42 protein-coding genes (1 of these 42 running past the window's edge) are annotated in these 42,314 nt (G+C 69.8%); 19 read left to right on the top strand and 23 right to left on the bottom strand.

Features of this window, described 5'->3' with window-relative positions; all coding sequences use genetic code 11:
* The 6 genes from ACIBG8_RS16025 to der form a co-directional block, all read left to right on the top strand.
* A partial coding sequence (locus ACIBG8_RS16025) for a pseudouridine synthase (RefSeq protein ID WP_397343476.1) occupies positions 1-1,491 on the top strand: 1,491 nt, incomplete at its 5' end.
* Between the two features lie 52 nt (positions 1,492-1,543).
* A complete protein-coding gene (aroH, locus tag ACIBG8_RS16020) occupies positions 1,544-1,903 on the top strand; it encodes a chorismate mutase (RefSeq protein ID WP_397343475.1) in 360 nt (119 codons plus the stop codon).
* Positions 1,904-1,931: 28 nt separating this feature from the next.
* Positions 1,932-3,008 (top strand): prephenate dehydrogenase, encoded by a 1,077-nt coding sequence (locus ACIBG8_RS16015; RefSeq protein ID WP_397343474.1) that lies wholly within the window; start codon positions 1,932-1,934, stop codon positions 3,006-3,008.
* 43 nt (positions 3,009-3,051) lie between these two features.
* A complete protein-coding gene (locus ACIBG8_RS16010) occupies positions 3,052-4,191 on the top strand; it encodes an NAD(P)/FAD-dependent oxidoreductase (protein WP_397343473.1) in 1,140 nt (379 codons plus the stop codon).
* Positions 4,192-4,274: 83 nt separating this feature from the next.
* Positions 4,275-4,913: a (d)CMP kinase gene (gene cmk, locus ACIBG8_RS16005; protein WP_397343940.1), complete on the top strand. Its 639-nt coding sequence runs from the start codon at positions 4,275-4,277 to the stop codon at positions 4,911-4,913.
* Positions 4,914-4,942: 29 nt separating this feature from the next.
* Entirely contained in the window at positions 4,943-6,361 is a 1,419-nt protein-coding gene (gene der, locus ACIBG8_RS16000; protein WP_397343472.1) for a ribosome biogenesis GTPase Der, read from the top strand.
* On the opposite strand, the gene ACIBG8_RS15995 is transcribed toward der, so the two are convergent.
* The 3 genes from ACIBG8_RS15995 to ACIBG8_RS15985 are packed head-to-tail and all read right to left on the bottom strand — an operon-like array spanning position 6,362 to position 8,865.
* Entirely contained in the window at positions 6,362-6,565 is a 204-nt protein-coding gene (locus tag ACIBG8_RS15995) for a hypothetical protein (RefSeq protein ID WP_397343471.1), read from the bottom strand.
* A 48-nt stretch (positions 6,566-6,613) separates the two neighbouring features.
* A complete protein-coding gene (locus ACIBG8_RS15990) occupies positions 6,614-8,428 on the bottom strand; it encodes a multicopper oxidase domain-containing protein (RefSeq protein ID WP_397343470.1) in 1,815 nt (604 codons plus the stop codon).
* Complete coding sequence (locus ACIBG8_RS15985) at positions 8,425-8,865, bottom strand: hypothetical protein (protein WP_397343469.1); 441 nt, start codon at positions 8,863-8,865, stop codon at positions 8,425-8,427. The genes ACIBG8_RS15990 and ACIBG8_RS15985 overlap by 4 nt, the downstream gene beginning before the upstream one ends.
* Positions 8,866-9,165: 300 nt before the next feature.
* Between ACIBG8_RS15985 and aspS the strand changes: the two genes are divergently transcribed.
* Positions 9,166-10,392 (top strand): aspartate--tRNA(Asn) ligase, encoded by a 1,227-nt coding sequence (gene aspS / locus ACIBG8_RS15980; RefSeq protein ID WP_397343468.1) that lies wholly within the window; start codon positions 9,166-9,168, stop codon positions 10,390-10,392.
* A gap of 13 nt (positions 10,393-10,405) precedes the next feature.
* Positions 10,406-11,326, top strand: a complete 921-nt coding sequence (locus ACIBG8_RS15975) for a DUF5996 family protein (RefSeq protein WP_397343467.1) — start codon at positions 10,406-10,408, stop codon at positions 11,324-11,326.
* A gap of 7 nt (positions 11,327-11,333) precedes the next feature.
* On the opposite strand, the gene ACIBG8_RS15970 is transcribed toward ACIBG8_RS15975, so the two are convergent.
* Positions 11,334-11,624, bottom strand: coding sequence for a hypothetical protein (locus ACIBG8_RS15970; RefSeq protein WP_397343466.1), 291 nt, complete (start codon positions 11,622-11,624; stop codon positions 11,334-11,336).
* 98 nt (positions 11,625-11,722) lie between these two features.
* Here ACIBG8_RS15970 and ACIBG8_RS15965 point away from each other — a divergent pair, with 98 nt between their 5' ends.
* A complete protein-coding gene (locus ACIBG8_RS15965) occupies positions 11,723-14,497 on the top strand; it encodes a BTAD domain-containing putative transcriptional regulator (protein WP_397343465.1) in 2,775 nt (924 codons plus the stop codon).
* Here the strand turns inward: ACIBG8_RS15965 and ACIBG8_RS15960 are convergent.
* From ACIBG8_RS15960 to ACIBG8_RS15945, 4 genes are all read right to left on the bottom strand, one after another.
* Positions 14,468-16,057 (bottom strand): MFS transporter, encoded by a 1,590-nt coding sequence (locus tag ACIBG8_RS15960; protein ID WP_397343464.1) that lies wholly within the window; start codon positions 16,055-16,057, stop codon positions 14,468-14,470. The two genes, ACIBG8_RS15965 and ACIBG8_RS15960, sit on opposite strands and share 30 nt — an antisense overlap.
* Entirely contained in the window at positions 16,057-16,704 is a 648-nt protein-coding gene (locus ACIBG8_RS15955; protein ID WP_397343463.1) for an LppX_LprAFG lipoprotein, read from the bottom strand. The genes ACIBG8_RS15960 and ACIBG8_RS15955 overlap by 1 nt, the downstream gene beginning before the upstream one ends.
* Positions 16,705-17,024: 320 nt before the next feature.
* Positions 17,025-17,483 carry a MarR family winged helix-turn-helix transcriptional regulator gene (locus ACIBG8_RS15950; RefSeq protein ID WP_397343462.1) on the bottom strand — a complete coding sequence of 153 codons (459 nt, stop codon included), beginning with the start codon at positions 17,481-17,483 and terminating at the stop codon, positions 17,025-17,027.
* 15 nt (positions 17,484-17,498) lie between these two features.
* The gene (locus ACIBG8_RS15945; protein ID WP_397343461.1) at positions 17,499-18,083 is read right to left on the bottom strand and encodes a malonic semialdehyde reductase; all 585 of its coding nucleotides are present in this window, start codon (positions 18,081-18,083) and stop codon (positions 17,499-17,501) included.
* Between the two features lie 76 nt (positions 18,084-18,159).
* Between ACIBG8_RS15945 and ACIBG8_RS15940 the strand changes: the two genes are divergently transcribed.
* Complete coding sequence (locus ACIBG8_RS15940; protein ID WP_397343460.1) at positions 18,160-19,089, top strand: cation diffusion facilitator family transporter; 930 nt, start codon at positions 18,160-18,162, stop codon at positions 19,087-19,089.
* 109 nt (positions 19,090-19,198) lie between these two features.
* On the opposite strand, the gene ACIBG8_RS15935 is transcribed toward ACIBG8_RS15940, so the two are convergent.
* Together ACIBG8_RS15935 and ACIBG8_RS15930 are read right to left on the bottom strand one after the other, a co-directional pair.
* A complete protein-coding gene (locus ACIBG8_RS15935; RefSeq protein WP_397343459.1) occupies positions 19,199-19,378 on the bottom strand; it encodes a hypothetical protein in 180 nt (59 codons plus the stop codon).
* A 4-nt stretch (positions 19,379-19,382) separates the two neighbouring features.
* Positions 19,383-19,991 carry a 4'-phosphopantetheinyl transferase family protein gene (locus tag ACIBG8_RS15930; RefSeq protein ID WP_397343458.1) on the bottom strand — a complete coding sequence of 203 codons (609 nt, stop codon included), beginning with the start codon at positions 19,989-19,991 and terminating at the stop codon, positions 19,383-19,385.
* Positions 19,992-20,052: 61 nt separating this feature from the next.
* On the opposite strand from ACIBG8_RS15930, the gene ACIBG8_RS15925 reads away from it, so the two are divergent.
* The gene (locus ACIBG8_RS15925; protein WP_397343457.1) at positions 20,053-20,712 is read left to right on the top strand and encodes a L,D-transpeptidase family protein; all 660 of its coding nucleotides are present in this window, start codon (positions 20,053-20,055) and stop codon (positions 20,710-20,712) included.
* Positions 20,713-20,811: 99 nt separating this feature from the next.
* Positions 20,812-23,286: a chitinase C-terminal domain-containing protein gene (locus ACIBG8_RS15920; RefSeq protein ID WP_397343456.1), complete on the top strand. Its 2,475-nt coding sequence runs from the start codon at positions 20,812-20,814 to the stop codon at positions 23,284-23,286.
* 61 nt (positions 23,287-23,347) lie between these two features.
* Here ACIBG8_RS15920 and ACIBG8_RS15915 read toward each other — a convergent pair whose 3' ends face one another.
* From ACIBG8_RS15915 to ACIBG8_RS15870, 10 genes are all read right to left on the bottom strand, one after another.
* Positions 23,348-24,043, bottom strand: a complete 696-nt coding sequence (locus ACIBG8_RS15915; protein WP_397343455.1) for a hypothetical protein — start codon at positions 24,041-24,043, stop codon at positions 23,348-23,350.
* 4 nt (positions 24,044-24,047) lie between these two features.
* Positions 24,048-25,388, bottom strand: a complete 1,341-nt coding sequence (locus ACIBG8_RS15910; protein WP_397343454.1) for an MCE family protein — start codon at positions 25,386-25,388, stop codon at positions 24,048-24,050.
* Positions 25,385-26,410 carry an MCE family protein gene (locus tag ACIBG8_RS15905; RefSeq protein ID WP_397343453.1) on the bottom strand — a complete coding sequence of 342 codons (1,026 nt, stop codon included), beginning with the start codon at positions 26,408-26,410 and terminating at the stop codon, positions 25,385-25,387. The genes ACIBG8_RS15910 and ACIBG8_RS15905 overlap by 4 nt, the downstream gene beginning before the upstream one ends.
* Entirely contained in the window at positions 26,410-27,429 is a 1,020-nt protein-coding gene (locus ACIBG8_RS15900; RefSeq protein WP_397343452.1) for an MCE family protein, read from the bottom strand. The genes ACIBG8_RS15905 and ACIBG8_RS15900 overlap by 1 nt, the downstream gene beginning before the upstream one ends.
* A 211-nt stretch (positions 27,430-27,640) precedes the next feature.
* Positions 27,641-28,666: an MlaD family protein gene (locus tag ACIBG8_RS15895; protein WP_397343451.1), complete on the bottom strand. Its 1,026-nt coding sequence runs from the start codon at positions 28,664-28,666 to the stop codon at positions 27,641-27,643.
* Positions 28,666-29,712: an MCE family protein gene (locus ACIBG8_RS15890; protein ID WP_397343450.1), complete on the bottom strand. Its 1,047-nt coding sequence runs from the start codon at positions 29,710-29,712 to the stop codon at positions 28,666-28,668. The genes ACIBG8_RS15895 and ACIBG8_RS15890 overlap by 1 nt, the downstream gene beginning before the upstream one ends.
* A complete protein-coding gene (locus ACIBG8_RS15885) occupies positions 29,709-30,728 on the bottom strand; it encodes an MCE family protein (RefSeq protein WP_397343449.1) in 1,020 nt (339 codons plus the stop codon). The genes ACIBG8_RS15890 and ACIBG8_RS15885 overlap by 4 nt, the downstream gene beginning before the upstream one ends.
* 3 nt (positions 30,729-30,731) lie before the next feature.
* Positions 30,732-31,544, bottom strand: coding sequence for an ABC transporter permease (locus ACIBG8_RS15880; protein WP_397343448.1), 813 nt, complete (start codon positions 31,542-31,544; stop codon positions 30,732-30,734).
* Complete coding sequence (locus ACIBG8_RS15875) at positions 31,544-32,341, bottom strand: MlaE family ABC transporter permease (protein WP_397343447.1); 798 nt, start codon at positions 32,339-32,341, stop codon at positions 31,544-31,546. Before ACIBG8_RS15875 ends, ACIBG8_RS15880 begins: the two co-directional genes overlap by 1 nt.
* Before the next feature lie 464 nt (positions 32,342-32,805).
* Complete coding sequence (locus ACIBG8_RS15870; RefSeq protein WP_397343446.1) at positions 32,806-34,203, bottom strand: aminopeptidase P family protein; 1,398 nt, start codon at positions 34,201-34,203, stop codon at positions 32,806-32,808.
* Positions 34,204-34,355: 152 nt separating this feature from the next.
* Between ACIBG8_RS15870 and ACIBG8_RS15865 the strand changes: the two genes are divergently transcribed.
* On the top strand, positions 34,356-35,042 hold the full coding sequence (locus tag ACIBG8_RS15865; RefSeq protein WP_397343445.1) for an alpha/beta fold hydrolase: 687 nt from the start codon (positions 34,356-34,358) through the stop codon (positions 35,040-35,042).
* Positions 35,043-35,048: 6 nt separating this feature from the next.
* Here ACIBG8_RS15865 and ACIBG8_RS15860 read toward each other — a convergent pair whose 3' ends face one another.
* The 3 genes from ACIBG8_RS15860 to ACIBG8_RS15850 are packed head-to-tail and all read right to left on the bottom strand — an operon-like array spanning position 35,049 to position 37,777.
* A complete protein-coding gene (locus ACIBG8_RS15860; RefSeq protein WP_397343444.1) occupies positions 35,049-35,627 on the bottom strand; it encodes a GNAT family N-acetyltransferase in 579 nt (192 codons plus the stop codon).
* The gene (locus tag ACIBG8_RS15855; RefSeq protein WP_397343443.1) at positions 35,624-37,114 is read right to left on the bottom strand and encodes an APC family permease; all 1,491 of its coding nucleotides are present in this window, start codon (positions 37,112-37,114) and stop codon (positions 35,624-35,626) included. Before ACIBG8_RS15855 ends, ACIBG8_RS15860 begins: the two co-directional genes overlap by 4 nt.
* A 21-nt stretch (positions 37,115-37,135) precedes the next feature.
* The gene (locus tag ACIBG8_RS15850; protein ID WP_397343442.1) at positions 37,136-37,777 is read right to left on the bottom strand and encodes a GPP34 family phosphoprotein; all 642 of its coding nucleotides are present in this window, start codon (positions 37,775-37,777) and stop codon (positions 37,136-37,138) included.
* 408 nt (positions 37,778-38,185) lie between these two features.
* On the opposite strand from ACIBG8_RS15850, the gene ACIBG8_RS15845 reads away from it, so the two are divergent.
* The 6 genes from ACIBG8_RS15845 to ACIBG8_RS15820 all read left to right on the top strand — a co-directional run.
* Positions 38,186-38,614: a CBS domain-containing protein gene (locus ACIBG8_RS15845; RefSeq protein ID WP_397343441.1), complete on the top strand. Its 429-nt coding sequence runs from the start codon at positions 38,186-38,188 to the stop codon at positions 38,612-38,614.
* A 22-nt stretch (positions 38,615-38,636) separates the two neighbouring features.
* Positions 38,637-39,233, top strand: a complete 597-nt coding sequence (locus ACIBG8_RS15840) for a hypothetical protein (protein ID WP_397343440.1) — start codon at positions 38,637-38,639, stop codon at positions 39,231-39,233.
* Positions 39,234-39,239: 6 nt separating this feature from the next.
* On the top strand, positions 39,240-39,494 hold the full coding sequence (locus ACIBG8_RS15835; protein ID WP_397343439.1) for a Smr/MutS family protein: 255 nt from the start codon (positions 39,240-39,242) through the stop codon (positions 39,492-39,494).
* 198 nt (positions 39,495-39,692) lie between these two features.
* A complete protein-coding gene (locus ACIBG8_RS15830; protein WP_397343438.1) occupies positions 39,693-40,475 on the top strand; it encodes an endo alpha-1,4 polygalactosaminidase in 783 nt (260 codons plus the stop codon).
* Positions 40,472-41,743, top strand: coding sequence for an alpha-glucosidase/alpha-galactosidase (locus tag ACIBG8_RS15825; RefSeq protein WP_397343437.1), 1,272 nt, complete (start codon positions 40,472-40,474; stop codon positions 41,741-41,743). The genes ACIBG8_RS15830 and ACIBG8_RS15825 overlap by 4 nt, the downstream gene beginning before the upstream one ends.
* Positions 41,740-42,314, top strand: the start of a protein-coding gene (locus ACIBG8_RS15820; protein ID WP_397343436.1) for an ABC transporter substrate-binding protein. Its footprint extends 679 nt past the window's final position; the window shows 575 of its 1,254 coding nt (coding positions 1-575); its start codon is at positions 41,740-41,742; the stop codon falls past the right edge of the window. Before ACIBG8_RS15825 ends, ACIBG8_RS15820 begins: the two co-directional genes overlap by 4 nt.

Genomic DNA, 42,314 nt, shown 5'->3' with positions numbered 1-42,314 from the left:
CGCGACGATCGCGGTGGCTTCCGTAGCGACCGCCCTGCCCGCGAGGGTGGCTTCCGTAACGACCGCCCCCGCACCGACGACCGCGGCGGGTTCCGTAGCGACCGCCCGGCCCGTGACGACCGTGGTGGTTACCGCGGTGACCGTCCGGCCGCCCGCGACGATCGCGGTGGCTTCCGTAGCGACCGCCCTGCCCGCGAGGGTGGCTTCCGTAACGACCGCCCCCGCACCGACGACCGCGGCGGGTTCCGCAGCGACCGTCCGGCCCGTGACGACCGCGGTGGTTACCGCGGTGACCGTCCGGCGGCCCGTGATGACCGTGGGGGCTTCAGGGCCGACCGGGGTGGACAGCGTGCGGGCGCGCCCCGTTCGGGCGGCTATGAGCGTCCCAGCACCGGTTTCCGCAGCGAGCGTCCGGCGCGGGACGATCGCGGAGGGTTCCGTGGCGACCGCGACGACCGTGGTTACCAGGGGGACCGGTCCGGGTTCAGGGCCGACAGCGGTGGCCGTCGCGACGACGCGCCCCGCGGTGAGACCAGGGCGCGGTACGGCAAGCGCGACGACCGCCCCGGCACCACCCCGGCAAGACGCGACACCGGCGCCCCCAAGCGCGACACCGTCCAGACGCTCGGCGACGGCCGTACCAAGAACCGCTGGGGACGCTCCACCGCCCCCATGGCCAACAGGTTCAAGACCGCCCGCCAGCCCGTCCGCGACAACGACTTCTACCCCGACGACTACCAGGACGAGCGCGACACCACCGAGGTCCCCGGCGGCGTCCGCCTGCAGAAGGTCCTGGCAGCAGCGGGAGTCGCGAGCCGCCGCTCCTGCGAGGAGATGATCGGCGCCGGCCGCGTGACGGTCAACGGCCAGGTCGTCAGGAGGTTCGGCGCCAAGGTGGACCCGGCGACGCAGATCATCCACGTCGACGGCAAGCGCATCCCCACCCAGCCCGACCTGGTCTACTACGCCATCAACAAGCCCATCGGCGTCGTGTCGACCATGGACGACCCGCAGGGCCGCCCGTGCCTGGCCGACTTCGTGCAGGAGCTGGCCCCGCGCCTGTTCCACGTGGGCCGTCTCGACACCGAGACCGAGGGCCTGCTGATCCTCACCAACGACGGCGAGCTGGCCAACAGGCTGACCCACCCCAGCTACGGCGTGCAGAAGAAATACTGGGCGAAGGTCCCCGGCCCGATCCCGCGCGACCTGGGCCGCCGCCTGAAGAAGGGCGTCGAGCTGGAGGACGGCCTGGCGAAGGCGGACGAGTTCGCCATCGTGCAGGAGCACGGCCAGCAGGCGCTGGTGGAGATCGTCCTGCACGAGGGCCGCAAGCACATCGTGCGCCGCATGCTGGAGGAGTCGGGCCACCGGGTGATCGACCTGGCCCGCATCGAGTTCGGCCCGGTCAAGCTCGGCCGTACCAAGCCGGGCACCGTCCGGTCGCTGTCGCTCAAGGAGGTCGGCGAGCTCTACGCCGCCGTGAAGCTGTAACCTGGGCGGGCCCGTACGAGAAGTGTGCGGGCCCGCACTCAAAAGGGGACACATGGTTCGGGCGATCCGCGGCGCGATCCAGGTCGAGGCCAACGACCGCGACGCGATCATCAGCGGCACCACGGAGCTGGTCGCCGAGGTGATGGAGCGCAACACGCTCACCACCGACGACGTGATCAGCGTGCTGTTCACCGCGACGCCGGACCTCACCGCTGAGTTCCCCGCGCTGGCCGCGCGCAAGCTGGGTTTCCACGAGGTGCCGCTCATCTGCTGCACCGAGATCGACGTGCCCGGCGCGCTGCCTCGCGTGGTGCGCCTGATGGCGCACATCGCGACGGACCGCCCGCGGAGCGAGATCAACCACGTCTACCTTCGCGGCGCCGTCGCCCTGCGTCAGGACATCGCGCAATGAAGGTCGCCCTGCGTCAGGACATTGCCCCATGAAGACCGTCCTCATCCTCGGCACGGGCCTGGTCGGCACGTCGATCGGGCTGGCGCTGCGCCAGCGCGGGGTGACCGTCCTGCTGGCCGACCGTGACCTGGGCGCCGTACGGCTGGCCAGGGAGATGGGCGCCGGCCAGGAGTGGCGCGCCGGCGAGGGCGAGCAGTTCGACCTCGCCGTCATCGCGGTGCCGCCGGACCACGTCGCCACCGAGCTGCGCGGCCTGCAGCAGCGCGACGTGGCCCGCTTCTACACGGACGTGGCGAGTGTGAAGGCCAAGCCGATCGCCAGGGCGATCCAGCTCGGCTGCGACATGGGCACCTACGTCGCCTCCCACCCGATGGCGGGCAGGGAGAAGGCGGGTCCGGGCGCGGCCAGGGCCGACCTGTTCCTGGGGCGGCCGTGGGCGATATGTCCGACAAGCGAGAGCGACGAAGAAGCCAGGAAAGCAGTAGAAGAGCTCATCGAGCTCTGTGGCGCCAACGCGGTCGAGGTCGCGGCGGAGGACCACGACAGGGCCGTCGCGATCGTCTCGCACGCCCCGCACGTGGCCGCCTCGGCGGTCGCCGCCCGGCTGGCCGAGGCGTCCGACGTGACGCTCGGCCTGGCCGGTCAGGGCGTGCGCGACGTCACCAGGATCGCGGGCGGCGACCCCGGCCTGTGGCTCGGCATCCTGTCGGGCAACGCGGCCCCGGTGGCCGAGGTGCTCGAAGCGGTCTCCCGCGACCTGGCCGAGGCCGCGACGGCGCTGCGCGCCCTGGAGGAGGGCGACGAGAGCGCCGCTCCGGAGGTCACCCAGCTGCTCAAGCGCGGCGTCGTGGGCCACGGCCGCATCCCGGGCAAGCACGGCGGCCCAGCGGCCGCGTACGGCGTCGTGCAGGTCGTCATCGGCGACCGTCCCGGCCAGCTGGCCCGGTTGTTCCAGGTGTGCGACGAGGTCGGGGTCAACGTCGAGGACGTGCGCCTCGAACACGCCCCTGGACTGCCGCTGGGCCTGGCCGAGGTCTCGGTGCAGCCCGACGCGGTGACCGTACTCACCGAGGCCCTGCACGAGCGGGGCTGGCAGGTTCCCTAGCGCCGGATGTCACATCCGAGCCCCCTTGTCCCGTCCCTGTGCCATGAGAATCATTGTTCTGGGCGCCGGGTACACGGGAATGACGGCCGCGATGCGGGCATGGCAGAAGACGCACAAGCGCGGCGGGCAGGTCACCCTGGTCAACCCGTCGCCGAGGTTCACCGAGCGGCTCAGGCTGCACCAGACGGCCGCGGGTGAGCGGCTGGCCGATCACCTCATCGAGGATGTCGTCGCGGGCACCGGGATCACGTTCGTCCAGGGCCGCGTCACCGCGATCGATCCCGAGGCGCGCGAGGTGACCGTGGACGGTGACCGTACGCTGGGATATGACCGCCTTGTCTATGCGATCGGGACGGTCACCGACACGTGGTCCACCCCCGGCGTGGCCGACCACGCCTACACCTACGACGACCACGACCAGGCCGTACGGCTGGCCGCCAGGCTCGACGGGCTCCGCGAGGGCACGGTCGTCGTGGCGGGCGGTGGCCTGACCGGCGTCGAGTCGGCCACCGAGCTGGCCGAGGCGCACCCCGGGCTGCGCGTCGTGCTGCTCAGCAGGGCCGTGCCCGGCTCCATGATGGGCGAGCGGGCGCGCGCCTACCTGAGCAGGGTCATGGACGGGCTCGGCATCGAGGTCAGGAGCGGCGTCGAGGTGGCCAAGGTGCTGCCGGGCGGCGTGGAGCTGGTCGGCGGCGAGTTCGTCGCGGCCGAGGCGACGTTGTGGACGGCGGGCACCCGCGCGCTGCCGCTCGCCGCCGACGCCGGGCTGACCGTGGACGCGCGCGGCCGCGTCGTCGTGGACGAGGTCCTGCGCTCGGTCTCCCACCCCGACGTGTACGCCGTGGGCGATGCGGCAGCCGTCAGCCAGCCGTACGGGACCATCCACGGCACCTGCCAGAGCGGCATCCCGACCGGCCTGCACGCGGGCGACGCCCTGGGGGCCGAGGCGCGCGGCAAGGACCCCAAGCCCTTCCGTTTCGGATATTTCCACCAGCCGCTCAGCCTGGGCCGCAAGGACGGCGTCATCCAGTTCGTCCGCCGCGACGACACCCCGCGCCGCTGGTACATCACCGGGCGCTGGGCCATCGCCTACAAGGAGATGGTCAGCAGCAGCCCGCTGCCCAGCCTCAACCTGATCAGGCGCGGCCTCGTCCCCTCCTGGGCCTTCCGTCTAACGGCCTGACCGGCGTCCGCGAGGCGGTAACCTCTTGAAGGTTGTGCGGAACACCTGAAGAGGGAGAGGCCGTGTCGGGTCTGGTCATCGCCATGGACGGGCCTTCTGGCTCGGGCAAGTCGAGCGCCTCGCGCGGAGTCGCCCGCGCCCTCGGGCTGCGCTATCTCGACACCGGCGCCATGTACCGGGCGATCACCTGGTGGATGCTGCGCCAGGGCGTCGACCTCGGCGACCCGTCGGCGATCGCGGCCCGCTCTGGCGAGCCCGCCCTCTCCTCGGGCACCGACCCGGACAATCCGACGATCCACGTCGACGGCGTGGACGTGGCGGGGCCGATCAGGAGCCAGGAGGTGACCGGCGCTGTGTCGCTGGTGGCCGCGGTTCCCGAGGTCCGCGCCAGGCTCGTGTCCCTCCAGCGGGAGATCATCGGCTCGGGCGACATCGTGGTTGAAGGCCGCGACATCGGCTCGGCCGTGGCCCCTTCCGCCGAGGTCAAGGTCTACCTGACGGCCAGCGCCGAGGCCCGTGCGGCTCGCCGTACGGCGGAGCTTTCCGGCACAACCGTGGAGGCGCAGCAAGCCGCCATGGCCAGGCGTGACACCCTGGACTCGACAAGGACGACCTCACCACTCTCGATGGCGGATGGCGCCATCGAGCTCGACACCACGTCGCTGAACCTCGAAGAGGTCATCCACGCGGTGCTGAGTCTGGTCAAAGAGCGCGCCCACTGAGGTGCGGTACTCACAAAGGATGAAAAATCATGTCTACGGGGGATTCCGGCTGGATTGAGGCCGAGCTCACCGACCTCGCAGTCGGCGAGGACCAGCCCGACACCGGCCCGCTGCCGGTGCTCGCGATCGTCGGACGGCCGAACGTCGGCAAGTCCACGCTGGTCAACCGCATCATCGGCCGCCGCGAGGCGGTCGTGGAAGACGTACCAGGCGTCACCCGCGACCGGGTGACCTACGACGCCAACTGGCGCGGCCGCCGCTTCACCGTCGTCGACACCGGCGGCTGGGACCCCGAGGCCACCGGCATGGCGCTGAAGATCGCCGAGCAGGCCCAGGTCGCGGCCGAGCTGGCCGACGTGATCCTGTTCGTGGTGGACGCCTCGGTCGGCATCACCGACGCCGACGAGACCGTCGGCCACGTGCTGCGCAACTCCGGCAAGAAGGTCATCCTGGCGGCCAACAAGGTCGACAACCAGATGATGGAGCTGGAAGCCACCTCGCTGTGGTCGCTCGGGCTCGGCGAGCCGTACCCGGTCTCGGCCCTGCACGGCCGCTCCAGCGGCGACCTGCTCGACGTCGTCCTCGACGCCCTGCCGGAGACGCCGCAGGAGAGGTTCGGCGACGAGCGGGGCCCGCACCGCGTGGCGCTGCTCGGCAAGCCCAACGTCGGCAAGTCCTCGCTGCTCAACCAGCTCGCCGGGGAGGACCGCGTGCTGGTCGACCCGATGGCGGGCACCACCCGCGACCCGGTGGACGAGCTGATCGAGCTCGGCGGCAAGACGTGGCGCTTCGTCGACACGGCCGGCATCCGCAGGCGCGACCGCGAGCTGCAGGGCGCCGACTTCTACGCCGCGATGCGCACCCGCGCGGTGCTGGAGCGCTCGGAGGTGGCGATCGTGCTGATCGACGCCAGCGAGGTGCTCACCGAGCAGGACCTCCGCATCATCACCCTGGTCATCGAGTCGGGCCGGGCCATGGTCGTGGCGTTCAACAAGTGGGACCTCGTCGACGAGGACCGGCGCTACTACCTGGAGAAGGAGATCGACCGGCAGCTCGTGCGCACGCCGTGGGCGCTGCGGGTCAACATCTCCGCCAAGACCGGCCGCCACATGGACCGGCTGGTCCCGGCGATCGAGAAGGCGCTCGACTCCTGGTCCACCCGGGTGCCGACGGCCAGGCTCAACGCGTTCCTCACTGAGCTGGTGCAGGCGACGCCGCCGCCGGTGCGCGGGGGCAAGCAGCCCAAGATCCTGTTCGCCACCCAGGCGTCCACCGAGCCGCCCAAGTTCGTGCTGTTCACGTCGGGCTGGCTGGAGGACACCTACCGGCGCTTCATCGAGCGGCGCATCCGCGAGGAGTTCGGCTTCGCCGGGTCGCCGATCGAGGTCACCATGAAGATCCGCGAGAAGCGCAAGGACAACAAGAGCAGCGCGCCCAAGAAGAAGTGATCACGGGAGGACGGGCACCAGCACCGGCTGGTACCCGTCCTCCTCCACGTAGCAGATGGGCGGTTTGAGGCTCTGCACCGGGTCACCGTCGCCCGGGTCGAGATGGCAGACCTTGTAGCAACCGTCGCAGTCGACCGCGTCGGGTCGCGGGATGACCGGGGCGCATCCGGCCAGCACGATCGCCAGCGCCGCCAAGAACTTCATGGGACAAGCGTCGTGGAGACGGGCGCGGCGCGCCTGAGTAGACCCTGCTCACTCGGGGTGGTTGGCGTGGCCGAGGGTGTACGGCGAGCGGATGCCCTCGTAGGCGAAATGCAGCGTCATGCCCTCGACGGCGTGCTTGAGCTCGTGGCAGTGGGCCAGCCACACGCCCGGGTTGTCCGCCTTCAGCGCCACCACCCACACCTCGCCCGGCCCCACGTCGAAGCTGTCCATCCACAGGGGCGCCGCCGCGACGCCGTTGCGTGACAGCACCAGCACGTGGTGGCCGTGCGGGTGCATGGGGTGCAGGTCGCCGCCGCGGTTGACCACCGTGAACCGCACCCACTCGCCCTCCCTGACCACCGGGGCCGGGATGCGCGGCCACACCTCGCCGTTCACGGTGTGCGACAGCAGCGGCAGGCCGTCGCGCGGCGTGACGAGGCGGTCGAGGACCCAGGTGTAGTCGCGGTCGAAGCGGGCGGGCGGCTGGACCTGGCGCTCGCCGTACCTCGTGATGTCGATCAGGTCGCCGTCGGCGGGCTTGCCGCCCTGGCCGAGGTTCAGGGTGGCGGCGTCGGCGGTCAGCAGGACCGGGCCCCTCGGCATGGTGAACGTCAGGTCGTAGCGGCCGCCCGCGGCCAGCTGGGCGCGCTCGTTAGTGAGGGTGCGGCCGGTGACCGACATGCCGTCGACGGCGGCGATCCGGTACGGCGCGCCGGACAGGCCCAGGACGTGCGGGCCGTTGTCGGTGTTGATGACGCGCAGTCGTACGGCGGTGCCTGGGGGCGGGGTCCTGAGCGCCTGCAGCGTCAGGGCGCCGTTGAACGTGTGGAGGGTGACGGGCTCGTCCATCCCCGTCGGTGGTGTCGCGTCCACGATGAAGGCGCCGAACAGGCCGCGTTGGAGGCCGGTGTTGGGGGTTTGGTGGGTGTGGTACCAGTACGTGCCCGGCTGGGTGGCGGTGAAGCGGTAGACGAACGTGCCGCCTCGCTGGACGGCGTTCTGGGTGAGGCCTGGGACGCCGTCCTCCGCGTTGGGGACGTGGTAGCCGTGCCAGTGCAGGGTGACGCCGCGGTCGGGCAGGGTGTTGCGCAGGGTGACCTCGACGTCGTCGCCCTGGGTGACGCGGATGGTCGGGCCCGGGGTGGTGCCGTTGAAGGTCAGCGTGCCGTTGGGGCCTGGCTGGGCGGTGAGGGTGAACTTCTTGGCATCCTTGCTTGTTGGGCCGGTCAGGTCGGTGATGGCGGTCGTGCCGGTGGGGGCGAGGTTCATGGCGTCGGCTGGGCGGGTGTTCCACAGGGACAGGCCTGTCCAGCACAGGGCCAGTACGGCTAGCACACTGCCCGCCACTCGCCAGGCGCGTCCTTTCGGGCCCTTGTGGGTCATCATCGACCATGTCGCCCAGGTTCCTGCTGCCCAGGCCAGGACGATCACGGCGGCCAGGTACGGCGAGCCGGGGAAGCCCAGGGCGACGGAGATGACCACGCCTGCCACGGCCGCGTAGGCGGCGGAGAGCACCGGGACCACCAGCGCTGGGCGCAGGGCGCCGGGCCCCGCCGTACCCCGACCCGCCGAGTAGAGGGCGGGGAGGGTGGTGAGGGTGGTTGTCAGCGCTGGGAAAGCCAGCAGGGGGAGGGACAGCAGGAGCTTCTCGCCCGCGAACCACCAGCTGTGCCCCGCCAGCAAACCGGCCACCACCGCCCTGGCAGCGGTGGCGGCCAGAGCGGCGGCGATCAGCGAACCGGCGGGAAACGCCAGGCGCGGAGCCGTGCGGGCGGCCAGCGTGTAGCCGCCCGCAGCGCCCCACAACCCCGCGACCAGCACCACCAGCAGCCGGTCGGCGCCCAGCAGACCGGCAGCCGTCATACCGAGGAAACGGACCGCGCGCCGGCCTGCGTCCGAGCGCCGGTGAACGCGAGCACCGCCGCCCCCAGCATCACCACGCCGACCAGGGCGTGGAACCCCATCACCACCAGGCTCGCCGTGCTCGTCTTCGTCTCCGTCCCGCCTGCCAGCTCGGCCAGCGGGAAGATGACGAACATCTGCACCAGCGCCATCAGCAGCGGCCCGGAAGCGTAGAGCGTGAGCTTCCCAGGAGACCGCGCGACCAGCGCCAGGATCGTGGTGATCAGCGAGAACACCGGGATGACGAAGATCCCGTTGATCGCGTGCCACCCGATGGCCGCGTCCTCCGACCCGACCGCCGGCACGGGCCGTTCGAACGCGCCGAACGTGGCCAGGTAGAACTGCAGCAGGACCAGCACGAGCTGGATGAGCGTGAACCACACCAGGACTTTGCGCATGCCGCCATCGTCAATCCCAGTTGCGGGCCGTGCATGAGTACACCCATACTCAAGCCCAACGCGTTGACGGAGCCGAGTAGCCGTGGTCCACGCGGGTGGAGAGAGCCGCCAGTAGCTGCGAAGGCGGTCTCGCGCCCCACGGCGAAGACACTCCCGAGCCGCGGGGAGGCAATGCCCCGCCGGTCTGACCCCCGTCACAGGGTCGCAGGAGGCCACCGTCAGGTGGTGAAAGTGCGGTGGCACCGCGAGTACCCTTCTCGCCCGCACTCCCAAGGGATCGTTTCTGCCCAAGGGGTAAAGATGATCTCTCGCGTACTCTCCGCCGACCTGCACGGGTACGGCGGGCAGCGAGTCCAGATCGCCGGCTGGGTGCATCGCCGCCGGCAACTCAAGTCCGTTTCCTTCCTCATCGTCAGGGACCGCTCCGGCCTGACCCAGGTGGTCTGCCCGCCGGGCGACGACCTGCCGCCCGAGGAGAGCGTCGTCGAGGTGACCGGCACGGTCACCTGGGCGGAAGGCGGTGTCGAACTCACGGAACCGCAGATCACCGTCATCTCGGAACCGGTCAAGGCGCCGCCGTTCGACCTCTACCGGCCCACCGTGCCCGCGACGCTGCCGACGATCCTCGACCACGCGCCGGTCGCGCTGCGCCACCCGGCGCTGCGGCAGCCGCTGGAGATCTCGGCGGCCAGCGTGGCCGGGTTCCGCGCCACGCTCGACGGGCTCGGCTTCACCGAGGTGCACACCCCGAAGATCGTCGAGTCGGCCACCGAGTCGGGGGCGAACGTCTTCGCCCTCGACTACTTCGGCAGGCCCGCCTACCTGGCGCAGTCGCCGCAGTTCTACAAGCAGATGATGGTCGGCGTGTTCGAGCGCGTCTACGAGGTCGGCCCGGTCTTCCGCGCGGAGCCGCACGACACCGCGCGCCACCTGGCCCAGTACACGAGCCTCGACGTCGAGTTCGGCTTCGTCGAGGACCACCGCGACGTGATGGCGCTGCTCCGCGAGTGCCTGGCAGGCATGGTGGAGTCCGTACGGCTGCGCGTCCCCGGGGTGCCGCTGCCCGAGGTGCCGCAGGAGATCCCGTCCATCCACTTCGCGGAGGTGACCGGCGAGCAGGACCTGTCACCGGCGCAGGAGCGCGAGCTGTCGGAGTGGGCGCTGCGCGAGCACGGCTCCGACTTCCTGTTCGTCACCGGCTACCCGATGGCCAAACGCCCCTTCTACACCCATCCCGACCCGGCCAGGCCCGGATACTCCAACGGCTTCGACCTGCTGTTCCGCGGGCTGGAGCTGGTGACGGGCGGCCAGCGGCTGCACCGCCACGCCGACTACCTGGCCGCGCTGGAGGCGCGCGGCGAACCGGCTGAGCCGTACGAGGGGTATCTCCAGGCCTTCGCGTACGGCATGCCGCCGCACGGCGGGTTCGCCATCGGGCTGGAACGCTGGACCGCCAGGCTCACCGGGGCCGCCAACGTCCGGCAGACCACCGCCTTCCCCCGCGACCTGCACAGGCTGAGCCCCTGATTACGATCGGTGCATGGACCTGTTCCCAGCGATGCCCTATGACGAGTGGATCGCGACGAAGGAGACGTTCCACCGGTTCTGCCAGATCGTCGGCAAGGTGCGCCTCGCCACGAGTGTCCGGCGCAACCACTGGTGGAACGTCCCCTTCCACCTCACCGGGAGGGGGCTGACCACCAGGCCGACCGGCACGCCCGGCGACGCGTTCTGCGTCGACTTCGACCTGGTGCGGCACCGCCTGATCGTCGACCGGCTGGACGGCCGCCAGGCGGAGATCCCGCTGATCGGCCAGTCCGTCGCCTCCTTCCACGCCGACTTCTTCGCCGCGCTGGCCGGGCTGGGCATCGCGGCGGAGATCAACGCGGTGCCGTTCGACCTGGGCGACACGATCCCGTTCGCCGAGGACACCGGGCACGCCGCCTACGACCCGGCGCTCATCACCCGCTACTGGCAGATCCTGTCGCAGGTGGCGCTGGTGCTGGAGCGGTACGCGGCCGACTTCTGCGGCAAGACCAGCCCGGTCCACCACTTCTGGCACACCTTCGACCTCGCGGTCACCCGCTTCACCGGCCGGGTGGTCGGCGCGAAGCCCGAGGTCGACCCGGTGACCAGGGAGGCCTACAGCTGGGAGGTGATCAGCGCCGGGTTCTGGTTCGGCGACGAGGAGCGGCCCTGGCCCGCCTTCTACTCCTACACCGCGCCCGAACCGGCCGGGTTGGAAAAGGAGCCGCTGTGGCCCGACTGGGCGGCGTGGCTGCCCTCGCGCGGCAGCCACCTGGCCGTGCTGCGTTACGACGACGTGCGGGCGGCGGACGACCCGGTCGCGACCGTGCTGGGTTTCCTGGACAGCGCCTACGCCGCCGGCGCGCGGCTGACCGGGTGCGACGCCGTACGGCTGGCCAGCCCCGCAGGGGTCACCGACCCCTACGAGGCTTGAGTACGGCTCATCGCTCGTCGACGACCTCGCCGTTCAGAGCCGTGGCGTCCTTGAGGAGCGCCATGGTCAGGGGGGCCTCGGGCACGGTGGCGATGGCCGCGAGCGCGGCGACCATCTGCCCCGCGGACTCCCAGGACCAGGTGTCGCTGAACGTGCCGTCCTCCAGCTGGATCAGCCGGGCCGAGGCGAACCCGGGGAAGGTCTCCCTGACGGTCGCGATCAGCGAGGTACGGCGGGCGTAGAACTCCTCGAGGTCGGACTCGGCGACGGAGTAGTGGTGCGCGCGGACGGCGGTCATGTCGGGTTCTCCCTCACGTTTGGTGTGAGACCAGAGTCGTCGCCCGAATTGATACATTCGCGATGCGCGAACGATGCGCCCACGGTTGGGAGACACAAGTGCGATTCACCCTTCTCGGCCCCGTCCAGGTGATGGTCGACGGCGCGCCCCTGGCGGGTATCGCCCCACGTCACCGGGCCGTCCTGGCCTACCTGCTGCTCAACGCGGGTCGCGTCATCAGCATCGAGCGCCTGATCGACGCCATGTGGGGATACGACCAGCCGGACACCGCCAGGTCGCAGATCCACGCCTCGATCACCGCGCTGCGCAAGGTGCTGCGCGCCGCCGGGGCCGACGAGCTTCTCGTACGGCGGGCCGGCGGCTACTCCGCGCTGCCCGGTCCAGGCCAGGTGGACACCCAGGAGTTCACCGACCTGGTGGCGGCGGGCGAGCTGCGCAAGGCCCTGGACCTGTGGGGTGGCGAGCCCCTGGAGGACATGAGCGCCAACTACGTCGCCGCGGTCCGCGACCTCTGGAACGACCGCCGCCTGTCGGCCTACGAGCGCCTGATCGAGGCGGAACTGGCCGCTGGACGCCACGACGACGTGCTCGACGAGCTCGCCGCGCAGGTCGCGGCCAACCCGATCCGCGAGCGCCTCAACGGCCACCTGGTCCTGGCCCTGCACCGGGCGGGGCGTCAGGCCGACGCGCTGGCGGCTGCGCGCGCCTACCGTACGGCTCTCGCCGACGAGCAGGGCCTGGACCCCGGGCACGCGTTCACCGAGCTGGAGCGGGCCGTCCTGGCCGACGACGCGGCGCTGATCCTGGCGGAGCAGCCGGTCCAGGCGGAGGAGCCGCCAGCGGCCGCCCCGCGCCGCTCCTTCCTGCCCTACGACATCCCGGACTTCTCCGGCCGCACCGCCGAGCTGGAGCGGCTGGCGAACGAGGCGGGCGGCGCCGTCGTCACGATCGACGGCATGGCCGGGATCGGCAAGACCGCGCTCGCCGTCCACGTCGCCTACCGGCTGGCCGACCGCTTCCCCGACGGGCGGCTCTTCCTCGACCTGCAGGCCCACACGGCCGGGCGGGAGCCGGTCGAGCACGCGGCCGCGCTGGAGGTCCTCCTCCGCCAGCTCGGCGTGCCCGCCGACCTCATCCCGGTCTCCGCCGCCGACCGGAGCGCCCTGTGGCGGTCCGAGCTGGCCGGACGCCGGGTGCTGGCCGTACTCGACAACGCCCTGGACACCAACCAGGTGCGGCCCCTGCTGGCCGCGGCGCCCGGCAGCCTCGTCATCATCACCAGCAGGCGGCGGCTCGTGGGCCTGGACGGCGCCCGCGCCCTGTCCGTCGAGGTCCTGGAGGAGGCGGACGCGGTCGCGCTGTTCGAGCGCATCGTGGGCGAGCGGGCCAAGGAGGAGCCTGAGGCCGTGCGCGAGGTCCTGCAGCTCTGCGGGCACCTGCCGCTGGCCATCCGCCTCTCGGCGGCGCGGCTCCAGCACCGCCCGAAGTGGACCGTCGCCTACCTGGCCGGACGGCTGCGCGACCAGCGCCGGGTGCTGGACGGCGTGTCCGCCGCCTTCGCCGTCTCCTACGAGCAGCTGACCCCCGACGAGCAGCGCATGTTCCGCCTGCTCGGGCTGGTGCCCGGCCGCGACATCGACCCGTACGGCGCGGCCGCCATGGCCGAGACGACCGAGGACGAGGCGGAGGAGCTCCTCGAAGGCCTCCTCGACGCCCACATGCTTCTGCAGCACGAACCGGGCAGGTACACCTTCCACGACCTGCTGCGCGAGCACGCCCGCTCCATCGCGCTGGCCGAGGACGAGTGGGCCCTGCTGCGGCTGCTCGCCTACTACCGGGACCGCTCGCGCGCGGCGATGGACACGCTCTTCCCGCACACCATCCCGCAGCGGGAGGGCATCCCCCAGCCGGTCGTCCCGATCGAGCCGCTGCGCGACGCGGAGGAGGCGCTCTCCTGGCTCGACGCAGAACGCTCCAACATCATCGTGACCGCCGTTCACGGGCCCGAGGTGTGCCTGGGCCACCTGGCCCTGCCGATGAGCCCGTACCTCGACCAGCAGGCGCATCACGCCGACGCCGTCACCCTGCACACGCTGGCGCTCCAGCGCAGCCTCAAGAACGGTGACCAGACCGTCCAGGCCAGGGCGCTCACCGACCTCGCCTGGACCTTCTGGCGGCTCGGCGAGTACGAGCGGGCCGAGGACCACGCGACCCGGGCGCTCGACGTCGCCAAGGAACCGGCCGAGCAGGCGCGCGCCCTGCTCACCCTGGGGAACGTGGCCCAGCGCCGCAGGCGCGACGCGGAGGCGGAGAAGCACCTCAAGCGCGCGCTCGACCTCACCCGCATCGGCGCGGACACCTGGGGCGAGGCGCGGGTCCTCGGCATCCTCGCCCTCCTCCTGGACCGGGCGGGACGCCCCGAGGAGGCGCGCCGCCACCTCGACCTGGCGCTGGCGCTGCACCGCAAGATCCGGCATCCGGCCGGTGAGGCGCTGGTGCTCAACCACCTCGGCGTCGTGCTCAGGCACCAGGGCCAGCTGGACCAGGCCCGCGCCCGCCACGAGCAGGCCGCCGCGCTCTACCGCGAGCTCGGCAACGCCACGGACGAGGCGACCGCGCTCAACGGGCTCGCCGAGGCGGCCGGTGACCACGCGCAGGCCATCACGGAGCACACAGCGGCGCTCGCGCTCGCCGACACCGCGCGCAACCGGCCGGAGCAGGCCCGCGCCCACGACGGCCTGGCGCGCGCTCACCTGGCGCTCGGCCACACCGAGCAGGCCGGCGAGCACGGGCGGCTGGCGCTGGAGCTCTACCGGGAGCTGGGCGTGCCCGAGGCGGACGAGCTACGCGCGGTCCTCGACGGCGCCGGCTGAGCGAGGCGCGAGGGCGGCGTCGGCCGAGCGGGGCATGAAGGCGGCGAGCACCGCGCCGGCCACGCACAACACGGCAGTGACGAGGAACATCTCCGTGTACTCGACGTGCAGCGCCGCCTTCACCTTCGCCGCGTACTCGGCGAGCTGCCCGGCGTAGACCGGCGGGTCCACGCCGAACGGCATCGGGGTGTCCAGGTGCCTGGTCAGCGACTGGAACCGGGCGAAGCCCCACGCGGACACCCCGGCGATGCCGATGAGCATGCCCATCATCCTGGACACGACCACGGCGGCCGAGGCCACGCCGTGCTGGCCGGGCGTCGTCACCCTGAGCACGGCGGCGGCGATCGGCGCGATGACCACGCCGAGGCCCAGTCCGGCCACGACGAGGTCGAGGTCGACGATGAGCCCGGCGGCCGCGAGGTCGAGCGGCCAGCGGCTCATCAGGAAGTAGCCGACCGCCGCCACGGCCAGGCCGCCCGCGGTGACCACGGCGTCGCCGAGCCTGCGCGCCAGCCAGCCGCCGAGCACCGCGCCTATGGGCAGGGCGATGAGGAAGCGGGCCAGGAGCAGGGAGGCGGGCAGCGGTTCCAGGTCGAGCAGCGTCTGGGCGGCGAACTGGACGAAGACCATGGTGACCAGGAGCGCGGCGCCGGTGAGGAAGCTGACGGCCAGCGTGGTGAGCAGCGGGCCCTTGCGGGTGCCGGTGAGGTCGAGCAGCCTTACGGGGGAACGGATCTCCCACCACACGAACACGGCGCCGACGAGCACACCGGCCGCGATGACAGGCAGGCCCCAGGGCGGGAGGACGGCGTTGGCCGGGTCGGGGTTGTAGAACCCCACGACCAGCAGCGCCAGCGCCAGGGCGAGCAACGCCCCACCCACCCCGTCCACCCGCACAGGCCTGCGGACGGGCCGCCCCGCCGCCGGACCGCTTCCGTCATCTGTTGGGCCTTCGACCGCTCGGGTCTTGCCGTCCGGTGGGATGGCGAAGTGGACGGCCACGGCGACGGCCAGCGTCAGGGGGAGGTTGATCCAGAAGATGGCGTGCCAGCCGCCGAGCTCCAGACCCAGGAAGGACACCGCGGGCATCAGCGCCACGACGCCCCCGTACAGCGGCCCGAGCGCGCTGCCGAGCTCCTGCGCCGCGCCCACCGCGCCCAGGGCGACCGGCCGCTCCCGCTCGTCCCACAGGTCGCCCGCGAGCGCCATGGTGATCGGCAGCAGCGCCCCGCCCGCGACGCCCTGCAGCGTACGGCCCGCCACGACCATGGGCAGCGAGACCGCCAGCGCCGTCAGCGCCGAGCCCACGGCGAACGCCAGGAGGCAGAGCTGGATCATCAGGCGCCTGCCGTACCGGTCGGAAAGCTGGCCGAGCAGCGGCATCGCGGCGATGTACCCCAGCAGGAACCCCGTGACCACAGGGGTCGCCCGCTCCAGGTGGTTGAGCGGGATGTCCAGGTCGTCGGCGATGTCGATGAGTACGGTCACCACGACGTACGCGTCGAGCGCGGCGAGCAGGACGACGATCCACCCGACCGCCAGGGCGCTGCGGCGGCGCATCAGCCGGCCGGCGGCGGGGTGATCTTCACTTCCGCGTCGTAGTCGCTGAAGGCCACCGTCACGGAGCCGTCCTGGAGGGGCAGGTTGACCTTGGTGAGCCTGCTGGTCGCCTTGTCCACCCAGACGGTGCCGGTGACGCCCTGGGAGACGCCGGGGACCATGGTGGCGAGGGTCTGGCCGTTGAACGTGAGGCCCATCTTGTAGGCGCCGCCCTCCTCGGCCTCGACGCGCGGGTCGGTGGCGGTGGTGAGGAGCTGGGCGATGCCCTTGGCTGGGTCGAGGATCACCGACGGGTCGTAGAACATGGCGAGCTGCTGCCTGGTCATCGTCTTGAAGCCGCCGGTCGGGCCCTTGTAGTGGACGGTGTCGCCGAGCAGGACGAACTGGAGCTCCTGGAGGCCGCCGAGGTCGACGGTGATCGTTCCCTCGGCGTCGCCGGTGCTGGTGAGCTTGCCGTCGGCCTTGCGCACCACGACCTTGGGCTTGCCGTCGGTGGTGATGGAGAACGCGGCGGTCTTGACCGTCTTCATCGCCTCGGCCGTCTTCTTGACGAGGTCAGGGCCGGAGGGCAGGGGGGCGGCGCCGCCCCCGGACGAGCAGGCGGACATCAGCGCCAGCGCTAGGACGAGCAGCAGCTTTTTCAGCATGTGCGGATCGTAGCGAGCGGCTGGGAACGACTGTGAGGCGTCGGCGATATCGGTTTCGCCTCAGCCCCTGACCCTCAGGGCCCCACCCCCCGTAGAGGGCTCAGGACCTTCAGGGGCTTGGGTCCTTTAGAACCACCGACCCGCGAGAGGGCTTCGGCCCCTCAGACACCCGCGCCCCCAGGGGCCGCGCGCTCAGAGGAGCGGGCATTCAAAAGGCCCCAGCCCTCGGGGAGCCCGGCCATCCAATAGCCCTCAGCCCCTCACGAGACCCTCGTGTTTCTGAAGGATCACGGACGGTGAGAGCCCAACGCGCCCGAGGGTCAGCGGAGGGTCTTGAGGTGTTCGATGATCGGCGCGTAGGCGGTCTCGAGCGCGTCCAGCTGGTCGTCCGTCAGCCGGTCGACGAAGTGCTCGCGCACCCCGTCCACGTGCGCCGGAGCGACCCGCTGGATCGTGGCCCACCCCTCCTCCGTGAGGACGGCGAAGGTCCCCCGCCTGTCATCCTTACAGTTCTCCCTGGTCACCAGCCCTGCGGCCTCCATGCGGGAGATCTGATGGGACAGCCGGCTGCGCGACTGGATCGTCGCGTCGGCGAGGTCGCTCATCCGCATCCGATGCCCCGGGCTCTCGGACAGGTTGACGAGGATCTCGTAGTCGTTCAGCGACAGGCCGTGTTCCTGCAGCTCGCGGTCGAGGCGGTGCGCCAGGAGCTTGTGCAGCGCCAGGTGGGCACGCCAGGCCCGCTGTTCGGTCTGGGTCAGCCAGCGGGTCGTGCTCATGATCTCAAATCTACCTCAGGCCGCGGTAACGACTTCGTCATACGTCAGACGCGGCAGCCGGTCGAAGCCCTGATCGACGGGTTTGCCGAGGTTCACGACCGCCAGCACGGTGTGGTCACCGTCCGGGAAGAACTCCTTGCTCAGCTCGTCCCTGTCGAATCCGGTCATCGGCCCGGCCGCGAGACCGGCCGCCCGCACGCCGAGGATGAAGTACCCCACCTGCAGCGTCGCGTTGAACACGGCCGACGCGACACGCCCGGACTCGTTGCCGGCGAAAGCCTCCCTGGCGCCCGGACGGATCGGGAACACCTTGGGCAGTTCGTGGTGGAAGTCCAGGTCGGCGGCGAGGACGGCGACCAGGGGAGCGGCGGCTGTCTTGGCCTTGTTGCCGTCGTTCATGTGCGCGACCAGGCGCTCGCGGGCCTCGGGCGAGCGCACCAGGACGATGCGCAGCGGCTGCTGGTTCATCGCCGTGGGAGCGTATTTGACGAGGTCGTAGATGTCTCGCATCTGCTCGTCCGTGACCGGCTCAGAGGTGAACGCGTTGGCGGTGCGGGCGTCGCGGAACAGGAGGTTCTGGGCGTCTGCGGACAACATCATGGCGGGGTCCTTTCTTCGTCTCCTCCTTCAACATAGATGAACTTTCAACTATTCCGACCACGTAGAGTGATCATCCATGGGGGAGAACTCTGGGGAGAGCACGGCGACCGTCCTGGTGGCCGGTGCGGCGAACCTGGCCATCGCGGCGGCCAAGCTGGTCGCCGGGCTCGTCGGCGGGTCGGCCGCCATGCTGTCCGAGGCGGCGCACTCGCTGGCCGACACGGTCACCGAGGTCCTGCTGCTGGTGGCGCTGCGGCGCGGCGGCAAGCCCGCCGACCAGCGTCACCCCTTCGGGTACGGCAAGGCCGGGTTCTTCTGGGCGCTGATGGCGGCGGGCGCCACGCTGGTGGGTGGCGCCGGGTTCTCGATCACGCACGGCATCCACACCGTCCTGAACGGCGAGGACCTCTCCGACCTCACGCTCAGCTACGTCGTGCTGGCCGTGTCGTTCGTGATCGAGGGGATCTCGTTCCTCAAGGGCCTGTCCCAGTTGCGCGGCGAGGCGCGGCGCTGGGGGACCAGCCCGTTGCGTCTGGTCAGGCGCACCTCGGACACCGCTTTGAAGGCGGTCATGTTCGAGGACTCGGCGGCGCTGGCGGGGCTGGTGATCGCGGCGCTGGGGTTGCTGGGGTCGCAGCTGTCCGGGTCGGCGCTGTGGGACGGGCTGGCTTCCGTGGCGATCGGGGTGTTGCTGCTGGGGGTGGCGCTGACGTTGATCAGCTCGAACGTGTCGCTGCTGATCGGTCAGGCGGCGCCGCGCACGGTGGAGGCCGAGATCAAGGCCACTCTGCTGGACGATCCGCTGGTGGAGGGGGTGGTGGAGCTCCTCACCATGATCATGGGCCCGGGGCAGCTGATGGTCGCCGCCAAGATCGACTTCAGGGACCAGGCTACGGGGGCGGGCCTGGAGATCGCCTGCGACCAGCTCGACCAGCGCCTGCGCGCCAAGTTCCCCGGCATCACCCAGGTCTTCCTCGACCCCACCCCCACCCGCCGCACGAGCTAGGTCCCCTGGCGCAGCCGTACCCCCAAAAGAAGCCGCACCCCAGGAGGGCCACACCCGAAAAGAGAGCAGCACCCCTCAGAAGGGCGGCACTCTTCGAAAAGAGGTCGGGTCAGGTGTCGAGGGCCATGACGATGGCGATGCCGACGATGTGCATGATGACCACGATCACGATCAGCGAGATGAAGACGAACTTCGCCGGTGCGTGCTCGAACGTCTTGCCCTCCTCCAGCGGCCTGCGCTGGGCCTGCCGGTCGGCGATGCGCTCCTCGAGGGATTTCTTGTAGAACACCCTTTCAGGGTATCCGCGGAATCGCCGCCCTCCGCGCCGGGGCGTCCGTGATTGCCGTCACCAGGACGGGCCCGTCCTGCCACTCCAGCAGGTGATAGCGGGACCAGTCGGTAGTCGTGTGGTTCATGGTGTCCAAGGTGAGCTCCCCGCGCTTGATCAGCGCCTCCTTGCGCACCCACTGCCGGATCACCTCGCCGTTGCCCTGGATCGTCTCCCGCTCGGCGGCGCTGAGGATCTGGTGGGCCAGCGACTCGTCCATCGGCCCCTCGGGGATGTGCTCGGCGTCCACCCCGACCCGCCCGTCCCCCGCCCCGGCGCACACGTAGTCGCGCGTGTGGCTGAGGCTCACCCCCAGGTCCGGATGGTCACGCAGGTACGGCTTGCCGTGCCCAGGCCCGTGCACGTCGCATACCTGCAGCAGGGTGAGCTTGGCCGGGTCGATGCCGAGCAGCTCGGACGCGCACAGCCGCACGAGCAGGTGCGCGGCGACGAACGCCCGGCGGTCCAGCTCGCGGACGAATCGGGCCGCCCGCTCCCGCTCGACATCGGTCAGCCACTCCACCGCGCCCGGCACCTCGCCCGGCCGTCCAGCCATCACCACGGGTTCATGCATTTGCCTAGATTAGAGCGTTGTCAGAGCTGATCGTCGATCTTGGCGGGGCATGTCCAGGATCATGCGGAAAGTTCTGTTGGGCGCGTTGCTCACGTGCGCCTTCCTGACGGCCGGGGCCGGGGTGGCGCAGGCCGCGTCCGCGCTGGGGCCCGGCGACACCGGGAGCAGGGTCGTCGCGCTGCAGAAGCGGCTGTCCGAGCTGGGCTACTTCGTCGGCGGACGCTCCGGCGTGTACGGCACGCAGACCGTCCAGGCCGTCTACGCGCTCCAGAAGATCGCCGGGATCCGCCGCACCGGCTCCGTCGGCCAGAAGACCCGCCGGGCGCTCAGGGACGGCGTCGAGCCCCTCGCGCAGTTCACCGAGGGCCGGGTGGTGCAGATCGACCTGCGCAGGCAGCTCATGCTGCTCACCAGGGACGGCCAGGTGGACGAGGCGATCAACGTCTCGACGGGGAACGGCGCCTATTACGGCGGCGGCAAGCGCGCCACCACGCCCACCGGCACCTTCAGCGTCTACCGCGAGATCGACGGCTGGCACCACGCGCCGCTCGGCACGCTGTACCGGCCGAAGTACGTGGTCGGCGGCATCGCCGTGCACGGCTCGCCGTCCGTGCCGCCCTACGCGGCCTCGCACGGGTGCATCCGGGTCACCAACACCGCCATGGACCATCTGTGGCGCACCGGCTGGCTGCACCGCGGCGCCGAGATCTGGATCTACTGAACTATTTGGAAACTTTCCTAAAAGAAAGCATTGACGGGCCTGGTCGGAGAACTTACGTTCGCGCCAAGAGCGCCCACCACCCCCCAGGATGGCGAAATCATGCCCAACCAAGCGCGTCTTGCCTTATCCGCAGCGGCAGCGGCGTTGGCCCTGCTCGCGGCCGGACTCACGGCCGCGGCCACGGCCACAGCAGCTGTCGACCAGGAAACCTGCCGCCCAGACGGGCTCTACCGCACGCCAGGCGTCGCGGTGCCGTACTGCCTGGCCTACGACGACCAGGGCAGGGAGACCATGGGCGCGCAGCATCCGCGCCGGGTCATCGGCTACTTCACCGGATGGCGGCACGGCAAGAACGGCCAGCCCGCCTATCTGGCGCAGAACATCCCCTGGTCGAAGATCACCCACATCAACTACGCCTTCGCCCACGTCGGGCCGGACAACAAGCTTTCCGTCGGCGGCGACACGCCGGACAACCCCGCCATCGGGATGGACCTGCCGGGACTCGACCCGGCCCTGCCGTACAAGGGGCACTTCAACGCGCTGACCACGCTGAAGAAGGCCAACCCCAACGTCAAGACGCTGATCAGCGTCGGCGGCTGGGCGGAAACCGGCGGCTACTTCGACGACGCGGGCAACAGGGTCGCCTCCGGCGGCTTCTACACGATGACCGACAGCCAGGCCGCGATCGACACCTTCGCCGACTCCGCCGTGTCGTTCATCAGGAAATACGGCTTCAACGGGGTCGACGTCGACTACGAGTACCCCACCTCGATGAAGGACGCCGGGCACCCGCTCGACTGGACGACGGCCAACTCCCGCCGCGCCAAGCTCATGCAGGGCTACGCGGCGCTGATGAAGACGCTGCGCGACCGCCTGGACAAGGCCTCGGCCGCCGACGGCAAGTACTACCAGCTGACCGCTGCCGTGCCCGCCTCCGGGTACCTGCTGCGCGGCATGGAGACCTTCCAGGTCTCGCAGTACCTCGACTTCGTCAACATCATGTCCTACGACCTGCACGGCGCCTGGAACGAGTTCGTCGGGCCCAACGCGGCGCTCTACGACGACGGCAAGGACGCCGAGCTGGCCAAGTGGGGCGTCTACACCACCGCGCAGTACGGCGGCATCGGCTACCTCAACACCGACTGGGCCTACCACTACTTCCGCGGCACCCTGCCGCCCGGCCGGATCAACATGGGCGTGCCGTACTACACGCGCGGCTGGAAGAACGTCACCGGCGGCACCAACGGCCTGTGGGGCAAGTCGGTCGGGACGAGCTGCCCGATCGGGCTGACCACCTGCGGCGACGGCGCCACCGGCATCGACAACATCTGGCACGACAAGGAGAACGGCAAGGAGGTCGGCGCCGGGTCCAACCCGATGTGGCACGCCAAGAACCTCGAACGCGGCATCGCCGGGTCCTACCTCAGCATGTACGGCGTGACCGAGGGCGTCACCGGCACCTACGGGCGCTCCTACGACTCGACGCTGGTCGCGCCGTGGCTGTGGAACAGCACCAAGAAGGTCTTCCTGTCGACCGAGGACGAGCAGTCGCTGCGTACCAAGGCCGAGTACGTCAGGGACAAGGGCCTGGGCGGCGTGATGATCTGGGAGCTGGCCGGCGACTACAAGTGGAACGGCAGCGAGTACTTCATGGGCGAAACGCTCACCACGCTGCTCGACGACACGCTCAAGACGGCCTCGCCGTACACCGCGACCAGGGCCAAGACGGCGATCCCCGCCGAGAAGATCGACGTGACCTTCGAGGCAGGGCAGTTCCCCGTCGGGGACAGCAACTACCCGATCAGCCCCAAGCTCAAGATCACCAACAAGTCCTCGGTGACGCTGCCCGGCGGCACGGAGTTCCAGTGGGACTACGCGAGCTCGTCGCCGAACAACGCCAAGGACCAGTCCGGGTTCGGGCTCAGGGTGATCAGCAGCGAGCACTCGGGCGCCAACAACATCGGCGGGCTGAAGGGCGACTACAACCGGGTGTCGGTGAAGCTGCCCGCCTGGCAGACGCTCGCGCCCGGCGCGTCGGTGACCATGGACTACGTCTACTACCTGCCCGCTCCCGGGCCGGACAACTACACGGTGACCTTCGGCGGCAAGACGTACGGCGTGCTGCAGGACCAGGCGCGCGGCGGTTCCGTCGTGACGCCCTCGCCGTCGCCGACCGTCACGCCCACCGGCGGGACCTGCACGGACGCGGCGTGGGACGCGGCCAAGGTGTACACGGGCGGGCAGCGGGTGTCGCACAAGGGGCACACGTGGGAGGCCAGGTGGTGGACGCAGAACAACGAGCCGGGCACCAACGACGTGTGGCTCGACAAGGGCGCCTGCTCGGGCAGCACGCCCACGGCCACCCCCACGGCCACGCCGACGGTGACCCCCACCGTCACCCCCACGCCGACCGTGACCCCGACGGGCCAGTATCCGGCGTGGAAGGCGGGCACCGCCTACACGACCGGCACCAGGGTCACCTACCAGAACGTGTCGTACGAATGCCGTCAGCCGCACACCGCGCAGGTGGGCTGGGAACCCTCGAACGTCCCCGCCCTGTGGCTACGCCTGTAGCGCCGTAAAGAGGGCGTGGCTCCCTTGGGGGGCCGCGCCCTTGGCGTCGCGTAGGGGCGCCCTACTTCTTCTTCGTAGGAGTGGGGGTGGGTGTCGCGGTCGGGAGGGGGTTGCCGTCGAGGGTGGTCTCCTGCTCCTTCGCCGCCCCGAGCACGGTCACCTCGTTGATCTTCCAGGCGCCCTTCTCCTTGACCAGGGAGATCTTCAGGTGCGAGTCGCGCACCGTCTTGATCGCCTCCTTGGTCTTGACCTGCTGGTCCACCACCACGATCGCGTGCGCCGACCCCTCGTCCACGTCCGACAGGTACACCTCGCGCACGTTCGCCTGCGACACCGCCTGCAGCTTGATGATCACCTGCTCCATCACGCCGCCGAACGCCTCGTCGTAGGTGGCCAGGAAGTCGCCCGTCGCCTGCGCCATCAGGGTGGACCTGGTCGTCTGCAGGTCCTGGTAGTCGTAGCTCAGCAGCGACCGGCCGAACGAGCTCGCCGCCCCCGCCACCTCCACCCGCAGCGCCCGCTCCGCGCCCAGCCGCCCGGCCTCGCCGTCCGCCCTGATCCACAGCCACGTGCTGGCCGCCAGCGAAGCGACCAGGAGCCCCGCCACAGCCCCGAGCACCGCACCGCGCCACGACCTCCGCTTGCCCTTGGGCTCCCCGTCAACGGCCTCGTCATCGGCCTCGTCAACGATCTCGTCAACGGCGGCTTCCTCGACGGTCTCCTCGGCTGCGGCGGTCTCTTCGTGCTTGGTGGTCATGCGTTCACTCCGTTTCGCGACGGCGGCTGGCCCTGCCCACGGCGATCCAGCCCAAGATGCCACCACTCGCCACGACTGCGAGGAAAATCGCCACAACGAGCGGGGTGGTGTTCAGCGGGGTGGGCGAGGAGACGGTCTTGGCCTCGGCGGTGGATGCCTCGCTCGAGTCCTCCTCGGGCAGGCCGGACGCCTTCGCCTTGGCCTCGGGCTCGGCCGACGCCGTCGGGTCGTCCCTGTCGGCGACCGCCGCGGGATGGGGCCCGTCGTCCGCGTACGGGTCCACCTTGACGTCGGTGACCTTCGTCTTGGGGCACCAGCGCAGGGCGGGCACCGTGGGCGGTCCCAGCGGCTCGCTGTACTCCAGCGCGGGCTTGGGCCCGCCGGGCACGCTGAAGATGAACATGTTCCTGCCGTAGGTCGTGCCGTCGCGCACGTCGCTGATGTCGTCCGCCAGGCTCAGCGCGGTCGGCAGTGTGGTGAGCAGGCGGTGCACGTTCTGCGAGGTCGTGTCGGAGAAGACCGGCGTGTGCGGCAGCCCGGCGGCGGTCAGCGCGCACGAGAAGCCCGGCCTGGCCTTCCTGATGAGCGTGTCGATCTGCGCGAACACGCCTGGCCCCTGGTCGAGGAAGGCGTTGAGGTCGGCGCGCGAGGCCCTGAGCGTGCCGGTGACCGTACTCAGGTCGGTGATCGTCTGGGCGATCTTCTCCTTGCGCCCGGCCAGCGTGTGGGTGAGCTGGGTGAGCTGCACCGCCAGGTCGTCCAGCGTCTTGGAGTTGTCTGCGAGGGTGTCGGTCAGGTCGTGGGAGTCCTCGATGATGTTCCTGATCGCGGGCGCCCTGCCGTCCAGCGCGACGGACAGCTCGTGGGTGATCGTCTTGGCGTCCTTCGGCGGCACCGCGTTGAGCAGCTTGCCCACGCCCTCGAACAGCTTCTTGTAGTCGAGCGGCACGCTGGTGCTGGTCAGCGGGATCACGTCACCGGCCGCGAGCGACGGCCCGCCGACGCCCGCCTTCGGCGGCGACAGCTCGACGTACGGCTCGCCGATCGCGGACTTGCGCCGCACCTCGGCCGTGCTGCCCTTGGGCAGCCTGATCTCCCGGTCCAGGTCGAGCCCCACCACGATCTTGCCGGGGGCCAGCGCCACGTCGCCGATCCTGCCGACCCGCACCCCGAGGTAGGCCACGTCGAACCCGCGGATCAGGCCGGGCGAGGACTCGAACTCCGCGGTGACCCGGTAGGGCTGCGTCACCGCGTCGAGCTTGATGATCGTGGTGAACGCCCAGATCGTCATCACCACCCCGAGCGCCACGAAGAAGCCCAGGTTCAGATAGATACGGTTCTTCACGACGGCGGCTCCCACAGCAGACGGAAGTCGTCCTTGCGGTTGGGCTGCGGCCCGGTCTGGATCTTGGGGTCGTTCGGTATGACGCCCATCTTGTTCGGCAGGATCAGGCCCTTCAGCCAGACGTAGATGAGCACCTGGCCGTTGACCGTGATCGGTGGCGCGTCGATGAACACCTGGATCCTGGCGATGAGCGTCTTCAGATCCTCCTTGCCGCGCAACATCGAGGAGGCGATGGCGTCGACCTCGCGCATCAGCTTGCGCAGCCGGGCCGCGTGGCGCGGGTAGACCGTGAGGTTGGCCTCCTTGGCCAGGCCGGTCAGCGCGATGATGGCTTCCTTGATGTGCTTGCGCCCGTGGTTGATCCTGGCCGTCGCGTCGGCCAGGTTCCCGGGCAGCCGGTCCAGCTCCTTGCTCCCCTTGGCCAGGGCGTCGCCCAGCTTGGCCAGGCCGTCGATGGTGGCGGCGATGTCGCCGCGCGCCGCCGCGTAGCTGTCGGTGACCTGCGCGGTCTGCCTGATGAGCTTGTTGAGGTCGTCGCCCTTGCCGCCCAAGGCGGTGGAGGCGGCGTCGAGGATGGCGTTGACGTCCTGCGCGCCGAGCGCCTGGATGAGCGGCCCGGCCTGCGCGGTCACCTGCTCGATGTCCGGCTCGACGTTGGTCTCGGTGATGGTCGCGCCGTTCTTCATGAACGGGCCCGTCGACAGGTCCTTGCCCTTGGGCGGGGTGAGCAGGATGTAGTTCTCGCCGAGGATCGAGGTCTTGGCCACCGTCGCCGTGGTGCCCTCGGGGACCTGGTGCGTCCCCTCGATGGACATGGTGACCTTGGCCTCGTAACCCTGGAGGGCGACGTCGGTGACCGTACCGATCCGCACGTCCGAGACCTGCACGCTGTGCCCGACGACCAGGCTCTGCACGTCGGTGAACGTCGCCGACAGGGTCTGCTCGCCGGTCGTGGCGCCCAGCGTCTGGATCGAGCAGCCGGCGGTGATGAGGAGCGCGAGGATCGCGGTGAGAGCGCGCATCAGCGTTTGCCCCCCTGGCAGTTGCTCAGCCCCGCGGGCAGGCACGGCACCTTGCCCAGGTTGAGCGAGTCGAACAGCGGCTGCAGCCACGCCCGCGTCATGGCGTTGAGCACGACGCGGATCTTCAGCAGGTGGTTCTCCTTGTCCCACGCCTCGATCAGCACGTCGGCGAAGTCGGCAGCGCCCTTGACCGCCCTGGCCATCGAGTCGCTGTTGGCGCGGACGGTCAGGACGAGCTCGGCCAGCGTGCCCGCCGCCCTGGGCAGGCGCTCGCTGTAGGCCTCGATGAGCACGTCGCCCCTGCGGACGAAGTCGGCCATGCCGGAGATGAAGCCGCGCAGCCGCTGGCGCTCCTCGGCCAGGATCGCGCTCGTCTCGGAGAAGGCGTCGATGGTCTTGGTGACCTGGTCCTGGCGCTTGTTGAGGCTGGTGGCCAGGCGGTTGAGCCCCTTGGCCAGGTCGACGAGCTGGTCGTCCTGCTTGGCCAGGGTGTCGGTGAGCTTGGCGGTGTCGGCGATCGCGTTGTTGATCGTCTTGCCCCTGCCCTTGATGCCGTCGGCCAGGTTGCCCGCGACGTCGCCCATCTTGTCGGCGTCCAGGGCGTCGGTGAGCTTGGTGAACGCGTCGAGCGCGTCGTCGATCTCCACGGGCAGGTCGGTGCGCTCCAGCGGGATGGTCGCGCCTGCTGCGAACCGCTGGTTGCCCGGTTTCCAGGGCGGGTAGAGCACGACGTTGCGCTCGCCGAGCGTGTTCTGCGGCGCTACGACGGCTTTGACGTCGGCGGGGAGCGGGATCTGCGGGTCCACCTTCATGGTGACCCTGACCTTGTCGCCCTGGATGGAGATGTCCTCGACGGTGCCCGCGTCGAGCCCCATCACCTTCACCCGCGCCTCCTCGTAGAGCGAGGGCGCCGAGGAGAAGATCGCCACGACCGTGTACGGCTGCGCCCCCAGCAGGGTGCACCCGCCGGACGCCGCCACGAGCACGCCGGTCAGCAACATCGCGAGAAGACGCCTCATCGAACCCCCTCACCCAAACCCCCATGGAGGTTCCCCACCCCACGGGGGCTCGCCTCTCTACGGGGGTTGTCCGCTCCGCGGGGGTTTCCCGCCGTGCGGGAGTTTCCCGCCGTGCGGGAGTTTCCCGCCTTGTGGGGATTTCCCGCCCCGTGGGCGTTTTCCTCCACAGGGGGGTTTCCGCCGGAGACGGAAGGGTGGGGCCGTGGGGAGGTCATCGGTCCTTCTTCCTGTCCTTGGCGATCGCGGCGAGGACCTCGGGGTTGATCGGGCCCAACCCGGTCGCGATGGCCTCGATCCACGGCCCCTGGCCGCCCATCGTGGCCAGGCCGGAGAAGGTCGGCCCGACCCACGCGAGCAGGTTGTTGAACTCCTTCTTGCTCCCGGTCAGCCGCGTGGTGATCGCCGCGTTGTCGTCGAGCACCTGCACCAGGTTCTTCTCGTGCTCGTTGATCAGCTTGGTCGTGCTGGTGACCAGGTCGCTGCCCGAGCCCAGCAGGCTGCGCAGCTCCGCCCTGCGCGACCGCAGCTCGTCCAGCATGATCTCCAGCGCGTCGATCAGCCGGGTGATCTGCTTGTCCTTCTTCTCCAGCAGATCCATGATCCGCGTGCCGTTGTCGAGCAGCTTCTGCAACTGCGGCTCGCTCTTGCTGATGGTGTCCGAAAGGTCGCCGATGTTCTGCAGCAGCCGCGTGATGCGCCCCCGCTTGCTCGTGTCGATCTTGCCGAGCTCGGTCAGCAGGTTGTCCACGGCCTTGGTGTCGAGCTTCTTCACCAGCCGCGTGGCGTCCTTGAGCGCGTCGTTGATCAGCGTCGGCACCCCGGTCCTGTCGACGGGGATGCGCCGCTGCGCCTCGGGGAGCTGGTCGATGTACGGGGCGGAGACGGGGCCGGTCAGCTTGATGTAGCGGCCGCCGAGCAGGTTCGACAGGGTGACGTCGGCGTGGGTGTCGCGGCCCAGCCGTACGTCGTCGTCGACCTTCCAGGTGACCACCACGTTGCCCTGGCCGTAGTCGGGCCGCACCTCGGTCACCTTGCCGACCCGCACGCCCGCCACCCGGACGTCGTTGCCGGTGCGCAGGCCGCCTGAGTCGACGAAGACGCCGGACATGTAGTAGCCGCCCTCCAGCAGCCCCAGGTTGCCGACGAGGAACGTGCCGACCAGGATCGCACCGAGCACCGCCATCGACACCAGGCCGACGACGATCTTGTTGCGGTCGCGGAACGACTTCAGCGCCATCAGTCACCCACCATGAGCTTCTGCAGGTCCTTGGCGCTCTGGATCTTCACGCTCTCGCGCAGGGGCGGCGGCGCGGTCATCGGGTACGGGCACGGCGAGGGGCCGAGCGCCACGCACGGCACGGCGGAGATGAAGTAGTGGCCGCGGTTGACGCTGGAGTAGGCGCGGGCGAACAGCGGCTGCATGGTGTTGACCGTCTTCTCGATGCTGCCCACGTTGCGCCTGATGCCGCCGGTCAGCAGCGCCAGCCGGTCGACCAGCCGTCCCAGCTCGTCGGCGTTCTTGCCGAGCACCTCGTTGGAGGTGTTGAACGTGGTCGTCAGCTCCACCAGCGAGTCGTCGACCAGCTTGCGGTTGCGCACGAACGCCTCCGACAGCTCCACCAGGTTGTCCACCAGCGCGGCGATCTGGTCGTCGCGCTTCGCCACCACGCCGGTGACGGTGGCGTAGTCCTTGAGCAGCGACTGGATGAGCTGCTTGCGCTCGTTGACGGTGCCGGTGATGTCGTTGACGTTGTCGAGCAGGCGCGGGATGTTCTTGTCGTTGCCGTGCAGCGACTTGCCCGCCGCGGTGAGCAGCTGGTTGATCTGGTCGGGGTCGAGGCTCCTGGTGAGCGGGCCCAGGTCGCTGACCAGCTCGCCGATGTCGACCACGGACGCCGTGCGGGTGATGCGCGCCCCGGCGGCCAGCTTGTCCGGCGCGGTGCCCGGGATCAGGTAGACGACGCGCTGGCCGACCGCGTTGCGCCAGCGTACGGCGGCCTCGGTGTCCGAGGGGACCTTGACGTCGTCGTGGACCTCCAGCGCCACCTCGGCCCTGCCGTCCACCACCCTGATGGACTCCACCTGGCCGACGGGAGCTCCGGCGATCTTGACCTGGTCGCCCTCCAGCAGCCCGGACACGTCGTCGAAGGTGGCCACCAGCCGGTAGCCGCCCGCGGTGTTGACCTTGGCGACCTGCGCCGCGATCAGCACGATCATCGACACGGTGATCAGGAAGAACAGGCCGAAGCGCAGGAGCGTCCAGTAGCGTCCGCGCACGCTCACCGCCTCCCGTCGGTCGGGCCGCAGGCGCCGACGATGAGCACGCAGATGTCGGTGGCGACGAACGACTCGGTCTGGAGCTGCCTGCTGTTGCCGGGCCCCTGCGCCTCGATCAGCTCGTTGAGCAGGTTGACCAGCTTGGTGAGGCCGCGCACGCCGTCCCCGGCCAGGCCGAGCTGGGCGTAGATGAGCGAGGCCACCCGCTCGCCGGAGTGCACGCCCTCGCGCAGGTCCTGGCGGTGCTTGCTGAGCCCGTGCGCGCCGAGCCTGGAGATGGAGGAGATCTCCTTGAGCAGGGCTCTGACCTTGTCGGCGCGTTCGAGCAGGTCGGGGGTGATGGTGTTGATGTCGGCCGAGATGGAGACGAGCTCATCACCCTTATCCGAAATTTCGCCGGATAGCAGGGCGGTGTCGTGCAGGAACTGCTGGGCGTCCTTGCGGTGGCGGTGGGCGACGCCGACGACGGTGTTCGCGTCGTCGATGAGCTCGCGCAACTGGCCGCCCTTGCCGTCCAGGCCCTTGGCCAGGGTGTGGACGATGACCGTGACCTCCTTCGGGTCGACTGCGTCCAGGCCGCGGTAGAGGTCGCCCAGCGAGTCGGACAGGTCGAGCGGCTCCTCGGTGTCCAGGATGACCGCGCCACTGGCCAGGTAGGGGCCGACGCCCTCGCCCTGGCCGAGCTTCAGGTTGACGAACTTGGGGCCGAACACCGAGGTCGGCTCGACCGCCGCGGTGGCGGTCTGCGGCACCTTCACCTCGGGCCTGACGTGCATGGTGACGACCGCCTGGCCCTTGGCGTTCAGCGAGACGTCGGTGACGTCGCCCACGGTGATGCCGCGGATCTTGACGGGGGAGTTGGTGTCCAGTCCCTGGCCCGCGCGGTCGAAGACGGCCATGATGCGGGTGCCGCTGATCTGCGAGGCGCTGCGCACGATGAAGAACGTGGCCCCGGCGAAGACGACGAGCACGGCCACCGCGATGCCCAGCCGTACGGGTAAGGAGAAACCGTCGCGTCCCACGCCTCACCCCGTCAGCTTCACGCTGCCGCCGCCACCCCAGAACAGGTACGACAGCAGCAGGTTGAGCAGGACGATCGTGACGATCGACTGGCGGATGGCCCGGCCGGCCGCCACGCCGACGCCCACGGGGCCGCCGGTGGCGTAGAAGCCGTAGAAGCAGTGGATGACGATCACCGTGAAGGCGAAGACGGCCACCTTGGTCACGCTGAACACGATGTCGCTGACCGGGAGGTAGAGGTAGAAGTAGTAGTCGTAGACGCCGGGCGCCATCCCGAACAGGAACGTGCACATCAGCCGGGTGGCGAAGAAACTGGCGAACAGCGCGATCAGGTAGATCGGCGTCAGCGCCAGCAGCGCGGCCACCACGCGGGTGCAGATCAGGTAGGTGAAGGCGTTGATGCCCATCACCTCCAGCGCGTCGATCTCCTCGGAGATGCGCATCGCGCCGAGCTCGGCGGTGAACGACGAGCCCACCTGCGCCGCCAGCGCGACCGCCGCGATGATCGGGGTGATCTCCCGGACGTTGGCGAAGCTGCCGACCAGGCCCATGAACGACTCCGCGCCGATCGCCTGCAGCCCCTGGTAGCCCTGCAGGCCCACGGTCGCGCCGACGACGAACGCCATCGTGAACACCACGAAGATCATGCCGCCGCCGATGACGGTCGCGCCGACGCCGATCACGACGTCGCTGACCTGGCGCATGACGACCTTGGCGTACTTGAGGCGCAGGATGACGTCGCGGACGGAGTAGAAGACCACCCTGAAGACGAACAGCGGCCAGTCGGCCAGCGTCGCGAACCTGTGTGCGAACTCCATCAGAACGCCTTCGGCGGGAAGGCGAGGAAGTACACGGCGCTGATCACGTAGTTGAAGGCGAACACCAGCATGAACGTGATGACCGTCGCCTGGTTGACCGCCCTGCCGACGCCGACCGGGCTGGTCGCGCACGTCATGCCCTTGTAGCAGGAGACGGCGGCGGCGATGAACCCGAAGATCCAGGCCTTGAACAGCGTGACGAACAGGTCGGTCGAGACCACCAGCGACAGCGCGCCGTCGAAGTAGGCGCCGGGGGTGACGCCCTGGACGACCACGTTGAAGAAGTAGCCGCCGGTCGCCCCGGCCAGGATCACCAGCGGGCACAGGCACACCGCGACCGTGCTGGCCGCCCACATGCGGGGGGTGACCAGGCGGTGGATCGGGTTGACCGCCATGACCTCCATGGCGGCGAGCTCGTCGCGGATGTGGCGGGCGCCGATGTCGGAGGTCATCGCGCTGCCGCCGGCGCCTGCGATGAGCAGGGCGCTGGCCATGGGGGCGACCTCGCGGACGAGGCCGACGAAGACGGCGCTGCCGGTGGCGCTGGAGGCGCCTAGCTGCCAGGCGAGCTCGCCGACCTGGAGGGCGACGGTGGCGCCGAGGGGGAGGGAGACGAGGAGGACGGGGAGGCTGGTGACGCGGGCCAGGAACCAGCACTGGCCGACGAACTCCCACCACCAGGAGCGGATGTCCCAGGTGCGGCGGAGGCCCTCGAGGACGATGACGAACAGCTCACCGACCTGGCCCAGCGCGGACCCGGCCCGTCGGCCTACGTACCCGCTCAGGGCCACCGGCACCTCCGTGTGGGCTGCTTATGGAGGTGTCACCTTACTGACGGGTTGTCCAGTAAGTCGATGCTTTCGGGGGAATTTGAGCAAATGGTATGAGACCCAGCTCACTCCTTGTCCCCCAACCCCAAAAACCCCCACCTCCTCCCCGACAACCCCTCAACCCTGAAGGACCCTCAACCCCCAACAAACCCCTCTTTGTTACGGCTGGCGCCAGGGGATGCTGGCGCTCGCCGACGTCACGACCGTCTGCTCGCTCGACGCCACTCGGGCGCGCGGGCCGGTCGCCGTGACGTCGGTGCGTCAGGCCCCGGGAGTTCTCGCGGCATCACCGTACGGAAGGCTTTTGTGCATCCGCTGGCGAGCGCCCGACGTTTCGTCGTAACGGCGGGTACCACGTGAGCCCTCACGACCGGTCATGACAGAGGGCCACCCACGTCGGCGGGTGGCCCTCCCTGGCTCTGCCGTACCCCCTATTGGGAAAGGAGCACCGACATCCACGCCTCCACCTCGGCCGGGTGGCGGGGCAGGCCCGCGGACATGAGGCGCGCGCCGTCCGAAGTGATGACCAGGTCGTCCTCGATGCGCACGCCGATCCCGCGGAACTCCTCCGGCAGCGTCAGGTCGTCGGCCTGCAGGTAGAGCCCCGGCTCCACCGTCAGCACCTGCCCCTCCTCCAGCACGCCGTCCAGGTAGACCTCCGCCCGCGCCTTCGCGCAGTCGTGCACGTCCAGCCCCAGCATGTGCCCGCTGGAACACACCGTGTACCTGCGGTACAGCCCCGTCTCCATGAGCGAGTCCGGGCTGTCCTCGAGCAGCCCCCACTCGTGCAGCCCCTCGGCGATCACCCGCATCGCCGCCCGGTGGAAGTCGCGGAACCGCGCCCCCGGCCGGAGCGCCGCGATGCCCGCGTTCTGCGCCTCGTAGACGAGCTCGTAGATCTGCCGCTGCACCGGGTCGAACGTGCCCGACAGCGGGATCGTGCGGGTGATGTCGGCGGTGTAGAGCGAGTCCGTCTCGATGCCCGCGTCGAGCAGCAGCAGCTCGTTGCCGTTGAGCTTGCCGTCGTTGCGTGTCCAGTGCAGGACGTTGGCGTGCGCGCCGGACGCGACGATGCTCTGGTAGCCGACCGCGTTCCCCTCCAGCCGGGAACGCAGGCCGAACACGCCTTCCAGGTACCGCTCGCCGCGCACGTGCTTGAGCGCCTCGGGGAGGGCGCGGACGACGTCCTCGAAGCCGCGGGTGGTGGCGTCGACGGCGAACTGCAGCTCGCCCACCTCCCACTCGTCCTTGACCAGCCGCATCTCGGACAGGAAGCTCTGGAACTCGGCGTCACCGTCGTTCTTCGCGACTCCGGCGTCGACCTGCGAGTCCACCCCGCGCAGGAGCCGCGCCGGCCCGTCGAGCTTCAGCGTGCCGATGTGGGCGCACTCCACCTGGTAGAGCGCCTGCGCCTCGACGAGGTCGGGGCGGCGGCCCACCCAGAACTCACCGAACCTGCGGTCGCGGTAGAACTCCTCACCCTCCTCGCGGGGTGACCGGGGCCGCACATAGAGAACGGCCTCGCCGGACGGCTCGATGACCAGCACGTCACCAGGCTCGGTGTCACCGGTGAGGTAGGCGAAGGCGCTGTGCGTCCTGAAACGATGGTCATCGTCGTTGCTCCGCGCCTGGAGCTCCCCGGAGGGGACGATCAACCGCTCACCCGGGAACCGGGCGGCGAGCGTGGCCCGCCGCTTGGCCGCCCAGGGTGCGACGGCGAGGGGCGCGAGGTCGGTCCGGCGGGTATCGGCCCAGCCTGTGCGCATGAAGGCGGCCAGTTCTTCGGTGATGGGGAGGTCGTGGCTGCCGACGTTCAGCTGCTCGTTCATGGCGTCCCTGAAGGCTCGATCAGTGGTATTTCACATATTAATGGGCAACGCCCGCCCCCGCACCCTATGCCACCCCACCCCCCACCCTCCCGCCCCGACACTTGCGCGACCGATGGCAGAAGGTCGTCCACATCATCCGGGAAGATGGGCTGATGTCGGAAATTCTGCTCCTGCCCGGCGGTGGCCGGACCTCTGAGGACTGGCGGCTCGCCGCGCCGCTGCTTGAGGCGGCCGGGGTGCGCACCGTCGCCATTGACCTGCCGGACCTCGGCACGTGGTCGTGGACAGCGGCCGTGGACTGGGTGGGGGACGCCATCCGCCGGCATGGGATGAAGGATCCGGCGGTCGCCGGGCACTCCCTCGGTGGCATCGTCGCGGCCCTCTGGGCGGCGGAGCATCCTGAGTGCCCGCTGGCGGTCAACCTGGACGGGCACACCAACCCCACGGGGCCCTTCGACGGCGTCGATCCCCGGGAAGCCGAGGCCACCATGCGGGCGTTCCTGGTGGAACAGACGGCTGGGGATCCTGACATGGCGCACTTCATCGCTCAGATGGACGCGCTCGACCTGCTCGACGTATACCGGAAGCCCCGGTGCCCGCTCCTCGTCGTCTCCTCGACCGGTGCTGACCTCAGCGCGATGTTGCCCCCGGACGTCGCCACGGCCTTCGACGCCTACGTGCGCGGCTTCCGTCTCGCGTTGGCCGAGACCGCCGAGCAGACCCCGCTGCTCTCCCTCGCCGACCTCGACACCGGGCACTTCATGCACACCGAGGCGCCCCACGACGTGGCCGCGCTGATCCTCGACGGGCTTGCGGGAGACACTCCCGCAAGCCCGTAAGGCGAGTCAGGGGCGCCACATGGGCCAGAAGCGGGCGCCTGCGGCGATGTCGTACGGAGGACGGCCCTCGTAGCCGTGGCGGGCGTAAAGGTCGCGGCTGGCGGGGCTGGCGGCGTCCAGGTACGCCGGGTTCCCGCCCAAGGCGGTGGTGTGGTGGTGGTCGAGCAACGCGCTGCCCAGGCCGTGGTTCTGGTGGTCCGGGTGGACCGCCAGAAAGAGCAGGAAATGGTGGGGCTCGGTGGGATGGTTGCTCTCCAGCACCTCGTCCAGGTGCAGGAAGCGGCTGTGCCACTGCCCGGTCGCGGCCTTCAGCCGGTTGTCGTAGTCGGGCGGCGGCGGGACAGGGGCGGTGTGGTCGAACCACACGGCAGCCGCGACAGGTGAGGCGGCGCCGATCACGTCGACCTGCCCGACCGCGAGGGCGTGTTCGACCATGATGATGAACTGCCCGGCCAGGACCTCGCGCCGGACGGAGAGGTCGGGCACCAGGTAGGCGGACGCCCCCAGCGGCTCGAAGGCCTGGGCGATCAGCTCGGTCACCGCGACGGCGTCCGCGGACGTGGCGGTGCGGATGGCGGCGCTCATCGGGGGGTCCCGGTGTGCTGGGCGGTGGCGCCGAGCCCGACCTGGCTGTAGACGTCGGGCCGCGTCATCCGCAGCCCCAGCGCCCAGACGAACCCGAACGCGGCCGCGACAGCGTACGCCGAGGGCAGGATCCACACCAGCGGGTCGGAATCGGGCACGCCGAGCAACGTGGACACGTTGGTCACGGCCAGCCACAACGTCACGGTCAAGGCGACGGCGGCGGCCAGCGGCGCCCAGAGCCGCCGCGCCGCGCTGACGTCGCCGGGGTTGCGGCGGAAGTACGCCACGACGGAGAACGCCGTGGCGGTGGTGAGCACCAGGACGCCGAGACCGCCCAGCGTGCCTCCGGCGAAGAACAGGCTCACCACCGGGTCCCAGGCGAACAGCGCCCAGACGAGGATGACCAGCAGCCCGATTCCGGACTGCAGGAGCGACCCGGCTCGTGGGGCTCCGGTGCGGGGGACCGTACGGCCGAAGGCGACGGGCAGGACCCCCTCGCGGCCGAGCGCGAAGAAATAGCGGGCTGTGGTGTTGTGTACGGCGAGCATGGCGGCGAACACGCTGGTCACGAAGAGCACCCGGGCGATGTCGATCAGCAGCGGGCTCAGGTGCGCCGCCGCGATGACGAAGATGGTCTCCGCGCCGTCGCGCCTGGCGACCTCGATGATCCGGCCGGGCCCGGTGGCGACCTGCATGGCCCACGCCGACAGCGCGTAGAGGGCGGCGATCAGGCCGATCGCGGTGTAGGTGGCGGTCGGCACGGTGCGCTCGGGGTCGCGGCTCTCCTCGGAGTACACCACCGACGCCTCGAAGCCGACGAAGCCGAGCACGGCGATCACCAGCAGGGCCCCCACCCCGGGTACGGCCAGGCCGGCGGGCGACAGCGAGGAGAGCGCGAAGTCCGCGGCTGGGTGGAACAGCCCAGCCAGGTCGAAGATGACGATCACCACCACCTCGCCCGACAGCAGCGTGGCCAGCACCTTGCCGTTGATGTCGACGCGCGCCAGGCCGAGCCAGCCGACCAGCGCCCAGCTGACCAGCGCGAACACCCACCACGGCACCGTCAGGCCCAGCCACTGCTCCAGCAGCGGAGCGGCCGCCGCGCCGATGCCTCCATAAAGACCGACCTGGAGCGTGTTGTAGGTGAGCAACGCGACCCACGCCGCGGCCACGCCGGCCGGGCGCCCGAGGCCGTGGGTGATGTAGGTGTAGAAGGCTCCGGCGTTGGCGATCTTCCTGGCCATCGCCACGTAGCCGACCGCGAACACGGCGAGCACCACGCCCACGACGAGGAACGCGATCGGCAGCCCGGTGATGCCGGTGACGGCGTAGCCGGTGCTGATCACCCCGGCGACCACGGTGAGCGGCGCGGCGGCGCTCAGGACGAAGAACAGCACCGCCCCCGGTCCGAGGCGGGAGGCGGCAAGGGCGTTGGTGATGCCTTCTGAGCCGGGCAGGCGGCGCGAGGTGGGGGGTGTTAAAGCCACGGGGAGACGGACCTTTCTGGGTTAGGTGCGATGGGTCAGTACGGCTTCCGCCACGGCGACGCGGACGTGTCCCGCGATCGCGCCGAGCGGCGGCGGCACCGCCGGGAGCAGGGCGTGGAGGTGGGTCATGGCGTCCTGGCGCGTCTTGGGGTCGTCCAGCAGCGCCTCGGTGAGGCCGCAGGCGTTGGCCAGCGCGATCAGCGCCAGCGCGTACGCGTCGAGCGGACGCGGTTCGCACAGGTAGGTGCGGATGCGGTCGGGCGGCCAGGCCGCGTCCGACCAGGAGGCGTCGAACTCGTAGCGGGGAGGCCGGTGCTTGAGCACGCGTGGCTGCACCGGTTTGACCAGCCGCACCGCGATCAGGCGCTCGGCCACCTGGACGATGGCGTGCTGGGAAAGGTAGGCCAGCCAGGTGCTGATCGCGGTGTGCTCGCGGGCGTCGGCGATGACTCCCAGGGTGTGGTCGAGCAGGCGGTCGCCGGTGGGGCGGGTCTGGACCACGGCAAGATGTTCATCCCGTACGGCGAGCCGTTCGTGGAGGGTGAGTTCGGCCAGGAGGCCCCCGGCCAGCGCCAGGGCGAGTCCCTTGCGGTGGATGAGCGGCTGGCCGGTCTTGGTGGTGTCCCACCCCGCCAAAAACAGTTCGCTGGCTAACGGCAGCATTTTCATAGAGTGAAATTCTGGAGTCAGTCTGGACGGCATCTGGGCATGTTGTTGGGGATCTCGGCCGGCCCCGATCATATGTGGCATTGATCATGAGGTGTTGTAGATCGTGCGATTCCTTGGGAAACGCCATGCCCGATATTCACTGACATCCCAGGCGTCACGGAGATTGAGCGATAACATGGGTGTATGTCGTGAATGTCCGGCCCAATGTTCACGAGTATCGGCCCGCCCGCTAATCCTTCGCCCGCAGGTGAACCGGTACAGCTCCGCATTGGTGAACGCCAGAGCATGGTTTATGTCCTGGCCGATATGTCGACGGACCCAAGGAAAAGTGGGTGGGGAGGGCGCTTAGCGTGGCCTCGTGAGGGGGAGTGTCATCTCTAACTGAGAGCCGAGGTGGTGCAGATGCTCATCGGGACGATCCTGCGTGACAAGGGAAGCGACGTGGCGACCGTGGCCCCGGAGGCTACGGTCCGCGAACTGCTCGCCAAGCTGGCCGAGCACAATATCGGTGCCGTGGTGGTCTCGTCCGACGGCGCGACGATCTCGGGGATCGTGTCCGAGCGCGACGTCGTGCGCCGCCTGCACGACCGGGGCGCGGCGATCCTCGACGAGCCGGTCTCCTCGATCATGACGGCCGAGGTCAGGACGGTCAGTCCGGGCAGCAACGTGGACGAGCTACGCAGGACGATGACCACGCACCGGTTCAGGCACATGCCGGTCGTCGAGAACGGCCGCCTGGTCGGGATCGTCAGCATCGGCGATGTGGTCAAGAGCGCGATCGAGGAGCTCGAGACGGAGAAGGCGTCGCTGGTGGACTACCTGCACCGTTGAGCGGGATGGCACTCTTGTCCCCGTGACGTACGGCCCGCCCGAGTATCCGCGTGCGACCAGCAGTCCGCCGATCGTGGTTCTGATCGCGGGGCTGGCCGCGGTGCTCGGGTTCCTCATCGGCTATTTCACGGGCGTGGGCACCTCGGCCTCCGCCGTACCGACCCTGCGGCCCACCAGGCCGGAGACGACGGTGACGATCGAGGAGCCGACCGAGTCTCCCGGTACGGCGGGGCCGGAGACGACCGCCTCCGGCGTACAACCCACGGACCAGCCGACCGCCCCCGCCGGGCAACCCACGGTCGGGCAACCCACGGCCGGGCAACCCACCGCAGGACAGCCCACAGCGGGACAGCCCACGCAGCAGGCTGGGCAGAGTCAGGCGAAGGTCCCGGGAAACGGGACGCTCGTGGTGGGGCGGGACATCCAGCCGGGCACCTACAAGACCGCGGGCCCCCTGGCGGGCCAGACCATGTGTTACTGGGCGCGACTCAAGGACACCTCGCTCGACCTGGCCAACGTCCTCGACAGCGGCATGCCCAAGGGCCCGGCCACGGTCACCATCGTCCCCACCGACAAGGCCTTCCAGACCGGCGGCTGCGCCGACTGGATCAAGCAATGAGGACCCATGAAGCTCAAGCTGGACCTGCACGACATCTTCAACAAGGGCGACCAGATCGACCGGGCGCTGCGCGGGATCATCGACGAGGCCATCAGGAAGAAGGCCACCGAGGTCGAGATCATCCCCGGCAAGGGCTCAGGCCAGCTCAAGAAGAAGGTCCTGCGCTTCCTGGAGCAGAAGGAGATCAAGGCGCTCTACCACCGGATCGACAAGGATGCCAAGAACCACGGCCGCTTGTTCGTCTATTTTCGCCATAAGTGATTGAAAGGGTTGAAAGTCAAGCAGGATCGCGCAATCCTGGGCGGCGACAGAAGGGAGCACGGCCCCGCGTGCTGGCGTGAGTCCTGCGGAAATGGGCCTCGCCACTCCGGCGTCCTTGGCGAGGACGCCGTCCGGAGAGTGCGGAACAGCGCGCATGTCGCCACAAATCCCGAACCATTTCGTTCGCGAGGAGTGACCATGCGTCTCCTGCTCATCGTCTCCGCCATGCTCCTGGGCCTGCTGCCCGCCCCCGCGCAGGCCAATGACATCTGGAAGCCCGCGCTCAACACGAGCTGGCAGTGGCAGCTCGCCAGCCTCCCCAAGGCCCCCTTCCTCAACGTGCAGATGTACGACATCGACGGCTTCGAGGCCAAGAAGGACGGCAAGGTCGTCCAGGCGCTGAAGAGCTCCGGCCACAGGACCGTCTGCTACATCAGCGCCGGATCCCTGGAGGACTGGCGCGAGGACGCGGCGAAGTTCCCCAAGGCGGTCGTCGGCAAGGACCTCGACGGCTGGGCGGGCGAGCGCTGGCTCGACATCCGCGCCTTCAACGGCCCGCTGGGCGAGATCATGAAGGCCCGGCTCGACATGTGCAGGGCGACCGGCTTCGACGCGGTCGAGCCGGACAACATCGACGGCTACACCAACGACACCGGCTTCCCGCTCAAGGCCTCCGACCAGCTCGCCTACAACTCCTGGCTGGCCGCCGAGGCGCACAAGCGCGGCCTGTCGATCGGGCTGAAGAACGACGTCGACCAGATCCAGCAGCTCGTCGCGCACTTCGACTTCGCGATCAACGAGGAGTGCTTCCAGTACGACGAGTGCGGCGGCTACAGCGCCTTCGTCAAGGCGGGCAAGCCGGTGTTCCAGGTCGAGTACTCGCTGGCCACCGGCAAGTTCTGCGCGAAGGCCAACGCGGCGAACTTCAACTCGATGAAGAAGCGGCTCAAGCTCGACGCCTACCGCGTGGCCTGCAGGTGAAGATCTGCTTCCTGGGAGCGGGAAGCGTCGAGTTCACGCAGGGCCTGCTCGCCGACCTGTTCGCGCTGCCCGAGCTGGACGGCGTCGAGATCGCCCTGCACGACATCGACGAGGAACGGCTCGCCACCGCCGAGGCCGCCGCCCGCCACATTCCCGGAATATCCAGAAAAATCACGAGTCACCTCATCAGGCGGGAAGCCCTCGACGGCGCCGACTTCGTGATCAACATGATCCAGGTCGGCATGATCGAGGCGACCAGGATCGACTTCGAGATCCCGGCCAGGTACGGCCTGCGGCAGACGATCGCCGACACCATCGGCGCCGGCGGCGTCTTCCGCGCCCTGCGCACCTTCCCGGTGCTGGACGCCATCGCGGCCGACGTGCGGGCGGTCTGCCCGGACGCCTGGCTGCTCAACTACACCAACCCTCTGGCCATGAACGTCTGGTACCTGTCGCAGCGGGTGCGCAACGTCGTGGGCCTCTGCCACTCGGTGCACTGGACGGCGCACGACCTGGCCGAACTGGTCGGCGTGCCGTACGAGGAGGTCTCCTATGCGGCGGCAGGGGTCAACCACCAGTCGTGGCTGCTGCGCTTCGAGCACGAGGGCCGCAGCCTCTATCCCAAGCTGGACGAGGCCATCGAGAGGGACCCCGGGCTGCTGCGAAGGGTCAGGGTGGACATGTATCGGAGGCTCGGTTTCTACCCGACCGAGACCAGCGAGCACTCGTCCGAATATGTCGCCTGGTACCTGAAAAATCCGGGCGAAATCGAACGGCTGCGCATCCCGATCGGCGCCTACCTCGGCATCAGCGAGGAGAACGTGCGCGCCTACGAGCGCGCCCGCGACGCCGTGCGGGCGGGTAAGCCGGTCGCCGTGGAAGCCACCATGGAGTACGCGCCGCAGGTGATCCACAGCATGGTCACCGGCGTCCCGCGCGTCATCCACGCCAACGTCGTCAACCGCGGCCTCGTCGGCAACCTGCCCGAAGGCTGCGTCGTCGAGGTGCCCGCCGTCGTGGACGCGCTCGGCGTGCGCCCCACGGCCGTCGGCGACCTGCCGCCGCAGTGCGCCGCGCTCAACCGCTCCTACGTCAGCGTCAACGAGCTCACCGTCAGAGCGGCCAACGACGGCAGGCCCGACCACATCAGGCACGCCCTGATGGCCGACCCCAACACCGCGGCCAGCCTCACCGTCGAGCAGATCTGGTCGCTCTGCGACGACCTGGTCGCGGCGCACGGCGACCTGTTGCAAAGGAGCCTGCGATGAAACGTCTCCTCCTCTCGCTGGTGGTCCTGGCGTCGGCGTGCGGGTCGCCCGCGCAGGACGGGACGGGCCCGGTGGAGGTGGTGTGGTGGCACGGCCAGGTCGAGACGCAGGCCGAGGCGATCAAGAAGCTGGCCGCCGACTACAACGCCACCCACCCCGGCGTGAAGGTCGTCCCGGCGGTTGGCACCACCAACGTGGACGACATGCTGCAGAAGGTGCAGGCGGCGCTGGCCGGCGGCAAGGCGCCCGACATCGCGTACATGTACGGGTCGTGGATGCCGCACCTGGCCAGGTCACCGAAGACCGTCGATCTGACCGCGACCGTGAAGGCGCCCGGCTTCGGCTGGGACGACTTCTGGCCATCGGAGCGGGCGGTGTCGGAGGTGAACGGCAAGGTCGTCGGCATACCCGCGGTGGTCGACAACCTTGCCGTCATCTACAACAAGAAACTGTTCGACGCGGCCGGCGTGCCGTACCCGGACAAGGACTGGACCTGGGACGACTTCCGCGCCACGGCGGCCAAGCTGACCCGTGACGGCGTGTACGGCACGGCCTACCCGGTCACCGGCGG

The sequence above is a fragment of the Nonomuraea sp. NPDC050556 genome (genome assembly GCF_044457355.1).
Taxonomy (GTDB): domain Bacteria; phylum Actinomycetota; class Actinomycetes; order Streptosporangiales; family Streptosporangiaceae; genus Nonomuraea.
This window is presented reverse-complemented; position numbering and strand designations above follow the sequence as displayed.

Bases quoted from the DNA above. Each gene is read 5' to 3' on its own strand.
- aspS (WP_397343468.1), top strand. From the start codon at position 9,166: ATGATCTCTCGCGTACTCTCCGCCGACCTGCACGGGTACGGCGGGCAG.
- ACIBG8_RS15930 (WP_397343458.1), bottom strand. From the start codon at position 19,991: ATGCATGAACCCGTGGTGATGGCTGGACGGCCGGGCGAGGTGCCGGGC.
- der (WP_397343472.1), top strand. From the start codon at position 4,943: ATGTCTACGGGGGATTCCGGCTGGATTGAGGCCGAGCTCACCGACCTC.
- ACIBG8_RS15915 (WP_397343455.1), bottom strand. From the start codon at position 24,043: ATGACCACCAAGCACGAAGAGACCGCCGCAGCCGAGGAGACCGTCGAG.
- cmk (WP_397343940.1), top strand. From the start codon at position 4,275: ATGGACGGGCCTTCTGGCTCGGGCAAGTCGAGCGCCTCGCGCGGAGTC.
- ACIBG8_RS16015 (WP_397343474.1), top strand. From the start codon at position 1,932: ATGAAGACCGTCCTCATCCTCGGCACGGGCCTGGTCGGCACGTCGATC.
- ACIBG8_RS15880 (WP_397343448.1), bottom strand. From the start codon at position 31,544: ATGGAGTTCGCACACAGGTTCGCGACGCTGGCCGACTGGCCGCTGTTC.
- ACIBG8_RS15975 (WP_397343467.1), top strand. From the start codon at position 10,406: ATGGACCTGTTCCCAGCGATGCCCTATGACGAGTGGATCGCGACGAAG.
- ACIBG8_RS15905 (WP_397343453.1), bottom strand. From the start codon at position 26,410: ATGCGCGCTCTCACCGCGATCCTCGCGCTCCTCATCACCGCCGGCTGC.
- ACIBG8_RS15945 (WP_397343461.1), bottom strand. From the start codon at position 18,083: ATGATGTTGTCCGCAGACGCCCAGAACCTCCTGTTCCGCGACGCCCGC.
- ACIBG8_RS15920 (WP_397343456.1), top strand. From the start codon at position 20,812: ATGCCCAACCAAGCGCGTCTTGCCTTATCCGCAGCGGCAGCGGCGTTG.
- aroH (WP_397343475.1), top strand. From the start codon at position 1,544: ATGGTTCGGGCGATCCGCGGCGCGATCCAGGTCGAGGCCAACGACCGC.
- ACIBG8_RS15830 (WP_397343438.1), top strand. From the start codon at position 39,693: ATGCGTCTCCTGCTCATCGTCTCCGCCATGCTCCTGGGCCTGCTGCCC.
- ACIBG8_RS16010 (WP_397343473.1), top strand. From the start codon at position 3,052: ATGAGAATCATTGTTCTGGGCGCCGGGTACACGGGAATGACGGCCGCG.
- ACIBG8_RS15995 (WP_397343471.1), bottom strand. From the start codon at position 6,565: ATGAAGTTCTTGGCGGCGCTGGCGATCGTGCTGGCCGGATGCGCCCCG.
- ACIBG8_RS15860 (WP_397343444.1), bottom strand. From the start codon at position 35,627: ATGAGCGCCGCCATCCGCACCGCCACGTCCGCGGACGCCGTCGCGGTG.
- ACIBG8_RS15870 (WP_397343446.1), bottom strand. From the start codon at position 34,203: ATGAACGAGCAGCTGAACGTCGGCAGCCACGACCTCCCCATCACCGAA.
- ACIBG8_RS15940 (WP_397343460.1), top strand. From the start codon at position 18,160: ATGGGGGAGAACTCTGGGGAGAGCACGGCGACCGTCCTGGTGGCCGGT.
- ACIBG8_RS15985 (WP_397343469.1), bottom strand. From the start codon at position 8,865: ATGCGCAAAGTCCTGGTGTGGTTCACGCTCATCCAGCTCGTGCTGGTC.
- ACIBG8_RS15845 (WP_397343441.1), top strand. From the start codon at position 38,186: ATGCTCATCGGGACGATCCTGCGTGACAAGGGAAGCGACGTGGCGACC.
- ACIBG8_RS15925 (WP_397343457.1), top strand. From the start codon at position 20,053: ATGCGGAAAGTTCTGTTGGGCGCGTTGCTCACGTGCGCCTTCCTGACG.
- ACIBG8_RS15865 (WP_397343445.1), top strand. From the start codon at position 34,356: ATGTCGGAAATTCTGCTCCTGCCCGGCGGTGGCCGGACCTCTGAGGAC.
- ACIBG8_RS15960 (WP_397343464.1), bottom strand. From the start codon at position 16,057: ATGCGCCGCCGCAGCGCCCTGGCGGTCGGGTGGATCGTCGTCCTGCTC.
- ACIBG8_RS15850 (WP_397343442.1), bottom strand. From the start codon at position 37,777: ATGCTGCCGTTAGCCAGCGAACTGTTTTTGGCGGGGTGGGACACCACC.
- ACIBG8_RS15990 (WP_397343470.1), bottom strand. From the start codon at position 8,428: ATGACGGCTGCCGGTCTGCTGGGCGCCGACCGGCTGCTGGTGGTGCTG.
- ACIBG8_RS15970 (WP_397343466.1), bottom strand. From the start codon at position 11,624: ATGACCGCCGTCCGCGCGCACCACTACTCCGTCGCCGAGTCCGACCTC.
- ACIBG8_RS15900 (WP_397343452.1), bottom strand. From the start codon at position 27,429: ATGAGGCGTCTTCTCGCGATGTTGCTGACCGGCGTGCTCGTGGCGGCG.
- ACIBG8_RS15835 (WP_397343439.1), top strand. From the start codon at position 39,240: ATGAAGCTCAAGCTGGACCTGCACGACATCTTCAACAAGGGCGACCAG.
- ACIBG8_RS15895 (WP_397343451.1), bottom strand. From the start codon at position 28,666: ATGGCGCTGAAGTCGTTCCGCGACCGCAACAAGATCGTCGTCGGCCTG.
- ACIBG8_RS15950 (WP_397343462.1), bottom strand. From the start codon at position 17,483: ATGAGCACGACCCGCTGGCTGACCCAGACCGAACAGCGGGCCTGGCGT.
- ACIBG8_RS15955 (WP_397343463.1), bottom strand. From the start codon at position 16,704: ATGCTGAAAAAGCTGCTGCTCGTCCTAGCGCTGGCGCTGATGTCCGCC.